Annotated in this window: 56 protein-coding genes, 1 tRNA gene and 1 pseudogene (2 of these 58 cut by a window edge); 27 read left to right on the top strand and 31 right to left on the bottom strand. The window is 71.1% G+C overall.

Annotated features, from left to right (window positions below):
- Positions 1 to 1,572, bottom strand: the 5' portion of a protein-coding gene (locus tag ACMATS_RS14655; protein WP_390776228.1) for an acyl-CoA carboxylase subunit beta. Its footprint begins 27 nt before the window's first position; 1,572 of the gene's 1,599 nt are visible here — the first part of the coding sequence; it begins with the start codon at positions 1,570 to 1,572; its stop codon lies off the left edge, out of view.
- A gap of 150 nt (positions 1,573 to 1,722) precedes the next feature.
- Here ACMATS_RS14655 and ACMATS_RS14650 point away from each other — a divergent pair, with 150 nt between their 5' ends.
- The 5 genes from ACMATS_RS14650 (at position 1,723) to hutH (ending at position 7,841) form a co-directional block, all read left to right on the top strand.
- Positions 1,723 to 2,637: a biotin--[acetyl-CoA-carboxylase] ligase gene (locus ACMATS_RS14650; RefSeq protein ID WP_414168131.1), complete on the top strand. Its 915-nt coding sequence runs from the start codon at positions 1,723 to 1,725 to the stop codon at positions 2,635 to 2,637.
- Between the two features lie 112 nt (positions 2,638 to 2,749).
- Positions 2,750 to 3,832 (top strand): adenylate/guanylate cyclase domain-containing protein, encoded by a 1,083-nt coding sequence (locus tag ACMATS_RS14645; RefSeq protein WP_336416207.1) that lies wholly within the window; start codon positions 2,750 to 2,752, stop codon positions 3,830 to 3,832.
- Positions 3,833 to 4,050: 218 nt separating this feature from the next.
- Positions 4,051 to 4,851 (top strand): enoyl-CoA hydratase/isomerase family protein, encoded by an 801-nt coding sequence (locus tag ACMATS_RS14640; protein WP_414168130.1) that lies wholly within the window; start codon positions 4,051 to 4,053, stop codon positions 4,849 to 4,851.
- 156 nt (positions 4,852 to 5,007) lie between these two features.
- The gene (locus ACMATS_RS14635; protein WP_414170724.1) at positions 5,008 to 6,096 is read left to right on the top strand and encodes a GGDEF domain-containing protein; all 1,089 of its coding nucleotides are present in this window, start codon (positions 5,008 to 5,010) and stop codon (positions 6,094 to 6,096) included.
- A 200-nt stretch (positions 6,097 to 6,296) separates the two neighbouring features.
- Positions 6,297 to 7,841, top strand: a complete 1,545-nt coding sequence (gene hutH, locus ACMATS_RS14630; protein ID WP_414168129.1) for a histidine ammonia-lyase — start codon at positions 6,297 to 6,299, stop codon at positions 7,839 to 7,841.
- Between the two features lie 222 nt (positions 7,842 to 8,063).
- Here the strand turns inward: hutH and ACMATS_RS14625 are convergent, their stop codons facing one another.
- Positions 8,064 to 8,357, bottom strand: coding sequence for a hypothetical protein (locus ACMATS_RS14625; RefSeq protein ID WP_414168128.1), 294 nt, complete (start codon positions 8,355 to 8,357; stop codon positions 8,064 to 8,066).
- A gap of 325 nt (positions 8,358 to 8,682) precedes the next feature.
- Between ACMATS_RS14625 and ACMATS_RS14620 the strand changes: the two genes are divergently transcribed.
- Positions 8,683 to 9,954 (top strand): L,D-transpeptidase, encoded by a 1,272-nt coding sequence (locus ACMATS_RS14620; RefSeq protein ID WP_390776232.1) that lies wholly within the window; start codon positions 8,683 to 8,685, stop codon positions 9,952 to 9,954.
- Between the two features lie 72 nt (positions 9,955 to 10,026).
- Here the strand turns inward: ACMATS_RS14620 and ACMATS_RS14615 are convergent, their stop codons facing one another.
- Positions 10,027 to 11,502, bottom strand: a complete 1,476-nt coding sequence (locus ACMATS_RS14615; RefSeq protein ID WP_414168127.1) for a cytochrome P450 — start codon at positions 11,500 to 11,502, stop codon at positions 10,027 to 10,029.
- A 316-nt stretch (positions 11,503 to 11,818) separates the two neighbouring features.
- Here ACMATS_RS14615 and ACMATS_RS14610 point away from each other — a divergent pair, with 316 nt between their 5' ends.
- Entirely contained in the window at positions 11,819 to 13,066 is a 1,248-nt protein-coding gene (locus tag ACMATS_RS14610; RefSeq protein ID WP_414168126.1) for a DUF2786 domain-containing protein, read from the top strand.
- 4 nt (positions 13,067 to 13,070) lie between these two features.
- On the opposite strand, the gene ACMATS_RS14605 is transcribed toward ACMATS_RS14610, so the two are convergent.
- Positions 13,071 to 13,862, bottom strand: coding sequence for a helix-turn-helix domain-containing protein (locus ACMATS_RS14605; protein WP_414168125.1), 792 nt, complete (start codon positions 13,860 to 13,862; stop codon positions 13,071 to 13,073).
- 55 nt (positions 13,863 to 13,917) lie between these two features.
- Here ACMATS_RS14605 and ACMATS_RS14600 point away from each other — a divergent pair, with 55 nt between their 5' ends.
- On the top strand, positions 13,918 to 14,478 hold the full coding sequence (locus ACMATS_RS14600) for a class I SAM-dependent methyltransferase (protein WP_391152380.1): 561 nt from the start codon (positions 13,918 to 13,920) through the stop codon (positions 14,476 to 14,478).
- A gap of 5 nt (positions 14,479 to 14,483) precedes the next feature.
- On the opposite strand, the gene ACMATS_RS14595 is transcribed toward ACMATS_RS14600, so the two are convergent.
- Both ACMATS_RS14595 and ACMATS_RS14590 read right to left on the bottom strand, forming a co-directional pair.
- Complete coding sequence (locus tag ACMATS_RS14595; RefSeq protein WP_414168124.1) at positions 14,484 to 14,915, bottom strand: acyl-CoA thioesterase; 432 nt, start codon at positions 14,913 to 14,915, stop codon at positions 14,484 to 14,486.
- A gap of 7 nt (positions 14,916 to 14,922) precedes the next feature.
- Positions 14,923 to 15,420, bottom strand: a complete 498-nt coding sequence (locus ACMATS_RS14590; protein WP_414168123.1) for a hypothetical protein — start codon at positions 15,418 to 15,420, stop codon at positions 14,923 to 14,925.
- A gap of 91 nt (positions 15,421 to 15,511) precedes the next feature.
- Between ACMATS_RS14590 and ACMATS_RS14585 the strand changes: the two genes are divergently transcribed.
- Both ACMATS_RS14585 and ACMATS_RS14580 read left to right on the top strand, forming a co-directional pair.
- The gene (locus tag ACMATS_RS14585) at positions 15,512 to 15,733 is read left to right on the top strand and encodes a hypothetical protein (protein ID WP_414168122.1); all 222 of its coding nucleotides are present in this window, start codon (positions 15,512 to 15,514) and stop codon (positions 15,731 to 15,733) included.
- Positions 15,734 to 15,775: 42 nt separating this feature from the next.
- Positions 15,776 to 15,849 (top strand) — tRNA-Lys (locus tag ACMATS_RS14580).
- 198 nt (positions 15,850 to 16,047) lie between these two features.
- Here ACMATS_RS14580 and ACMATS_RS14575 read toward each other — a convergent pair.
- The 8 genes from ACMATS_RS14575 to ACMATS_RS14540 form a co-directional block, all read right to left on the bottom strand.
- Positions 16,048 to 16,320, bottom strand: coding sequence for a hypothetical protein (locus tag ACMATS_RS14575; RefSeq protein WP_414168121.1), 273 nt, complete (start codon positions 16,318 to 16,320; stop codon positions 16,048 to 16,050).
- Positions 16,317 to 16,670: a DUF6247 family protein gene (locus tag ACMATS_RS14570; RefSeq protein ID WP_414168120.1), complete on the bottom strand. Its 354-nt coding sequence runs from the start codon at positions 16,668 to 16,670 to the stop codon at positions 16,317 to 16,319. The genes ACMATS_RS14575 and ACMATS_RS14570 overlap by 4 nt, the downstream gene beginning before the upstream one ends.
- A gap of 231 nt (positions 16,671 to 16,901) precedes the next feature.
- Positions 16,902 to 17,126, bottom strand: a complete 225-nt coding sequence (locus tag ACMATS_RS14565; RefSeq protein WP_414168119.1) for a hypothetical protein — start codon at positions 17,124 to 17,126, stop codon at positions 16,902 to 16,904.
- Positions 17,127 to 17,429: 303 nt separating this feature from the next.
- Positions 17,430 to 18,263, bottom strand: coding sequence for a helix-turn-helix domain-containing protein (locus tag ACMATS_RS14560; RefSeq protein WP_414168118.1), 834 nt, complete (start codon positions 18,261 to 18,263; stop codon positions 17,430 to 17,432).
- Positions 18,253 to 18,774, bottom strand: coding sequence for a DUF6879 family protein (locus ACMATS_RS14555; RefSeq protein ID WP_391152387.1), 522 nt, complete (start codon positions 18,772 to 18,774; stop codon positions 18,253 to 18,255). The genes ACMATS_RS14560 and ACMATS_RS14555 overlap by 11 nt, the downstream gene beginning before the upstream one ends.
- On the bottom strand, positions 18,758 to 18,967 hold the full coding sequence (locus ACMATS_RS14550) for a hypothetical protein (RefSeq protein WP_414168117.1): 210 nt from the start codon (positions 18,965 to 18,967) through the stop codon (positions 18,758 to 18,760). Before ACMATS_RS14550 ends, ACMATS_RS14555 begins: the two co-directional genes overlap by 17 nt.
- 155 nt (positions 18,968 to 19,122) lie before the next feature.
- Positions 19,123 to 19,782, bottom strand: coding sequence for a peptide-methionine (S)-S-oxide reductase MsrA (msrA, locus tag ACMATS_RS14545; RefSeq protein ID WP_414168116.1), 660 nt, complete (start codon positions 19,780 to 19,782; stop codon positions 19,123 to 19,125).
- A gap of 53 nt (positions 19,783 to 19,835) precedes the next feature.
- On the bottom strand, positions 19,836 to 20,924 hold the full coding sequence (locus tag ACMATS_RS14540; protein WP_414168115.1) for a hypothetical protein: 1,089 nt from the start codon (positions 20,922 to 20,924) through the stop codon (positions 19,836 to 19,838).
- A gap of 129 nt (positions 20,925 to 21,053) precedes the next feature.
- On the opposite strand from ACMATS_RS14540, the gene ACMATS_RS14535 reads away from it, so the two are divergent.
- A complete protein-coding gene (locus tag ACMATS_RS14535) occupies positions 21,054 to 22,199 on the top strand; it encodes a cystathionine gamma-synthase (RefSeq protein WP_390776246.1) in 1,146 nt (381 codons plus the stop codon).
- A 32-nt stretch (positions 22,200 to 22,231) separates the two neighbouring features.
- On the opposite strand, the gene ACMATS_RS14530 is transcribed toward ACMATS_RS14535, so the two are convergent.
- The 3 genes from ACMATS_RS14530 to ACMATS_RS14520 all read right to left on the bottom strand — a co-directional run bounded on the left by ACMATS_RS14530 (position 22,232) and on the right by ACMATS_RS14520 (position 23,548).
- Positions 22,232 to 22,492, bottom strand: a complete 261-nt coding sequence (locus ACMATS_RS14530; RefSeq protein WP_390776247.1) for a hypothetical protein — start codon at positions 22,490 to 22,492, stop codon at positions 22,232 to 22,234.
- Complete coding sequence (locus ACMATS_RS14525; RefSeq protein WP_414168114.1) at positions 22,489 to 22,947, bottom strand: sigma factor-like helix-turn-helix DNA-binding protein; 459 nt, start codon at positions 22,945 to 22,947, stop codon at positions 22,489 to 22,491. The genes ACMATS_RS14530 and ACMATS_RS14525 overlap by 4 nt, the downstream gene beginning before the upstream one ends.
- Positions 22,948 to 23,047: 100 nt before the next feature.
- Positions 23,048 to 23,548 carry a MarR family winged helix-turn-helix transcriptional regulator gene (locus ACMATS_RS14520; protein ID WP_390776249.1) on the bottom strand — a complete coding sequence of 167 codons (501 nt, stop codon included), beginning with the start codon at positions 23,546 to 23,548 and terminating at the stop codon, positions 23,048 to 23,050.
- A 215-nt stretch (positions 23,549 to 23,763) separates the two neighbouring features.
- On the opposite strand from ACMATS_RS14520, the gene ilvA reads away from it, so the two are divergent.
- From ilvA to ACMATS_RS14505, 3 genes are all read left to right on the top strand, one after another.
- Positions 23,764 to 25,014, top strand: coding sequence for a threonine ammonia-lyase (gene ilvA, locus ACMATS_RS14515; protein WP_414168113.1), 1,251 nt, complete (start codon positions 23,764 to 23,766; stop codon positions 25,012 to 25,014).
- A gap of 137 nt (positions 25,015 to 25,151) precedes the next feature.
- Complete coding sequence (locus tag ACMATS_RS14510; protein ID WP_390776251.1) at positions 25,152 to 26,138, top strand: ATP-binding cassette domain-containing protein; 987 nt, start codon at positions 25,152 to 25,154, stop codon at positions 26,136 to 26,138.
- The gene (locus tag ACMATS_RS14505; protein WP_391152396.1) at positions 26,135 to 26,995 is read left to right on the top strand and encodes an ABC transporter permease; all 861 of its coding nucleotides are present in this window, start codon (positions 26,135 to 26,137) and stop codon (positions 26,993 to 26,995) included. The genes ACMATS_RS14510 and ACMATS_RS14505 overlap by 4 nt, the downstream gene beginning before the upstream one ends.
- A 75-nt stretch (positions 26,996 to 27,070) precedes the next feature.
- On the opposite strand, the gene greA is transcribed toward ACMATS_RS14505, so the two are convergent.
- Both greA and ACMATS_RS14495 read right to left on the bottom strand, forming a co-directional pair.
- Positions 27,071 to 27,568 (bottom strand): transcription elongation factor GreA, encoded by a 498-nt coding sequence (gene greA, locus ACMATS_RS14500; RefSeq protein WP_390776253.1) that lies wholly within the window; start codon positions 27,566 to 27,568, stop codon positions 27,071 to 27,073.
- 172 nt (positions 27,569 to 27,740) lie between these two features.
- On the bottom strand, positions 27,741 to 28,151 hold the full coding sequence (locus ACMATS_RS14495) for a DUF4307 domain-containing protein (protein ID WP_390776254.1): 411 nt from the start codon (positions 28,149 to 28,151) through the stop codon (positions 27,741 to 27,743).
- 137 nt (positions 28,152 to 28,288) lie between these two features.
- Here ACMATS_RS14495 and mca point away from each other — a divergent pair, with 137 nt between their 5' ends.
- From mca to ACMATS_RS14480, 3 genes are all read left to right on the top strand, one after another.
- A complete protein-coding gene (gene mca, locus ACMATS_RS14490) occupies positions 28,289 to 29,158 on the top strand; it encodes a mycothiol conjugate amidase Mca (protein WP_390776255.1) in 870 nt (289 codons plus the stop codon).
- A 7-nt stretch (positions 29,159 to 29,165) separates the two neighbouring features.
- Positions 29,166 to 29,366: a hypothetical protein gene (locus tag ACMATS_RS14485; RefSeq protein ID WP_390776782.1), complete on the top strand. Its 201-nt coding sequence runs from the start codon at positions 29,166 to 29,168 to the stop codon at positions 29,364 to 29,366.
- Positions 29,367 to 29,481: 115 nt separating this feature from the next.
- On the top strand, positions 29,482 to 31,518 hold the full coding sequence (locus ACMATS_RS14480) for a thioredoxin domain-containing protein (protein ID WP_414168112.1): 2,037 nt from the start codon (positions 29,482 to 29,484) through the stop codon (positions 31,516 to 31,518).
- A gap of 127 nt (positions 31,519 to 31,645) precedes the next feature.
- Here ACMATS_RS14480 and ACMATS_RS14475 read toward each other — a convergent pair whose 3' ends face one another.
- The 3 genes from ACMATS_RS14475 to trhA form a co-directional block, all read right to left on the bottom strand.
- Positions 31,646 to 32,269 carry a TetR/AcrR family transcriptional regulator gene (locus ACMATS_RS14475; protein WP_390776257.1) on the bottom strand — a complete coding sequence of 208 codons (624 nt, stop codon included), beginning with the start codon at positions 32,267 to 32,269 and terminating at the stop codon, positions 31,646 to 31,648.
- A 10-nt stretch (positions 32,270 to 32,279) separates the two neighbouring features.
- Positions 32,280 to 33,821, bottom strand: a complete 1,542-nt coding sequence (locus ACMATS_RS14470) for an MFS transporter (protein ID WP_414168111.1) — start codon at positions 33,819 to 33,821, stop codon at positions 32,280 to 32,282.
- A 370-nt stretch (positions 33,822 to 34,191) separates the two neighbouring features.
- Positions 34,192 to 34,947 carry a PAQR family membrane homeostasis protein TrhA gene (trhA, locus tag ACMATS_RS14465; RefSeq protein ID WP_390776259.1) on the bottom strand — a complete coding sequence of 252 codons (756 nt, stop codon included), beginning with the start codon at positions 34,945 to 34,947 and terminating at the stop codon, positions 34,192 to 34,194.
- A gap of 266 nt (positions 34,948 to 35,213) precedes the next feature.
- Here trhA and ACMATS_RS14460 point away from each other — a divergent pair, with 266 nt between their 5' ends.
- Positions 35,214 to 37,034, top strand: a complete 1,821-nt coding sequence (locus ACMATS_RS14460) for a phosphoenolpyruvate carboxykinase (GTP) (RefSeq protein WP_414168110.1) — start codon at positions 35,214 to 35,216, stop codon at positions 37,032 to 37,034.
- A gap of 97 nt (positions 37,035 to 37,131) precedes the next feature.
- On the opposite strand, the gene ACMATS_RS14455 is transcribed toward ACMATS_RS14460, so the two are convergent.
- From ACMATS_RS14455 to ACMATS_RS14440, 4 genes are all read right to left on the bottom strand, one after another.
- A complete protein-coding gene (locus ACMATS_RS14455; RefSeq protein ID WP_390776261.1) occupies positions 37,132 to 37,527 on the bottom strand; it encodes a hypothetical protein in 396 nt (131 codons plus the stop codon).
- A gap of 84 nt (positions 37,528 to 37,611) precedes the next feature.
- Positions 37,612 to 38,823, bottom strand: coding sequence for a pyridoxal phosphate-dependent aminotransferase (locus ACMATS_RS14450; RefSeq protein ID WP_390776262.1), 1,212 nt, complete (start codon positions 38,821 to 38,823; stop codon positions 37,612 to 37,614).
- An 87-nt stretch (positions 38,824 to 38,910) separates the two neighbouring features.
- Positions 38,911 to 40,512, bottom strand: a complete 1,602-nt coding sequence (locus tag ACMATS_RS14445; RefSeq protein ID WP_414168109.1) for an N-acyl-D-amino-acid deacylase family protein — start codon at positions 40,510 to 40,512, stop codon at positions 38,911 to 38,913.
- Positions 40,513 to 40,584: 72 nt separating this feature from the next.
- The gene (locus ACMATS_RS14440) at positions 40,585 to 41,856 is read right to left on the bottom strand and encodes an amino acid deaminase (RefSeq protein ID WP_414168108.1); all 1,272 of its coding nucleotides are present in this window, start codon (positions 41,854 to 41,856) and stop codon (positions 40,585 to 40,587) included.
- 184 nt (positions 41,857 to 42,040) lie between these two features.
- Here ACMATS_RS14440 and ACMATS_RS14435 point away from each other — a divergent pair, with 184 nt between their 5' ends.
- From ACMATS_RS14435 to ACMATS_RS14415, 5 genes are all read left to right on the top strand, one after another.
- Positions 42,041 to 43,117: a sugar kinase gene (locus tag ACMATS_RS14435; RefSeq protein WP_414168107.1), complete on the top strand. Its 1,077-nt coding sequence runs from the start codon at positions 42,041 to 42,043 to the stop codon at positions 43,115 to 43,117.
- Positions 43,114 to 43,893: an IclR family transcriptional regulator gene (locus ACMATS_RS14430; protein ID WP_391152407.1), complete on the top strand. Its 780-nt coding sequence runs from the start codon at positions 43,114 to 43,116 to the stop codon at positions 43,891 to 43,893. The genes ACMATS_RS14435 and ACMATS_RS14430 overlap by 4 nt, the downstream gene beginning before the upstream one ends.
- On the top strand, positions 43,890 to 44,294 hold the full coding sequence (locus ACMATS_RS14425; RefSeq protein ID WP_414168106.1) for a RidA family protein: 405 nt from the start codon (positions 43,890 to 43,892) through the stop codon (positions 44,292 to 44,294). Before ACMATS_RS14430 ends, ACMATS_RS14425 begins: the two co-directional genes overlap by 4 nt.
- Before the next feature lie 19 nt (positions 44,295 to 44,313).
- Complete coding sequence (locus ACMATS_RS14420) at positions 44,314 to 45,663, top strand: GntP family permease (protein ID WP_391152409.1); 1,350 nt, start codon at positions 44,314 to 44,316, stop codon at positions 45,661 to 45,663.
- A gap of 123 nt (positions 45,664 to 45,786) precedes the next feature.
- Entirely contained in the window at positions 45,787 to 46,698 is a 912-nt protein-coding gene (locus ACMATS_RS14415) for a hypothetical protein (RefSeq protein WP_390776269.1), read from the top strand.
- Here ACMATS_RS14415 and ACMATS_RS14410 read toward each other — a convergent pair.
- Positions 46,687 to 46,968, bottom strand: a complete 282-nt coding sequence (locus ACMATS_RS14410) for an acylphosphatase (protein WP_414168105.1) — start codon at positions 46,966 to 46,968, stop codon at positions 46,687 to 46,689. The genes ACMATS_RS14415 and ACMATS_RS14410 overlap by 12 nt on opposite strands.
- Before the next feature lie 107 nt (positions 46,969 to 47,075).
- Between ACMATS_RS14410 and ACMATS_RS14405 the strand changes: the two genes are divergently transcribed.
- Together ACMATS_RS14405 and ACMATS_RS14400 are read left to right on the top strand one after the other, a co-directional pair.
- Entirely contained in the window at positions 47,076 to 47,237 is a 162-nt protein-coding gene (locus ACMATS_RS14405; RefSeq protein ID WP_390776271.1) for a hypothetical protein, read from the top strand.
- 197 nt (positions 47,238 to 47,434) lie between these two features.
- Positions 47,435 to 47,677: pseudogene (locus ACMATS_RS14400) on the top strand (hypothetical protein); the annotation flags it as partial.
- Here ACMATS_RS14400 and ACMATS_RS14395 read toward each other — a convergent pair.
- From ACMATS_RS14395 to ACMATS_RS14385, 3 genes are all read right to left on the bottom strand, one after another.
- Positions 47,635 to 48,690 (bottom strand): alpha/beta hydrolase, encoded by a 1,056-nt coding sequence (locus tag ACMATS_RS14395; protein ID WP_414170723.1) that lies wholly within the window; start codon positions 48,688 to 48,690, stop codon positions 47,635 to 47,637. The pseudogene ACMATS_RS14400 and the gene ACMATS_RS14395 overlap by 43 nt on opposite strands.
- A gap of 93 nt (positions 48,691 to 48,783) precedes the next feature.
- A complete protein-coding gene (locus tag ACMATS_RS14390; protein ID WP_414168103.1) occupies positions 48,784 to 48,990 on the bottom strand; it encodes a DUF397 domain-containing protein in 207 nt (68 codons plus the stop codon).
- Positions 48,987 to 49,817 carry a helix-turn-helix domain-containing protein gene (locus ACMATS_RS14385; RefSeq protein ID WP_391152412.1) on the bottom strand — a complete coding sequence of 277 codons (831 nt, stop codon included), beginning with the start codon at positions 49,815 to 49,817 and terminating at the stop codon, positions 48,987 to 48,989. Before ACMATS_RS14385 ends, ACMATS_RS14390 begins: the two co-directional genes overlap by 4 nt.
- 425 nt (positions 49,818 to 50,242) lie before the next feature.
- On the opposite strand from ACMATS_RS14385, the gene ACMATS_RS14380 reads away from it, so the two are divergent.
- Positions 50,243 to 51,118, top strand: a complete 876-nt coding sequence (locus tag ACMATS_RS14380; RefSeq protein ID WP_414168102.1) for a trypsin-like peptidase domain-containing protein — start codon at positions 50,243 to 50,245, stop codon at positions 51,116 to 51,118.
- Positions 51,119 to 51,413: 295 nt separating this feature from the next.
- Here the strand turns inward: ACMATS_RS14380 and ACMATS_RS14375 are convergent, their stop codons facing one another.
- A complete protein-coding gene (locus ACMATS_RS14375) occupies positions 51,414 to 53,114 on the bottom strand; it encodes a chitinase (RefSeq protein ID WP_414168101.1) in 1,701 nt (566 codons plus the stop codon).
- 220 nt (positions 53,115 to 53,334) lie between these two features.
- Between ACMATS_RS14375 and ACMATS_RS14370 the strand changes: the two genes are divergently transcribed.
- Positions 53,335 to 53,737, top strand: the 5' portion of a protein-coding gene (locus ACMATS_RS14370; RefSeq protein ID WP_414168100.1) for a hypothetical protein. 548 nt of this gene lie beyond the right edge of the window; only the first 403 of its 951 coding nucleotides appear in the window; its start codon is at positions 53,335 to 53,337; its stop codon lies off the right edge, out of view.

Below are 53,737 nucleotides of genomic sequence, written 5' to 3'. Positions count from 1 at the left end.
GGGCGGCAGCGCCTCGCGCTTGTCGCGCAGCGTGCGCAGCCCGCGCACGACGTGCCGGCGGGTGTCCGACGGCATGACCACCGCGTCGACGTAGCCGCGCTCGGCCGCCGCGTACGGGCTCAGCAGCGCGTCCTCGTACTCCGTGACCAGCCGGGCCCGCAGCTCCTCCTGTTCCTCCGGCGTCGTGGCCGCCGCCAGCGAGCGGCGGTGCAGGATGTTGACCGCGCCCTGGGCGCCCATCACGGCGATCTGGGCGGTGGGCCAGGCGAAGTTGAGGTCCGCGCCCAGGTGCTTGGAGCCCATCACGTCGTACGCGCCGCCGAACGCCTTGCGGGTGATGACGGTGATCAGCGGGACCGTGGCCTCCGCGTAGGCGTAGATGAGCTTGGCGCCGCGGCGGATGATGCCGTTGTACTCCTGGTCGGTGCCGGGGAGGAAGCCCGGGACGTCCACGAACGTCAGCACCGGGACGTTGAAGGCGTCGCAGGTGCGCACGAAGCGCGCGGCCTTCTCGCTCGCGTTGATGTCCAGGCAGCCGGCGAACTGCAGCGGCTGGTTGGCGACCACGCCCACCGGATGGCCCTCCACGCGCCCGAACCCGGTGATGATGTTGGGCGCGAAGAGCGCCTGCGTCTCCAGGAACTCCCCGTCGTCCAGCACGTGTTCGATGACGGTGTGCATGTCGTAGGGCTGGTTCGCCGAGTCCGGGATGACCGTGTCCAGTTCCCGGTCGGCGTCCGAGACCTCCAGGTCCGCCTCCTCGGGGAAGGCGGGCGGCTCGGAGAGGTTGTTGGACGGCAGGTAGGACAGCAGCGCCTTGACGAATTCGATGGCGTCCTTCTCGTCGCCCGCCATGTGGTGCGCCACGCCGGACGTGGTGTTGTGCGTCCGGGCGCCGCCCAGCTCGTCGAAGCCGACGTCCTCGCCGGTGACGGTCTTGATGACGTCGGGGCCGGTGATGAACATGTGCGAGGTCTTGTCCACCATCACCGTGAAGTCGGTGATCGCGGGCGAGTAGACCGCGCCGCCCGCGCAGGGGCCGACGATCAGGGAGATCTGGGGGATGACTCCGGAGCCGTGCACGTTTCGCCGGAAGATCTCCGCAAACAGGCCGAGCGCCACGACGCCCTCCTGAATACGGGCGCCGCCGCCGTCGTTGATGCCGATGATGGGGCAGCCGGTCTTGAGGGCGAAGTCCATCACCTTGACGATCTTCTCGCCGTAGACCTCGCCCAGCGACCCGCCGAAGACGGTGAAGTCCTGCGAGTACACACAGACGGTGCGGCCGTCGACCGTGCCGTAACCGGTGACCACCCCGTCCCCGTACGGGCGGTTGGCGTCGATGCCGAAGTTGGTCGAGCGGTGCCGGGCGAGCTCGTCCAGCTCCACGAACGAACCCTCGTCCAGCAGCAGGGCGATCCGCTCCCGCGCCGTCAACTTGCCCTTGGCGTGCTGCTTTTCGACCGCCTGCGCGGAACCGGCATGTGTCGCCTCCTCGATCCGGCGCTGCAGGTCCGCGAGCTTCCCCGCGGTCGTGTGGATGTCGGTTCCCTGGGTGTCTGGCTCGGACATCGGGCTGCGGCTCCTGCTCGTCCAGAGGGGTCATGGCGGGTGCCAGGGGGTATCCACCCCCTGCGGTGCTACCGGTCCGTAGCGTATCCGCGCGGATGCACGCTGACAGTGCGGCGTTGGCCACACCGTTCTGCTCCTAAGGTGGCCTCCATGACGCCCCCCGACGCCCCTGACGCCTCCGGCAGCCGCTGGTCCGACCTGGACCGCCCCCCGCTGAACGCCGCCGCCCTGCGGCGCGCACTGGTACGTCCCGGCAGACTCTGGACCTCGCTCGACGTCGTCCAGCACACGGGCTCCACCAACACCGACCTCGTCGCCTCCGGCGGCACCGAGGGCGCCGTGCTCGTCGCCGAGGAGCAGTCGGCGGGCCGCGGCCGGCTCGACCGCACCTGGACCGCGCCCGCGCGCTCCGGACTGTTCTTCTCCGTCCTGCTCACCCCCGGCCCCGCCGTGCCGCCCTCCCGCTGGGGCTGGCTGCCGCTGCTCGCCGGCGTCGCCACCGCCACCGCGCTCTCCCGCGCGGCCGGCGTCGACACCGCCCTGAAGTGGCCCAACGACCTGCTCGTCACCGTCGACGGTGCCGAGCGCAAGACCGGCGGCATCCTCGCCGAGCGGACCGGCGGTGGGGGTCCCTCCCAGGCGTTCAGCTCTGGGGGAGTGGTCGTGGGCATCGGGCTCAACGTCTCGCTGCGCGCCGACGAGCTGCCCGTGCCCGGCGCCGGGTCGCTGGCGCTGGCCGGGGCGCAGGTCCTGGACCGGGACCCGCTGCTGCGCGCCGTGCTCCGCTCGTTCGAGGACTGGTACGAGCAGTGGCGCGCCGCGGACGGCGACCCCGCGGCCTGCCGGCTGCAGGACGCGTACGCGGCCGGCTGCGCCACCCTCGGCCGCACCGTGCGGGCCGAACTCCCGGGCGGGCGCGAGCTGGTCGGCGAGGCCGTGGCCGTCGACGGGGACGGGCGGCTGGTGCTGGCGACCGCCGACGGGGTGCAGGAGCCGGTCGGCGCGGGCGACATCGTGCACCTGCGCCCCGCGGGTCCGGCGGCGCCGGAGCGGTCGGAAGGGTGAGCTCCGGCGGTCCGGGAAGTGAGCTACGGCACACCTGCCGTATCGTTGTCCCCGGAAACTGGGCGAGCACGATCGGCAGGGCAGTGCGCACGGATCGGACAGGGGGCGGGCGGTGACCGCCGATGAGACGGGTGGCAGTGCTGCGCGCGGGGTCGCTCCTCGGGAGATCGAGGAGAACGGTGAGGAGAGCGGCGACCCCCTCGCCCTCCGGCTGGAGGCGCTGATCCTCGGCGCCGAGCGCCGCTACACGCCCTTCCAGGCGGCCCGCGCCGCCGGCGTCTCCATGGATCTGGCCTCCCGCTTCTGGCGCGCGATGGGCTTCGCGGACATCGGCCAGGCCAAGGCGCTGACCGAGGCGGACGTGCTGGCGCTGCGCCGGCTCGCCGGTCTCGTCGAGGCCGGGCTGCTGAGCGAGCCCATGGCCGTCCAGGTCGCCCGCTCCACCGGGCAGACCACGGCCCGGCTCGCCGACTGGCAGATCGACTCCTTCCTGGAGGGCCTGACCGAGCCTCAGGAGGGCATGACCCGCACGGAGATCACGTATCCGCTCGTCGAGCTGCTCCTCCCCGAGCTGGAGGAGTTCCTCGTCTACGTCTGGCGACGGCAGCTGGCCGCCGCCACCGGGCGCGTCGTCCAGGCGCAGGACGACGCGGAGATGGTCGACCGGCGGCTGGCCGTCGGCTTCGCCGACCTCGTCGGCTTCACGCGGCTGACCCGCCGGCTGGAGGAGGAGGAACTCGGCGAACTGGTCGAGGCCTTCGAGACCACCGCGGCCGACCTGGTGGCCGCGCACGGCGGCCGCCTCATCAAGACGCTGGGCGACGAGGTGCTGTACGCGGCCGACGACGCCGGAACGGCCGCGGAGATCGGCCTGCGGCTGATCGAGACGCTCACGAACGACGAGACGATGCCGGAGCTGCGCGTCGGCATGGCCTTCGGGACGGTCACGACGCGGATGGGCGACGTCTTCGGCACGACGGTGAACCTGGCGAGCCGGCTCACGTCGATAGCGCCGAAGGACGCCGTGCTCGTCGACGGGGCGTTCGCCGAGGAGCTCGCGCGGAGCGGCGACGCCGCGAAGCCGGGCGAGGACGGGGGCGGGGAGCACCGCTTCGCGCTGCAGCCGATGTGGCAGCGGCCGGTGCGGGGCCTGGGCGTGGTCGAACCGTGGCTCCTGAGCCGGAGGGGCGACTGAGGCGGTACGGCTCCGCCGGGGTGCCGGGTTCGTCGTCTGCGGGCAGGTGGGGGCTGACCGCGCAGTTCCCCGCGCCCCTGACGGGGCGCTACCGGTGGGCCGTGCCCCGTCAGGGGCGCGGGGAACTGCGCGAGCAACCACAACCTGCCCGCAGCTGAAGAACCCCGCACCCCCGGAGGGTATGGCCCCCCGCGCAGCGGCACGGCATGATCGCCCCCATGAGCGACAGCGAACACCGCTTCGGGGAGTGGGTGGCGGTCCGCCGCCACGGACACGTCGCCGAGCTGGTCCTGGACCGTCCGAAGGCCATGAACGCCGTCTCCACCGAGATGGCCCGCCGCATCGTCGAGGCGACCACCGCCCTGGCCGCCGACCGCGACGTCAGGACCGTGGTCCTGACGTCCACGCACCCGCGTGCGTTCTGCGTCGGCGCCGACCTCAAGGAGCGCAACTCCCTCACCGACGCCGAGCTCGTCCGTCAGCGCCCCCTCGCCCGCGCCGCCTACACCGGCGTGCTGGAGCTGCCCGTGCCGGTCGTCGCGGCCGTGCACGGGTTCGCGCTCGGCGGCGGGTTCGAGCTCGCGCTGTCCTGCGACGTGATCGTGGCGGACGGCACCGCCGTCGTCGGCCTCCCCGAGGTCTCCGTCGGCGTGATCCCCGGCGGCGGGGGCACCCAGCTGCTGCCGCGCCGGGTCGGGGCCGCCCGCGCGGCCGAGCTGGTCTTCAGCGCGCGGCGGGTGGAGGCCGCGGAGGCCCGGGAGTTGGGCCTGGTCGACGAGCTCGTCCCGGAGGGCGAGGACCGTACCGAGGCCCTGGCCCTGGCCGCGCGCATGGCGGCCAACTCGCCCGTGGGCCTGCGCGCCGCCAAGCGCGCCCTGCGGCTCGGGCACGGGCTGGACCTGAGGACCGGGCTGGAGGTGGAGGACGCCGCGTGGCGCAGCGTCGCCTTCTCCGGCGACCGGGCCGAGGGCGTGGCCGCGTTCAACGAGAAGCGGAAGCCGGACTGGCCCGGGGAGTAGCCAGGAGAGCCCGGCCGTGATTCCGTAAAGCGGAATGAGCCCGGCGTTCCTACGCTGGAGTACGGGGGCTGCGCGGTGGACGAATGCGAGGCTCGGGTGGCACACGACGGGGAGTGCGACGTCCGGCTGCGTGCCGTGGTGGAGCTGGCGCAGGCGATGGCCGCCGCACGCACCCCGCTGGAGACCGTCGCCGCCGCCGCGGAGGGTGCCCTGCGGGCGCTGGAGGGCGGCTTCGCGGCGATCTCGGTGTGGGAGCGCGAGGCCGGCCGGCTGCGGGTGCTGGTGAACGCGGGCGAGCTCGCGGCGGGGGAGGAGCGCTTCCCCGGTGACGAGTGGTACCCCGTGCACGACTTCCCGGAGATCGCCGAGTTCCTGCACGAGGAGTGGGTGGGCGGCCAGCCCCGCGCCTGGGTCGACACGGCGGCGGACACCGGGCCGACGGCCCACCGCCGCCGGGCGGCCGCGCTGCGCGAGCGCGGGCGCGGCTGCTGCGTCGTGGCCCCGCTCGTGCTGCACGGGCGGGCCTGGGGCGAGCTGTACGTGGCGCGGCCGGCCGGGGCGCCGGTCTTCGACGCGACGGACGTGGACTTCGCGACGGTCCTGGCGGCCGTGACGGCGGCGGGGGTCGCGCAGACCGAGCGGCTGGAGGAGGTGCGCCGGCTCGCCTTCACCGATCCGCTGACCGGCCTGGCCAACCGCCGCGCGGTGGACGTGCGGCTGGAGGAGGCGGTGGAGCGGCACCAGGCGGAGGGCGTGGTCGTCAGCCTGGTGGTGTGCGACCTCAACGGGCTGAAGCACGTCAACGACACGTTGGGGCACGCGGTCGGGGACCGGCTGCTGGAACGTTTCGGGTCGCTGCTGTCGCTGTGCGGGGCCCGGCTGCCGGGGGCGCTGGCGGCGCGGCTGGGCGGGGACGAGTTCTGTCTGCTGGCGGTCGGCCCGGCGGCCGACGAGGTGGTGCGGGTCGCGTCCGAACTGTGCCGCCGGGCCGGGGAGTTGGAGCTGGGCGAGGGCGTCGCCTGCGGGGTGGCGTCCACCGGGGACCCGATCGGCGCGGTGCGGTCCGCGCGGCGGCTGTTCCGGCTCGCGGACGCGGCACAGTACCGGGCCAAGGGGGCGCGGGCCGCCGAGCCGGTGGTCGCGGGGCGCGCGGGTGGGGTCGAGGACCCCGTGGTGCGGATGGCCGATCGGCCGCCGGTGCCGGTTGCCGTGGAGCGGCGGATTTTCCGGGGGCGGGAAGCATGAGCGGTCCGGTGCGGGCCGTCCTGGGCTGGTCGCGCCCACGCGGCGGAGCCGCTGGGGGCACCTCCCAGCGGTAGCTGGGGGAGTAACAGCCCCGCGCCCCTGGCAGGGCGCGATAGCGCGGCACCCCGGCATGAGAGCCCCTCCACCTGCGTTGTATCTACTAGTGACAGCTCGCGATTCAGTCTCTAGGGTGCCTGAATATGGATATGCACACTGTGGTGGTGGGTACGGCCGGGACGACCGCGGACGATGTGATCGCCGTGGCGCGTCATGGTGCGCGGGTCGTCGTGGCGGAGGAAGCGCTGGCCGCCGTGGCCGCCTCGCGGCAGGTCATCGACGATCTGGCCGCCAAGCCCGAACCCGTCTACGGCGTCTCCACGGGCTTCGGTGCCCTCGCCGTGCGCCACATCAGCCCCGACTTGCGCGCCCAGCTCCAGCGCAACATCGTGCGCTCGCACGCGGCGGGCATGGGGCCGCGGGTGGAGCGGGAGGTCGTCCGCGCGCTGATGTTCCTGCGCCTGAAGACCCTCGCCTCGGGCCGCACCGGTGTGCGTCCGCTGGTCGTCGAGACCATGGCGGCCATCCTCAACGCGGGCATCACGCCCGTGGTGCACGAGTACGGCTCGCTGGGCTGCTCCGGCGACCTGGCGCCGCTGTCGCACTGCGCGCTCACCCTGATGGGAGAGGGCGAGGCCGAGGGCCCCGACGGCGTCGTGGCACCGGCCGCGCAGCTGCTCGCCGCGCACCGGATCGAGCCCGTCGAGCTGCGCGAGAAGGAGGGCCTCGCCCTGCTCAACGGCACGGACGGGATGCTCGGCATGCTGGTGATGGCCTGCGCCGACCTGGCCCGGCTGATCACCTCCGCCGATGTCACGGCCGCGCTCTCGCTGGAGGCCCTGCTCGGCACGGAGAAGGTCCTCGCCCCCGAGCTGCACGCGATCCGCCCGCACCCGGGCCAGGCCGCCAGCGCCGCGAACATGCTGCAGGTGCTTGCCGGTTCGGGGCTGACCGGGCACCACCAGGACGATGCGCCGCGCGTGCAGGACGCGTACTCGATCCGCTGCGCGCCCCAGGTCGCCGGCGCGAGCCGGGACACCCTCGCGCACGCCCGGCTGGTCGCCGACCGCGAGCTCGCCGCCGCCGTCGACAACCCCGTCGTCCTGCCCGACGGGCGCGTGGAGTCCAACGGCAACTTCCACGGCGCCCCGGTCGCGTACGTCCTGGACTTCCTCGCCATCGCCGCGGCCGACCTCGCCTCCATCGCCGAGCGCCGCACCGACCGGCTGCTCGACAAGAACCGCTCGCACGGCCTGCCCCCCTTCCTCGCCGGGGACGCGGGCGTCGACTCGGGCCTGATGATCGCCCAGTACACGCAGGCCGCCCTGGTCAGCGAGATGAAGCGGCTGGCCGTGCCGGCCTCGGTGGACTCGATCCCGTCCTCCGCGATGCAGGAGGACCACGTCTCCATGGGCTGGTCGGCGGCGCGCAAGCTGCGCACGTCCGTGGCCGCCCTCGCCCGCGTCGTCGCCGTCGAACTCGTCGCCGCCACGCGGGCGATCGAGCTCCGCGACGGCCTGACGCCGGCCCCGGCGACCCAGGCGGTGCTCCGCGCCGTGCGCGCGGCCGGTGTCGAGGGTCCGGGGGAGGACCGCTTCCTCGCCCCCGACCTGGCGGCCGCCGAGGAGTTCGTGCGCACCGGGAAGCTGATCGAGGCCGTCGAGCCGGTGACGGGGGCGCTGGCGTAGCGCGCCCCCGTCGGGGCGACCCGTTGTCAGGGGGCGCCCCGACGGCCTCGCGCCCCGTTGGCCTGGCGCCCCGTAGGGGCGCGAGGAACTGCGCGACAGGCCCCCACCGGCCCGCAGCCGAGGCAGAACCCAGGAGGTCCGGGGCGCAGCCCGGGGACATCGACTGCGGTTGCGTCGTGGTTGCTCGCGCAGTTCCCCGCGCCCCCCGACGGGGCGCCCCCGCTACGGGGCGCTGCTCCCCCGGCGTACCGCGGCGGTGACCAACGCACCGCCGATGCCCACGAATGCGATGCCGCCCACCAGATACGGAGTCGTGTCCACGCTGCCGGTGTCCGCAAGGGCAACCGGCTCCGGCTCCGGCCCCGGTGCCGGCGCCTGGCCCTGGGGCGGGGCCCCGGTGGTGACGGCGGCGGCGCCGGGGCGCTCGGCCGTGGCGTGCGCGCTGGGCACGCACCACACCGCACACAACACTGCACCTGCGGCGACGGCGGTCAGCAGCGGACGGCGTGCGGTCACGGGATGAATCCCCCTCGGAGCGCAGGAGTTCGGGGGTCGTGGAGCGGCGGCGCGTCCCGACTGACACGATGTTAGTGACAGGGGCGGGTGCCGGGGAAGCCGAGTCCACCGCTCGATACGGGGCCGGGGGCCCGGAGGGGCCTCCCCTATCAGGACCCCGGTTGCGGTGTCCGCTCCCGGAAGGGCTTTACTGGCGTGGTCTTCCCCACACTTGGCCGACGAGTGGAACGGACGATTCGGTGCATGCGTTCCTAAGCAGTAGCCGGGAGACGTGTTGCACCACGAGCCCCACGCACGGCCCGGGGGACTTAGGGGTCCAGGAGCAATGGAGAAGCGTGTGATGACCTACGGCAAGCGTCGCAAGGCCCTGGCGGCCGCGGCAGCTGTGCTCGGCGGTGTACTGACCCTCGCCGCGTGCGGCGGCGACGGTGACGGCAAGAACGGCGGCTCCGGGGACGGGAAGTCGCAGAACCAGGTGGACGCGCAGGCCGCGAAGGACGCCTCCAAGGCCCAGATCAAGATCACGCCGAAGGGCGGCACCACCGACGCCGGCATCACCACCGACGCCGTTCAGGTCACCGTCACCGACGGCGAACTCACCAGCGTCAAGCTGACGGACGACAAGGGCACCGCGGTCGAGGGCACCCTGTCGTCGGACAAGAAGAGCTGGAAGCCGGCCAAGCAGCTCGAGCGGTCGACCAAGTACAAGATCGTCGCCGAGGCGAAGGACGACAAGGACCGCAAGGCCACGGAGAACTCGTCCTTCTCCACGGTCTCGCCCGCCAACAGCTTCATCGGCTCCTTCACCCCGGAGGACGGCTCGACCGTCGGCGTCGGCATGCCGGTGTCGATCGAGTTCGACAAGCCGATCAAGGACCGCAAGGCCGTCCAGTCGCACCTGCAGGTCAGCTCCAACAGCGGCCAGCAGGTCGTCGGCCACTGGTTCAGCGACCAGCGCCTGGACTTCCGCCCCCAGGAATACTGGAAGGCCGGCTCCGAGGTCACCATGAAGATGGAACTGGGCGGCGTCGAGGGCGCCCCCGGCATCAAGGGCGTCCAGAACAAGACGGTCAAGTTCACGATCGGCCGCTCCCAGGTCTCCACGGTCGACGCCAACACCCACCAGATGACGGTGGTGCGCGACGGCAAGACCCTCAAGACCATCCCGATCTCCGCGGGCAGCCCCTCGAACCCCACGTACAACGGCCAGATGGTGATCTCCGAGAAGTTCAAGGAGACCCGCATGGACGGCTCGACCGTCGGCTTCACCAAGGGCGACGGCAAGGGCGAGTACGACATCAAGGACGTCCCGCACGCCATGCGGCTGTCCACGTCGGGCACCTTCATCCACGGCAACTACTGGGGCAGCGGCGTCTTCGGCGTGGCCAACACCAGCCACGGCTGCGTCGGCCTGCAGGACGCCCAGGGCGCCAACGACCCGTCCACGTCGGGTGCGTGGTTCTACGACAACTCGATCATCGGCGACGTCGTCGTCATCAAGAACTCCGACGACAAGACGATCAAGCCGGACAACGGCCTCAACGGCTGGAACATGGACTGGAAGGAATGGGTCGCGGGCAGCGCGACCGGTTCCTGAACCTGGTCGGAACAGGGCCCTCCCGGCGGATGCCGCCGGGAGGGCCTTTGCGTTTCCCGGCGGATGCAGGGCTCACCGCCGCTCCGCCACCATCGGCAGTGCATCCGGATGGATCTCCGCCCGGGCCACCGCCCGCACCCGGACGCCCGGGGTCGGGCGGAGGCGCCAGTGGCGGCAGATCACGGCGGCGGCGACCGTCATCTCGGTGAGGGCGAATGCGTCGCCGATGCACTTGTGGGCGCCCGCCCCGAAGGGGAGGAAGGCGCCCCGGGGGAGGTCGCGGCAGCGGTCCGGGAGCCAGCGGTCGGGATCGAAGCGGTAGGGGTCGGGGTGCCAACGGGTGTCGTGGTGCAGGGCGTACGGGCTGTAGAGGATCTCCGCACCGGCCGGGACCGTCACCTCGCCCAGCCGGACAGGGGTCCTGGCGCGGCGGGTGATCAGCCAGGGAGCGTAGCGGCGCAGGGTCTCCAGGATGACGCGCGTGGTGAACTCCAGCCGCGGCAGGTCCTCGTGGTGCGGCGGGCGGCCTCCGAGCACCGTGTCGACCTCGGCATGGACCCGTTCCTCCAGCTCGGGATGGCGGCCGAGCTCATGGAAGAACCAGGCCAGGGAGGCCCCGGTGGTCTCCACTCCCGCCATGGCGATGCTCGTCACATGGTCCTGGAACTGGCGGGCGGTCAGACCGTGTTCGCCTCCGGTGGGCCCCTCCTGCGGCGCGAGGAGGGCGGACAGCATGCCCGCCCGGCCCGCGCGCTGCGCCGCCACCGCCTCCGCGACCAGCTCCGCCATCGTCCTGCGGGCCTGCTCGAAGCGGCGGTTGCCCGGGGTGGGCAGGTGCGTCCACCACTCGGGCAGGATCATGCGGACCATCATGCCGCGCGTGAGCACCGGCAGGGCCTGCTGGAACGCCTCGCCGGAGCGCGACTCCAGGCTGTCCGGGAGCAGGGTGCGGGTGACGACCGCGAGCGAGTAGTCGTTCATCGCGTGGTTCACCGCGACCGTCCGGCCCGGCACCCAGCCGGACGCGATGCTCTGCGCGACATGGCGCATGACCGGGACGCAGCCGGCGATGCGCTGCCGGCTGAACGCCGGCTGGATGACGCGCCGTTGGCTGCGGTGCAGCGCGCCCGACGTCGCCGCGAGCCCCTCCCCGAGGAAGGCGGACGCCTTGTCGAAGAGCCGCCCGCGCGAGAAGTCCCGCGCGCCGTCGACGAGGACGTGCCGCACGAGTGCCGGGTGCGTGACGGCGTACGCGGGCAGTCGGCCCAGACGGACCCGGACGACATCGCCGTGGGCCGTCAGCGACGTGACGAACTCCAGCGGATGCCGCATCAGGACGGGCGTGTGACCGAGGACCGGCCAGGCGCCGGGTGCCGCGGGCGCGGCGACAGGGTTCCCGGCCGGGCTGCCGGTCGGGCGTTCGGTTGGGCTCTCGGTCGCGATGTCGGTTGCGATGCCGGCCGAGTCGTCGATCGGGCAGCCCGTCGGGCTGTGGGCGGCCGGACTGTCGACCGGATTGCCGGCCGGGCGCTGCAGAGGTGTTGCCACCCGCTTCCCCCTCCCCCTCCGCCACGCAGTGAACGCGCAGCGTGTTTACGCGACTACTCAACGCTACCCAGACTCCTGGTCAATACACCGACGCGCTGAAAACGCGCTGAAATCGGTGCGCACGGTGCTGCTGAACCGGGCGTGCTCCGTGCCTGCGCAGACCGAACTCGGCCACACAGGCGGCGAGTTCGCGGCAGCACACGGTTCCGGCTGCGAACCGACCCCGGGAGCAGCGCGTACCGTCCGCGAGAATGGAGGCGTACGCACATGCGTATACGCCGGCAAACGCGGCGCACGCCCGTAGGAAAGAGAGACCGTGGCCCAGCGCAGGAGGCCCGAGCGGCCCGACGAGACCGAACCGACCGCGGCAGTCGAGACGGCCGTGCGCACCCTGCGCGCCTTCACCGGTTCCGCCGACGAGCTCGACGACGCCGTCTACGCCGCCGCCTCCGCCCTGACCGCCGCCCCGGCCGGCGGGGAGGCCCTCAGCCGCGCCGTCGTCCGCGTCGCCTCCGCGTCCGTGCGCGGCTGCTGGGAACGGGGCTGGCAGCCCGCCGACGTCGTCCGGCTCGTGCGCGGCCAACTCCCGCCCGTCGAGGCGCGGTTCGCCGTCGACGTCATCGCCGCCGAGGCGCGCCGCTACGCACCCGAGACGCTCGGCGCACGCTGGACGGCGCAGCTGCACGAGCTGGAGGCCCGCGTCTGGTGGGAGACCGACGACGGCTTCCTCACGGGCTTCGCCGCACGCGAGCGGCTGAGCCGCTTCGAGACCGTAGCCTGCGCGCTCGGCGCCCTGCGCGTGATCGCCTCCCTGCCGCGGATCGGCGCCGTCGGCCCCCTGCCCGGCACCGGGCACCTGCAGACCCGCACCGCCGTGGAGCCCCGCATGCTCGGCCGGATCCGCGCCCTGCTGGCGAAGGCGGAGTCGACGCAGTTCCCGGAGGAGGCCGAGGCGCTCTCCGCTAAGGCCCAGGAGCTCATGGCCCGGCACGCACTGGACGAGGCGGCCCTTGTCGCCGCCGGCTCCGCCGCCTCCCCCGGGTGGGGGGACGGCGACGGCCCCGAGGCCTGCCGGATCGGGGTGGAGGGCCCGTACGAGTCCGCCAAGGCCCTGCTCCTGGACGCCGTGGCCGCGGCCAACCACTGCCAGGCCGTGTGGTCCGGCGAGTACGGTTTCTCCACGGTCGTCGGCTTCGAGGCGGACCTGGAGCTGGTGGAGCTCATGTACACCTCGCTCCTCGTCCAGGCCACCGCCGCGATGCGGCGCGCCGCCGACGACCACCACGCGCGCGGCCGGTCCCGCCGCACGCGCGACTTCCGCGAGTCCTTCCTGATCTCCTACGCGGCCCGCATCGGCGAACGCCTCGCCGCCGCCGTGCGCGACGTGACCGCACAGGAGCCGCGGTCCGAGGTCCTGCCGGTGCTCGCCGCCCGCGACGTGGCGGTCGGCGAGACGGCGCAGCAGCTCTTCCCCGAGACCACCTCGCACCGGCTGCGCGGACGCGACGCGGACGGCTGGGCACAAGGGGCGGAGGCCGCGGACGCGGCGGTGCTGCGGGACTGACCCCTCACTGCCCCGGGCGCCCGAAGTATGTGCCCGGGGGCACCCCCACCCCCCTGCGGAACGCCGCCACGAAGGCGCTCGGCGAGCCGTAGCCCACCCGGCGGGCCACCGACGACACCGTGGCCCCCGCCGCCAGCAGCGGCATCGCCGCCTCCAGGCGCAGCTGGGTGCGCCACTGCCCGAACGGCATGCCCGTGTCCGCGGCGAAGGCACGGGCCAGCGTCCGGGCGCTCGCACCGACCACGGCGCCCCACTGTGCCAGCGACCGCCCGTCCGCCGGGTTCGCGCGCAGCGCGTCCGCCACCTCGCGGGCGCGGGGGTCCGTGGGCACCGGCGCGCGCACGGTCGTCACCGACACGGGATGCAGCTGGTCGAGGACGACGGCCTCCGCGCGGCGCCGCTCCTCCGGGGCGAGGGCGGCTGCGTCCTGCGCGAGGTGCCCGATGAGCTCGCGCAACAGCCCCGACACGGGCACCACTTGGGGCTCCCGCCAGGTGTTCCACACGGGCGGACAGCGGTCGGGCCACACGTACGGGCTCCGCACCAGGGCCGCGCTCGTCGCCCCCGTGGCATGCCGGACGCCCGCCGGGATCCACAGCGCCACGGACGGCGGCAGCACCCAGGTCCGGCCGTCCGTCCGCACGGCCAGCACTCCCTGCGCCGCCCACGCCAGCTGGTGCGCGGGGTGTTCGTGCGGCGTGAACCACTCGCCGTCGTCGAGGACGAAGCTGCCGACGGCGATGGCGGCACCGTGCGGATCCACCACGTGTCCCTTCCGGTGTCCGTTCCGCAACATGGCCTGTCCTCCTGCCCCGTAGGCGGCACCGCCGGTCGCTTCCTAGCCTCGCAGCATGCCGATGAACCTGATCCACCGCCGCCGCTGCAGTTCCGTGAAGTGGGCCCGCGCGGTCGAGGACATGCTGCTGCCGTGGGCCCTCGACGGGGTCGAACTCGGCCCGGACACCCTGGAGATCGGGCCCGGGTACGGTGCCACGACGCGCGTCCTGCTGCCGGAGGTGCAGCACCTGACCCTGCTGGAGGTCGACGAGGCCTCGGCGGCGCGCCTGCGGAGGGAGTTCGAGGGGAGGGCGGAGGTGAGGCAGGGCGACGGCGCGAGGATGCCTTTTGAGGGCCACCGGTTCGACTCGGTGGTCTGCTTCACGATGCTTCACCACGTCCCGACACCCGCCGCGCAGGACCGGCTCTTCGCGGAGGCGCACCGGGTACTGCGCCCCGGGGGCGTCTTCGCGGGCTGCGACGCGCTGACCAGCCTGCGCTTCCGCCTGATCCACATCGGCGACACGTGCGTGCCGGTGCCGCCCGCAACCCTGGGGGAGCGGTTGCGGGCGGCGGGGTTCGCGAAGGCGGAGGTGACGGTGGGGGAGGGCCGCTTCCGCTTCCGGGCGGAGTAGGGGTTCTACAGCCCGAGCACACCCGGATCCGAGGCCAACGCCCGGAAATACACCCGCGGATCGGGCACCAGATGCCGCTCCTTGAGATCCAGCAGCCCGCCGGCGCTGGACACCTCGGCGGCGAGTGTTCCGTCCGCCGCGATGATCTCCTGCTCGAACCGGAACGTCTTCGGCGTCCTCCCGCTGCCGAAGACGTACCGGCAGCTCACCGTGACTTCGTCGCCGGCCCGCAGCTCCTTGAGGTACTTGATGTTCGTCTCCAGGACGATCAGCCCCACCCCCTGCTCCAGCAGATCGCTCTGCCGGATCCCGGCGGCCTCCAGCCCGGACCAGCGGCCGTGCTCCGCGTACTGCATGTACACGGCGCTGTTGAGGTGCCCCTGGGAGTCCGTCTCATAGCCGCGGACGACGACGGATACGGTGAATGCATCGGTCATGCCGTGCTCAACGAGGCACGGGCGGCTCCGTGTTCCCGAGTGGCTCCGCGAGCGTGTGCTTGGCCACGGCGACGAACCCGTGTATGGCCTCCTTGGCGGCCGTCCGCTTGACGTCCCAGTCGGCGCGGTCGGTGGCCTTGAAGATCTCGCCCACACAGTCCAGCACCTCCTGCGAACGCCGCACCAGCTGCTCGTCGTCGGTGAGCATCTGCAGCCGGAACAGCGCCTCTTCGGCCGCGGTCCGCAGCTCGTACGAGTGTTTCCGCAGCGCGGGCTCGTCGTTCTCGAACACCATCTCGCCGTGCTGCTGCAGCCACCGCTCCATCAGACTCCGCCGGTAGTCGACGAGCTTGCCCGCGAACGACGAGTACGCGTCCAGTCGCTCCTGCCGCAACTTCTCGTCCCGGGTGAACCGCTCGTTGCGGCGTGCGGCGCGCTGCTGGAACGTATAGGTGACGCCGGAGCCGAGCAGCGTTCCGACGACGGCGATGATGCTTGCCCCCATTCCCTGCATGGGGGCAGTGGATCACGGCGGGGGGTGGGGGTGCCACCGAACGGTGGTTGGCTCGATTTCCCGGTGATCAGGCGGCCGGGCCATGGGACGATCTTCGCAGCACCGTCCCGGCATACCGACCCGAACGGACATCATGCGCGCCTTCATCACCGCCCTCGCCGTTCTCACGATCCTGCTGAGTGCGGTGGGTGTGGCGCGGAGCCGGAGGAGGCCGGAGGCGCCGCTTCCCAAGGGGTTCTTCTGGGCTCTGGCCGCGGTCAATCTGACCCTGGCCGCTTCGGTGAGCTGGGCGCAGCCGGGGTGAGGGGGCGGGAGCACCCGCACCTTCATGTAATATTTCTCCGACGCGCCGCTAGCTCAGTTGGTTAGAGCAGCTGACTCTTAATCAGCGGGTCCGGGGTTCGAGTCCCTGGCGGCGCACAGTGAAGGGGCCCTTTGCCGGTAGGCGAGGGGCCCCTTATGTATACGTGGTTGGGGACGAGCTGCCAACCGTGGAGTTCGGCCCGGTGGCAGCGCCCCGGCAAACTGCTGATCCCCAGGCTCGCCCGGCGCGCGAACCAGGCCATCGCGGTCCGGAAGCAGGACCGCATCGATGAGCGAACCGCAGCGTCGCGGTGATCACAGGTTTTGGGCCGGCGGAACGATCCGTACCACTACCATGATGCGATCTCTTGGCGAAGCCAGGTAATGGAACCAGCCCCCTGCTGCATCCATGTACCGGAGGCCGCCCGGGCGGGGTCCCATGCCCAACTCGCCGATGTCCACGCCCATGTCTGCCAGTTCTGTCAGCTGGTCGGCGAGGCGTTCCACCTCCGCAACAACGTCCACCGGAATGCCGTCCGTCACGTGCATTTCGTCCGGGTCGTATTCCCAGTGCCAGGCATCGCTCACCGCTGGAAGATCCCCAGCGCTGCGTGTGCCTCGTCGAGGATGCGCCCGATTCCTGAAGCGGCCTGGCGGGCCTGAGCGGCGTCGCCCGTGGTGGCAAGGTCCTCCAACTCCCTGAAGCGGGCAGCGATCTCGGGCTGGCGCTGGATGTGGACGTAGACCGACCACTGGGCGATGAAGCGCCGGAGAGGGGCGATGTCGGAGCCCTGCCGGGACTGGTCCGCGGCCTGGTCCAGTTCCCGGGTGAAAGCGGGCAGGGCGGCTGGAGCGATCTGCCCGACGGCCTGTCGGAGCGCTGTCACTGTGGCAGCCGGCTGCGGGATGAGGGGCTGCCCGGCAGCGGAGGTTGTCATCGCTTCTCCCATGGGCGAGATTCTGATCCCTGCGCCCAGCGTACCCAGCGTGAACCGCGTGCCGTCCGCCGAACGGGTGACGAGTGGGTTGCGGCTCGCTCTTCTGCCCGGTCTCCACTGGCCAGAAGACACATCGCCCCGATGCTGCAAGCTGCCGGGGTCCGGTCCGAGTTCCCGGCGGCGCACGGAAAAGGGGCCCTTTGCCGGTAGGCGAGGGGCCCCTTACGTGTATTACGACTGCCTGTGACAGTCGAGGGCTTCCGCTACGGTCGCCGCCGCGTCGGCTCGCAGCATCAGAGTCTCCACATACACCTTCCCGTCATGGGTGACCACTGGGCGGATGGAGCCATGCGCCGACTCCGGAATGCCTGCCGCGGCCAGGGCATTCTTGAACGCGGTCACGGTCCTGTCGGCGAGGCCCCAGCACTCGCGCCACTTGTCAGGGGAGATCACCACGGGTGCTCCTTGGAATGTGCCGCGATCTCCACACTCCTGTCGGTCTCGGCCGAGTAGTCGCCGCGGCTACGCGCTTCGGCTCGCTGTCGGGCCAGGGCCTTGCACACGTCACAGTCCGCGGCCGGTGGCGGGGGGCTGGGCGGGAACGTCAGGTGAACGGGGCGTGCCATGGTCGTCGGTTGGTTGCTCATGAGTGGACCTCCACAGTTCTGGTTACGGCGCGCCCCTCCCGGCGCCGACAAGATTGGATGATCCACCGGCACAACGACAGATGTCAGAAATATTGGCGTTGTCGGGTAAAGATCAGGAGCGGAATCGGCTTGCCCATGCCGTCAGCCACCCCCTGGCCTGCTCGCCGAACACGGCGTAATCCTCGTACGTCGAGAACTCGTTCAGGTGGGCCGACACATCCCGATGGTCCCGGAAAATCATTGCACCCGTGGATGTCTCCACGGTTGCAATCCGGCTGTCGTACACGGTGAAAGTGTTCAACGGGGCAGTCGGCATGTGGCCTTCCAGCGGGATGACGCCGAGTCGGACGTTCGGCAGGAGGCTGATCGAGACGAGCCGGTCGATCTGCACAGCCATGACCGGAGCGGCAAGGTACGGCCACCTGACGGCTTGCTCGGTCAGAATGAATGTGAAGCGTTTTGACATGTCGTAAAGAACTGCCTGCCGCTCCAGCTTCTTTGCGATGGCCTTGCTGTGGTCGCCGGGGATGGCTGCAAGGCTTGCCCTTACGTATTCGGGGGTTGCCAGCAAGCCGGTGACCATGGAGAGCAGGAAGTAGCGGAAGTCTGTGGAGGACTTCTCGAACCCTGCCAGTTCGTTCTGCTTCTTTTCGAGCCCCGTCCGGCGCTGTGACCACACATCCTGCCACTCGGTGTTGGCTGTTCGGGCAAGGGCCGCCACCTCCGACACCAGCTTGGGCGGAGCATCGAGTGCTCTCAGGATCAGCTCTACGTCAACGAGAGTGGGCGTGAGTTTTCCGCCCTCAATGTTGCTCACCTTCGTCTGAGACATATTGCAGCGCTGAGCGAGCCAGACCTGGGTGCGTCCGGCTCGCTTGCGAAGCGTCTTCAGCGTTTCCGCCAGGTCGGCCCTGGACTGACCCAGCTCCTCAGGTTCAAAGGTCAAGGCCCTTCACGTACTCCTCGAAGGACACTGACTCGGCGACGGCGATGCGCTGATACTCGACGTAGGGACCCACGTCTCCCACGTACACTTCCCGGTTCGTCTGTGTTCCGTCCGGCTCGTAGTTCATGAGGACGACTTCCTTCTTGTCGAACATCCAGAAGTCTTGGACGTCGGCCAGCGGGTTGGGCCGATCGGTCACGTCCATGATGCGGATGTCCTCGCCGGCCCACACATGAGGCCGGTAGTACATGAACTCGAAGCGGAGGTATTCCGAGAGCGGGCGCGTCACGATGTGCACGCGTCCCTTGCTCTTTCCCTCCCTACGTACCCGCTTGAGGTCCTCGGTGTAGTCGTTGGCGTACGAATGCGGGTCGATGCGCTCCCCAGCCAGGAACGCCCGGATCTGCTCGGCTTCCTGTGGGACGTTGTACGCGGGCAGGGTTTCGAGCCGCCATGCCTCGGCCTGAAAGTCCCGGAACTTGGCCTGCCACGCCTCACCATCCAAGAGCACGGGCAGCCTCCCTCAGTACGTGCTCGGGAATTTTTACCAGTGCCTCACCGACTGGAGGCCGGAATGCTTCGCACTGCTCGCCCTGGACGACGATCCGGCCGTCTGTCTCGTCCCGGTACACGTTGGGACAGTCGTTCTGATTGCACTCCCCGTTACCGCTGCCGGTGAGCCGGGTCAGTTCCTCCCGTGCCATGCCGAACCCCCTGGCCTGTGCCCCTGGTTGGGCCAACTGGGCATGACCGTACGAGGTCGACCGCCGGTCGTCCATGCGGCATCGTCAATATTCGCGTTGTCGGGTAGATGATCACGGGCTGCCCGGATGGATGTTCGTCAGCCGGTCGGCAGTGATCACCCCTCCGCCCCCGCCACCCCCACCGGACACGAAACCCCCGTCCCCCCGATCCCGCAGTACCCCGCCGGGTTCTTGGCCAAGTACTGCTGGTGATAAGCCTCCGCCGCGTAGAACGGCCCCGCCGCCCGGATCTCCGTCGTGATCGGGCCGAAGCCCGAGGCCGTCAGGACGGACTGGTACGCGTCCCGCGACGCCTCCGCCGCGGCCTGCTGCTCCTCGTTGTGCGTGTAGACCGCCGAACGGTACTGCGTGCCACGGTCGTTGCCCTGGCGGAAGCCCTGGGTCGGGTCGTGGGACTCCCAGAACAGCTTCAGCAGGGCCTCGTACGTCGTCACCGCCGGGTCGTACACGACGCGGACCGCCTCCGTGTGGCCCGTGCGGCCGCTGCAGACCTCCTCGTACGTCGGGTTCGGCGTGTGGCCGCCCTGGTAGCCGACCAGGGTCGTCCACACCCCGGGCGCCTGCCAGAAGCGGCGCTCCGCGCCCCAGAAGCAGCCCAGGCCGAAGTCGGCCACGGCCAGGCCCTCGGGGTAGGGGGTGGCCAGGCGGGTGCCCAGCACCGCGTGGTGCTCGGGGAGCGGGAAGCCGGGCGCCTCCCGGCCGGGGAGGGCCTGGGCGGGGGTGGGGAGGACGGGTTCGCGGTGTCCGAACAGCATCACGGCTCCAGGGGGGTGCGGGCGGGCGTCATCACGTCACAACGCGCGCGCGGTCACCCGGCATTCCGGCCCGCCTGCCAGCCGGCCACCGCCATCGCCCGGAACGCCGTGTACGCCGCCACCGGATCCTGCTCGTACGTCCACGGCACCGCCCCGATGTGCCCGTCCACCGCACGCAGCTGCTCCACGGCCTCGTCGTAGCGCTCGGCGCGCACCAGGAACCACACCAGCAGGTGGCGTACGTGCGGCAGCACCGGGTGGTCGGACGGCGCGTGGTTCACCGCGTACTGCGCACCCTCGATCGCCTCCCGGACCACCGCGCTCCGGAACAGGCTGCGCACCAGGCCCGTGTCCTCCAGGTGGTCGTGCAGCGCGAACAGCGGCAGCGCCGGCAGCAGGCTGCCCTCCGGTTCGCCCGCCGCCGCGCGCCGGGCGAACGCGTCGGCCTGGTCCTGCGAGCCGTGCCACTTCGCGCTCCAGTAGCGCAGGGCGGCCAGGTGGGCGCCCATGTGCTGCGGCGCCCGCGAGAGGACCGTCTCCCACACCGACTGGAACTCCGCCTCGCTCGCGCCCAGCCCGCGCGCGACGCCGAGCTCGACGATGTACGGGACCGGGTCGCCGGGGGCCAGCAGCGCGGCCTCCGCGCACACCGTGCGGGCCTCCTCCAGGATCATGCGGAAGTCCTGCGAGGACGGGTCGCGCAGCGCCTGCTGCACCAGGAACTCGGCCTGCACGGCCGCGCCGCCCGGGTCCTTGGGGGCCACCACCCGCCAGTGGCGCAGCCACATGCCGCCCGTGCCGGGGGCCTCCGCCAGCTCGCGCACGGCCGCGCCGGCCAGGGTCTGCACCCGCTGCCAGCGCAGCTCGGCGGACCCGTCCGCGGGCGTACGGGCCAGCAGCTCGGCGGCCGGCTTCCAGTCCTGGGTGCGCCGGGCCTCCTCGACGGCGGCCAGCAGCTCCGGGTCGGGGCCGGGCAGGCGCACGTCCAACTGCCCGGGCGGCAGGAAACCCTGCCCGCACACCGGGTCCGCCGCCGCCCCGGCGCCCTGCATCACCCCCTGCGCCAGGCGCCTGCGGCGCACCATGGGGACCACCACCCCGCACACGACGACGAGGGCGATCAGGAGGAACAGCAACTCCATGGTTCGGGCTTCCTGGGATGGGTTGGATACGGGCCTGCACACGGGCAACGTCTCAGCCCGGCGGATCGTTCATCCGCCGGTTACAAGTGAACAGGGTGTTTCCCCCAACGGGGTACTACCCTCGGCCCAATGAGCGACCAGCAAGCTTTCGAGACCCTGGCCATCCACGCCGGGCAGGAGCCCGACCCGCTGACCGGGGCAGTCGTACCGCCCATCTACCAAGTGTCCACCTACAAGCAGGACGGCGTCGGCGGCCTGCGCGGCGGCTACGAGTACAGCCGCAGCGCCAACCCCACCCGCACCGCCCTGGAGGAGAACCTGGCGGCGCTGGAGGGCGGCGCCCGCGGTCTCGCCTTCGCGTCCGGCCTGGCTGCCGAGGACTGCCTGCTGCGCACGCTCCTCGCCCCCGGCGACCACGTGGTGATCCCGAACGACGCCTACGGCGGCACCTTCCGGCTGTTCGCCAAGGTCGTCGGGCGCTGGGGCGTGGAGTGGTCGGTCGCCGACACCTCCGACCCGGCCTCGGTGAAGGCGGCGCTGCGGCCCACCACCAAGGTGGTCTGGGTGGAGACCCCCTCCAACCCGCTGCTCGGCATCACCGACATCGCCCTCGTCGCGGGCATCGCGCACGAGGCCGGCGCCAAGCTGGTGGTCGACAACACCTTCGCCAGCCCCTACCTGCAGCAGCCGCTGTCGCTGGGCGCGGACGTGGTGGTCCACTCGACGACCAAGTACATGGGCGGTCACTCGGACGTCGTCGGCGGCGCGCTCGTCACCGCCGACGCCGCCCTCGCCGAGGAGCTGGCCTACCACCAGAACGCGATGGGCGCCGTGGCCGGCCCGTTCGACTCCTGGCTGACGCTGCGCGGCATCAAGACGCTCGCGGTCCGCATGGACCGGCACAGCGCCAACGCCGAGCGCGTCGCGGAGGTGCTGGTGTCGCACCCCAAGGTCACGCAGGTCTACTTCCCGGGCCTGCCGGAGCACCCGCTGCACGAGGTCGCGGCCAAGCAGATGCGCGCCTTCGGCGGCATGGTGTCGTTCCGCGTCCAGGGCGGCGAGGAGGCGGCGGTCGAGGTCTGCAACCGCGCGCAGCTGTTCACCCTCGGTGAGTCCCTCGGCGGCGTGGAGTCGCTGATCGAGCACCCGGGCCGGATGACGCACGCCTCCGTCGCCGGTTCCGCGCTGGAGGTCCCGGCCGACCTGGTGCGCCTGTCGGTCGGCATCGAGTCGGCGGACGACCTGATCGCGGACATCACCCAGGCCCTGGGCTGAGCCGGCGATCGATCCTCCTGCGGGGCCGGAAATCACCGGTCCCGCAGCGAAGAAGGTGGCGGAACCGTGTCTTCCGGTCGTGCCGCCCACGGGTGCACGACCGCGGCCCAGACACAGAAGACCACGACGGCCGCCAGCAGCAGCGTCCACGCCACCGCCCGGACGGCCCGCCGCCTGCGCAGCAGCCGGCGGCCGCGCTCGGCGGCCAGCCCGGCCAGCTCGGCCGGGACGGGCGGGTGCGGGAGGTCCAGCATCCGCCGGACCTCGTCCTCCTTGCGGTCGTAGCCGCTCACGGCACGGGCCCCGCGGGCCTGCTGCGCAGGGCGGCCACCGCGCGCGTGCACAGCGCGCGCACCCGTTCCACGGGCAGTCCCAGGCCGGCCGCGGCCTGTTCCTCGGCCACGCCCTCGTAGAGCCGCAGGACCACCACCAGGCGTTCCCTCGGCGGGAGCCGTTCCAGCACGCCCCCGCGCGGGTGCCGGTAGCGCCGGGCGGAGTGCGCGAAGCGGGCGGTGAGCTCGCGGCGGGTGTGCTCGTACGGATCGTCGCCGCCGATCCGGTCCCAGTCGGCGTAGGTACGGGCCAGGGCGGCCGTCAGCAGGCGCTCGGCGGCGCCGTCCGAGCCGGTGCGCGGGTCCTCGGCGGTCAGCAGCCGGGCGGCGTGCAGGAGCCGGCCGCCCGCGCCCCCGACGAACACCTCGAACTCCCGGGCGCGGCGGCGCTCCCGGGCCGCCTGCCGCTCTCGCACGCCCCGCCTCCGTCACATCCGGCGGCACTCCCCGGTGGCTTCCGGGGGTTCCAGCAGACGGCAGCAGAGGCACCCGGTCAAGGGCCGGGACGCCGGGACGTCAGGACGCGGGCGCGCCCGGCGGCAGGGCGGTGTGGATCTCCGAGAGCGCGGAGTTGAAGCGGGTGAGCAGGGAGCAGAAGATGTCGCGCTCGTCCTCGGTCCAGCCCTCGGTGCACAGCGCCATCAGCTCGCGACGGGAGGTGCGCACCTCCTCCAGGCGGGCCTTGCCACGGGGCGAGAGCTGCAGGACGACGGCGCGGCCGTCCTCGGGGTGCGAGGTGCGCTTGACCAGTCCGGTGTCGACCAGCGGCGCCACCTGGCGGGTGACGGTCGAGGAGTCGATTCCCATGCCCGCGGCGAGCGCCTTGACGCCCATCGGGCCTTCCTGGTCGAGGCGGTTGAGCAGCAGATACGCGGCGCGGTCCATCGTGTTGTGGACCCGGCCGACGCCGCCGAGGCGGGTCTGCTCTGCGCGGCGTGCGAAGACGGCCACCTGGTGCTGGAGGGCATCGAGGACACCGGGGGCGAGTTGGGTCGTCACGTCCGGAGGGATGGGCATGGCCTGGGGCTCACTTCGTGCGGCGGGCGGAGGGGACGGCAGAGGCTCTGCAGGGCTGTGGGACAGATAGCGGGACCAGCTGGTTGCTCGCGAATGGGGGACAGAGTACGCGGCCTTTCGCGCGCTCGTACCAGTGCTGCACAAACCGGACGGTAGGCCCGGTTCCGGTCTGCCTCGGAAAGCCGTTGACGTGCGCGTACTGCGAGACTGGCGGTATGGCCCGACGAGTTGGCGGCGCGGGCGGAACGCCTGCCTCCGGCACGTTCCCGGTCACGCTCGGCGACGTGCGCGCCGCGCAGCGGATGCTGGCCGGGGTCTGCCGGACCACGGCCCTCGCGGCCGGCCGCCACCTCTCCGTGCTGGCCGGCACCCCGGTGCTGCTCAAGTGCGAGAACCTGCAGCACACCGGCTCGTTCAAGCTGCGCGGCGCCTACGTGCGCATCGCGCGCCTGGCACCGGAGGAGCGCGCGGCGGGGGTCGTCGCGGCCAGCGCCGGCAACCACGCCCAGGGCGTCGCCTTCGCCGCCTCGCTGCTGGGCGTGCGGTCCACGGTCTTCATGCCGGAGGACACTTCGCTGCCGAAGATCGCCGCAGCCCGCGGCTACGGGGCCGAAGTCCGGCTGCACGGGCAGGGGTTGGACGACGCGCTGCAGGCGGCCCGGGCGTATGCGGGGGAGGCGGGGGCGGCCTTCGTCCACCCCTTCGACCACCCGGACGTCATCGCCGGGCAGGGCACGGTGGGCCTGGAGATCCTGGAGCAGTGCCCCGAGGTGGGCACCGTCGTCGTGGGCATGGGCGGCGGCGGTCTGGCGGCCGGAATCGCCGTGGCGGTCAAGGCGTTGCGGCCGGACGTGCGGATCGTGGGCGTCCAGGCGGCGGGTGCGGCCGCCTACCCGCCGTCGCTGGCCGCGGGCCGCCCGGTGGCGGTGCGGACGCCGGTGACGATGGCGGACGGCATCAGGGTCGGGCGGCCCGGGGACGTGCCGTTCCGGATCGTCGCGCGGCTGGTGGACGAGGTGCGGACGGTCTCCGAGGACGAGCTGGCCGCGGCACTGCTGCTGTGCCTGGAGCGGTCGAAGATGGTGGTCGAGCCGGCCGGGGCGAGCCCGGTGGCGGCGCTGCTGTCGGCGCCCCGGTCGTTCGACGGGCCGGTGGTGGCGGTGCTTTCGGGTGGCAACGTGGACCCGCTGCTGCTGCAGGCCGTGCTGCGGCACGGCATGGCCGTCGCGGGCCGGTACCTGTCCCTGCGGGTGCGGCTGACGGACCGTCCGGGCGCGCTGGCGGCCCTGCTGGAGGTGCTGTCCGCGGCCGGCGCCAACGTCCTCGACATCGGCCACGTCCGCACCGATCCGCGGCTCCGGCTCGGCGAGGCGGAGGTGGAGCTGCACCTGGAGACGGAGGGGCGGGAGCACTGCGCCGGGGTGGAGACGGCCCTGCGCGACGCGGGGTATGCGGTGCTGCACTGAGCGTGCCGGTGGCCGTGTGCCCGGCGGTGTCCAGTGATGCCCGGATTCCGGGCAATGACCGGAGTGATGCCTTCATGGGGCGAAATGAGCTGAGTGAACGTAAAATCAACTACGTCACCTCAACGGGGAGAAGCTCCATGCAAGGTGCGATATACGCCGAAGGTCTGGTCAAGACCTTCGGCGACGTCAGGGCTCTGGACGGTGTCGACCTGGACGTACCGGAAGGGACCGTCCTCGGACTGCTCGGCCCCAACGGCGCCGGCAAGACCACCACGGTGCGCGTCCTCACCACCCTCGTCAAACCCGACAGCGGCTCGGCCGTCGTGGCCGGCATCGACGTCCTGAAGAAACCCAACGAAGTCCGCCACGCCATCGGCCTGTCCGGCCAATTCGCCGCCGTCGACGAATATCTGACGGGCCGTGAGAACCTCCGGATGGTCGGCAGGCTCTACCAGATGGGCGCGCGCGACGCCAAGTCGCGGGCGGCGGAGCTGCTCGAACGCTTCAACCTCGCCGACGCCGCCGACCGCCCCGCCAAGACCTACTCCGGCGGCATGCGCCGCCGCCTCGACCTCGCGGCCGCCCTGGTCGTCAGCCCGCCCGTGATGTTCATGGACGAGCCCACCACCGGACTCGACCCGCGCAACCGGCAGCAACTCTGGGAGGTCATCGAGGAGTTGGTGGCAGGCGGAACGACTCTGCTGCTCACCACCCAGTACCTGGAGGAGGCCGACCGCCTCGCCCACGACATCGCCGTCGTCGACCACGGGCGCGTCATCGCCCGCGGCACCTCCGACCAGCTCAAGGCGCGCACAGGAGGGGAGCGCGTCGAGGTCGTCGTGCACGAGCGCGACCACATCCCCGTCACCGAACAGGTGCTGCACGCCTTCGGCAAGGGCGCGACCGCCGTCGAGGAGCACACCCGCAAGGTCACCGTCCCCGTCTCCGGCGGCGCCAAGCTCCTCGCCGAGGTGATCCGCGAACTCGACGGCCGCGGCATCGAGATCGACGACATCGCCCTGCGCCGCCCCACCCTGGACGACGTCTTCATCTCCCTCACCGGGCACACGGCCGAGGCGGCGCAGGAAAGCGGGGACCGCGAGCAGGAAGGGGCCGCACCATGAGTGCCACCGGCGAGATCGTCTCCAGGAAGGCGGTGCCCAGGGCGCGCGGCGGCGTCACCCAGTCCGTGCACGACTCCCTGGTCGTCGCCCAGCGCAACCTGATCCGGATGGTGCGCATCCCCGAGGTCGTCGTCTTCGGACTCGTCCAACCGATCATGTTCGTCGTGCTGTTCAGCTATGTCTTCGGCGGCTCGATCGCCGTCGGCGGCAGCACCGACCCGGCCACCTACCGGCAGTTCCTGATGGCGGGCATCTTCGCCCAGACCGTCACCTTCGCCACGGCGGGCGCGGGCGCGGGGATCGCCGACGACATGCACAAGGGCCTCATCGACCGCTTCCGCTCACTGCCCATGGCCCGGGGCGCGGTGCTCACCGGCCGCACCCTCGCCGACCTGGTGCAGACCGCACTGACGCTGGTGGTGCTGGCGATCGTCGCCGTGATCGTCGGCTGGCGCATCCACCACGGCGTCCTGGAGGCGCTCGGCGGCTTCGCCCTGCTGCTCCTGCTCGGCTACGCCTTCTCCTGGATCGGCGCACTGATCGGACTGTCGGTGCGCACCCCGGAGGCGGCGACTTCGGGCGGGCTCATCTGGCTCTTCCCGCTCACCTTCATCTCCAACGCCTTCGTCCCCTCCGACAACATGCCGGTGGTGCTGCGCACCATCGCCGAGTGGAATCCCTTCAGCGCCACCGTGCAGGCGGCGCGGGAGCTCTTCGGCAACCTCCCGCACGGCTATCCGGTGCCCGCGGCCTGGCCGATGCAGCACCCGGCGGCGGCGTCGCTGCTCTGGTCCGTCCTGATCATCGCCGTCTTCCGCTCGCTGTCGGTGCGCAAGTACCGCTCGGCGACGGCCTAGGCGCCCCGTACGGGGCACGCAAGAGCCCCGGACCGGTTGCGACCGGTCCGGGGCTCCACAGGGGTAGGGGAGGGCTCAGCCCTGGTACGGCTTGGCGTCCAGGATGCGCACCATGGCCTTGCGGCCGTTCGGCAGCTCGTACTGGGCGTCCTCGCCGACCTTCTTGCCGTTCACGCCCGAGCCCAGCGGGGACTGCGGGGAGTACGTCTCGATGTCCGCGCTCGCGTATTCGCGGGAGGCCATCAGGAACGTCAGCGTGTCGTCCGGGTCGCCGTCGAAGGCGATGGTCACGACCATGCCGGGCGCCACGGCGCCGTCGGTGGCCGGGGCCTCGCCGACCTTCGCCGCCTCGAGCAGCTGGGTCAGCTGGCGCACGCGGAGCTCCTGCTTGCCCTGTTCCTCCTTGGCCGCGTGGTAACCGCCGTTCTCGCGCAGGTCACCCTCCTCGCGTGCCGCCGCGATCTTCATCGCGATCTCGGTGCGAGCGGGACCAGACAGGTACTCCAGCTCAGCCTTGAGCTGGTCGTACGCCTCCTGAGTCAGCCAGGTGACGTTGTCGCTGGTCTGGGTCACAGGTGCTCCTCGTCGGTACTGGGAATGCTGGGATACAGCCGGGATACAAATGAACGCCCTACTCAGAAGGGTGCACCTTCAAAGGCGGGCGAAACCACGAGCCTAACAACTCCGCCCGTCAAGGGGGAAGAAGTAACCGGGAGGAAACGCGCAAGAAGCGCGTCAGGGCAGGTCAGCGCCCGGTTACCTGGCGACACCCCTCAAGCTCCGTGGCGGAGGCCCGCCGCGTGGTGCGGAGCTCGACCGGCTGCGTGAAGTGGGCCTCGCGACGGTCGAGGGTGACGTCCTTGCGCGCCACCTCGGTGCCGTCCTCGCCCAGCGAGCGCAGCGTGCAGACGCCGGTGGCGTCCTTCTCCTTGCGGATCTCCAGTACCGCCTGCACGGACGAGTCGGAGATCGTCTTCGAACGGATCAGCTGACCGCTGACGTCCGTCTTGGTGATGTAGTGCACACCGGCCCAGCCGACGAAGCCCAGCAGCGCGGCACCCAGCACCGCGCCGGCGATCTTCAGCTTGCGGTCGGCACGCTCGTCCGCCGAGCGGCCGTAGCGGCCCTCGGGCAGCGCTGCACCGTCCGCAGCCATGATCGTTCCTCCTGACGGGGAGTGCGGGACCGGGGGCGACCCCCTCCGGATTCCGGTTGTGGAACACGGAATGAATCGCGCCTTCCTTCGGTCACTATAGGAGGCGTCTTAAGAGACCAGTGACTGAGGATCGAGCCTTGACCGAGCAGCTGCGAATGATGGCCGTTCACGCCCACCCCGACGACGAGTCGAGCAAGGGCGCGGCCACGATGGCCAAGTACGTGTCCGAGGGGGTGGACGTGCTGGTCGCCACCTGCACAGGTGGTGAGCGTGGCTCCATCCTCAACCCCAAGCTCCAGGGCGACCCCTACATCGAGGAGCACATCCACGAGGTCCGGGCCAGGGAGATGGCCGAGGCCCGCGACATCCTCGGCGTCAAGCAGGAGTGGCTCGGCTTCGTCGACTCCGGCCTGCCCGAGGGCGACCCGCTGCCGCCGCTTCCGGAGGGCTGCTTCGCCCTGCAGGACGTGGAGGAGGCGGCCGGCCGGCTGGTCGCACTGATCCGCGAGTTCCGTCCGCACGTGATCACCACGTACGACGAGAACGGCGGCTACCCGCACCCCGACCACATCATGACCCACAAGATCTCGATGGTGGCCTTCGAGGCCGCGGGCGACCCCGAGCGCTACCCCGAGGCCGGCGAGCCCTGGCAGCCGCAGAAGCTCTACTACAACCAGGGCTTCAACCGCCCCCGCACCCAGGCCCTGCACGACGCCCTGATCGAGCGCGGCATGGAGTCCCCCTACGCGGAGTGGCTGGAGCGCTGGGAGTCGATGGGCCGCGAGCGGACCCTGACCACCTACGTGCCCTGCGGCGACTTCTTCGAGATCCGTGACAAGGCGCTGATCGCGCACGCCACGCAGATCGACCCCGACGGCGGCTGGTTCCGCGTCCCGATGGACCTCCAGCGGGAGGTCTGGCCGACCGAGGAGTACGAGCTGGCGAAGTCGCTCGTCGACACGTCCCTCCCCGAGGACGACCTCTTCGCGGGCATCCGCAACAATTGAGCCCATGATGAGCAACCTGGTGCCGCTCGCCGCCGACCTCGACCAGAACAAGGTCACCCCCGGCGTGCTCGGCTTCATTGTCTTCGCCCTCATCGGCGGCGCCGTGTGGCTGCTGATGAAGTCCATGAACAAGCACATGAAGCGGGTCGACTTCGCCGAGGATGCGGAGGCCGGCGGTCAGACGGCCGCCGACAAGGGCGCGGCCTGAGCGGTCCGGCCGTTTGACGGCTGCGGGTCGTTCTCGGCTGGTCGCGCAGTTCCCCGCGCCCCTGCGGGGCGCGCGTACGGCGGCGCGGTGACGTCCCGTGCGCCAGGATGGACCCATGTCCAACCGCCTGGCGCACGAGACGTCCCCCTATCTTCTCCAGCACGCCGACAACCCGGTCGACTGGTGGCCCTGGTCCCCCGAGGCCTTCGCCGAGGCCCGGCGGCGGGACGTGCCCGTGCTGCTGAGCGTGGGGTACTCGAGCTGCCACTGGTGCCACGTCATGGCCCACGAGTCCTTCGAGGACCCCGCGATCGCCGCGCTGATCGACGAGCACTTCGTCGCGGTCAAGGTCGACCGCGAGGAGCGGCCCGACGTCGACGCCGTCTACATGGAGGCCGTCCAGGCCGCCACGGGACAGGGCGGCTGGCCGATGACCGTCTTCCTCACGCCCGACGCCGAGCCCTTCTACTTCGGCACCTACTTCCCGCCGGCCCCGCGCCACGGCATGCCCGGCTTCCCGCAGGTGCTGGAGGGCGTGCGGGCCGCGTGGAGCGACCGGCGCGACGAGGTGGGCGAGGTCGCACAGCGCATCGTGCGCGACCTGTCCGGGCGCACCCTCGCCGTCGACACCTCCCGTGCACCCGGCGAGGAGGAGACGCACGCCGCACTGATGGGCCTGACCCGCGACTTCGACGCGGTCAACGGCGGCTTCGGCGGGGCACCCAAGTTCCCGCCGTCCATGACGCTGGAGTTCCTGCTCCGCCACCACGCCCGCACCGGCTCGGCGGCCGCCCTGGAGATGGCGCAGGCCACCTGCGAGGCCATGGCACGCGGCGGGATCTACGACCAGCTCGGCGGCGGCTTCGCCCGCTACGCGGTGGACGCCACCTGGACGGTGCCGCACTTCGAGAAGATGCTCTACGACAACGCCCTGCTGTGCCGCGTCTATGCGCACCTGTGGCGCGCCACCGGATCCGGCCTGGCCCGGCGCATCGCCCTGGAGACCGCGGACTTCATGATCCGCGAACTGCGCACCGAACAGGGCGGGTTCGCCTCCGCACTCGACGCCGACAGCGACGACGGGTCGGGCCGGCACGTCGAGGGCGCGTACTACGTGTGGACGCCGGAGCAACTGCGCGCGGTGCTGGGCGAGCAGGACGCGGCCCTGGCCGCCGTCCACTTCGGGGTCTCGGAGGAGGGCACCTTCGAGGAGGGCGCCTCCGTGCTCCGACTCCCCGACACCGAGGAGCTCCTCGACGCCGCACGGCTCGCCTCCGTGCGCGAGCGGCTGCTGGCCGCGCGCGAGGCGCGGCCGCGCCCGGGCCGGGACGACAAGGTGGTGGCCGCCTGGAACGGCCTGGCCGTCGCGGCCCTCGCGGAGTGCGGCGCGTACTTCGACCGCCCCGACCTGGTCCAGGCCGCCACGGACGCCGCCGACCTGCTCGTCCGTACGCACATGGACTGGCAGGCCCGGCTCTTCCGCACCTCGCTGGACGGCGTCGCGGGCGGCCACGCGGGCGTCCTGGAGGACTACGCGGACGTCGCCGAGGGCTTCCTCGCCCTGTCCGCCGTGACCGGCGAGGGCGTCTGGGTCGACTTCGCGGGCCTGCTCCTGGACACCGTCCTGATCCGCTTCACCGCGGAGGACGGCACGCTCTACGACACCGCCGACGACGCCGAGGCACTGATCCGGCGCCCGCAGGACCCCACCGACAACGCGGTGCCGTCCGGCTGGACGGCCGCGGCCGGGGCGCTCCTGTCCTACGCCGCGTACACGGGCAGCGCACCGCACCGCGAGGCGGCCGAGAAGGCCCTGGGCGTCGTCCGGAGCCTCGCCCCGCGGGCGCCGCGGTTCATCGGCTGGGGCCTGACGGTGACGGAGGCCCTGCTGGACGGCCCCCGCGAGGTGGCGGTCGTGGGCCCCGGCGACCACCCCGGCACGCGCGAACTCCACCGCACGGCCCTGCTCTCCCCGGCCCCGGGCGCGGTGGTGGCCCTCGGCGAACCGGGCGCGGCACCGGTGGAGGTACCGCTCCTGGAGGGCCGGGACCTGCTGGACGGGCGGCCGGCCGCGTACGTGTGCCGCCACTTCACGTGCGACGCACCGACGGCGGACGCGAAGCTCCTTGCGGAGCAGCTGGGCGCCCCGTAGGGGCCCCGTCAGGGGCGCGGGGCTGTTCACATGTGCGGCTCCGCCGCGTGGGCGCGTCCCGGGGCGGTGCGTCGGCTGCAGGCCGTCGGTGGCCGATCACGCAGTTCCCCGCGCCCCTTCGGGGCGCTCACAGCGTCAGACCGCGCCCCAGCACGTCCAGCGTGCGGTCGATCAGCGCCCCCACATCCCCGGTCTGGCCCTGGTCCACCCAGTGCATCATCGCCTCCTGCATCGCCCCCAGCACCGCCGCAATCACGACCCGCACTTCGAGGTCGTCCTCGGACCGCCCCGTCCGCTCCGCAAGGACACGGCACAGCATGACCGCCGACTCCGCCTGCCCCTCCGCGGAGCGGCCCCGCAGGGCCGGGACCTCGCGGACCAGCTTGGTGCGCTGCCGCAGTTCGACGATGTCCGTGTCGACGATGTGCTGCAGCGCGTCCCGCACACCGTGCCGGATGGCCTCGACCGGGGTCTCCTCCGCCGGGCGTGCCCGGATCGCCGCCTCCATCACCGGGTCGTACTCGTCGGTGAGGACGATGTCCTCCTTGGTCGGGAAGTAACGGAAGACCGTGCTGGGGGACACGTCCGCGGCCTCGGCGATCTGGTCGACCGGCGTGGCGTCGTAGCCCTGCTTCTCGAACAGGCGGTAGGCGGCACGCCGGATCGCCTGCCGGGTCTGGATCTTCTTCCGCTCGCGGAGCCCGAGCCTGGGGCCGGGCTGTGCGGGGGAGGACGTCTGTGCTGAGGCCATGGGTGCATTCTCAGGCATCGGTCATTTCGCCAACCACTTCATGATCCGCGGCCGCCTCCGTGGGGCGGCCGTCCGGCAGGAAGACGGCGACGAGGAGGGCCGCGACGATCGCCCCGGCGCCGCACACCAGCAGGGCCAGGCTCATACCGTGCAGGTAGGCGGTGTCCGCCGAGCGCGCGAGCGCCGTGTCGCCGAGCCTGGCGGCGACCATCTGCGCCCCCTCGACGGAGTCGCGCGCCGCCCCCGCGGCGGCGGGCGGCAGCCCGTCCGTGCCGATCCGGCCGCGGTAGGCGCCGGCGATCAGGCTGCCCAGCACCGCCACTCCGACGGCGCCGGAGACCTGGCGCAGCGTCATCAGCAGCCCGGAGCCGCTGCCCGCGCGCTCGCGGGGGAGGGTGCCGAGGGCGCCGTCCATGGCGGGGATGATGCCGAACCCGAACCCGAAGCCGGTGACGGACAGCCACAGGGCCGTGAAGCCGTAGCCGTCGTGGATGTCCGTGCGGCTGCCGAGCAGGGCGGCGAAGGCCATGACGGTCAGGCCGCCGGCGATGACGGGCCGCGCCCCGAACCGGGTGACCAGCGGGCCCGCGGCGCGCGACGCGACGATCAGTCCGGCCATCATCGGCAGCATCCGCAGCCCGGTGCCGAAGGCGTCGTGGCCCAGGACGGCCTGGAGGTAGTGCGGGAGGACGAACAGCAGGCCCGTGAGCGTGAAGGTGATGAGCGCTGCGGCCGCAGTGTTCCAGCAGAAGCCGCGGTGGGCCAGCAGCGTGAGGTCCAGCATCGGCCGGGGCTGCCGGCGTTCGCGCAGGACGAGGGCGGTGAGCAGGACGGCCGCGGCGGCGAAGGCGCCGAGGACGGCCGGTGCGGACCAGCCGCGCGTGGGTCCCTCGACGACGCCGAAGACGAGGGCGCCGAGGCCGGTGACGGTGAGCGCGGTCGAGAGGGCGTCGACCTTGGGCGAGTTGGGGTCGTTCGTCTCGGGGAGCAGGAAGACGCAGGCCGCGATGCCGATGATCACGAGCGGGACGTTGACGAGGAAGGCCGAGCCCCACCAGAAGTGGTCGAGCAGCCAGCCGCCGATGATCGGGCCCAGCGGAAGGCCGAGGGCCGAGGCGGCGGAGACCGCGCCCACGGCCTTGGTGCGCTCCGGTCCCGGGAAGAGCGAGGGCAGCACGGACAGGGCGAGCGGCATGATCAGCGCCGCGCCGACGCCGAGGACGGTGCGGGCGGCGATGACCTCGCCGGTGCTCGTCGCGAACGTGCCGAGCAGGGATCCGACGAGGAAGATCCCCAGTCCGGTCAGCAGCATGCGGCGGCGGCCGAAGCGGTCGCCGAGGAGTCCGGCGGGGAGCATCAGGGCGGCGAGGACGACGAGGTAGGAGTCGGCTATCCACTCCTGTTCGCCGCTGGTGGCGCCGAGTTGGTCCGTCATGGTCGGCAGGGCGACGGTCAGGATCGTGGTGTCGAAGCCGAGGACGAGCATGCAGGCGACCAGGGCGCCCAGCGCCCACCAGCGCCGGGGGTCGGGTCGGGTGATCGGGGTGCTCATGGCACACCTCCGGGAGAGAGCTGGCGTCAAGTGACAGTAACTCTCAAAAGATGGAGGGTGTCAATATGGCCGGTGCCGGTCGGGCGATCTTGACGGCACCCTGATTGTCAGTGGGGTGTGTGACCCTGAGTGCAGGGCAGGGGAACGGTCGGTGAGACCGTAAAAGCCTGGGAAAAGGGGGTCGTTGATGAGTGGGGTCGTCTATGCGCTGCTCGCGATGCTGTGTGTCGCGGGGTATGTGATCGCCGGCGAGATCGCGGTGCTGGCCGTGGCCGCGGCCGGGATCGGGGGCCTGGCATGGCGAGTGGCCGCGGCTTCGAAGCCACGGCCACTGCGGAGGGTCCGTCGGGAGCGCGGTGCGCGCGGTGCGTCAGGCGTGCGAATAGGCGACGAGTGAAATGCCCACGTAGTGCGTGACGAAGGCGGCCAGCGTGAGTGAGTGGAAGACCTCGTGGAAGCCGAACCATCGCGGCGAGGGATTGGGGCGCTTGATCCCGTAGATCACTCCGCCCGCGCTGTAGAGCAGCCCGCCGATGATCACCAGGACGAGGACGGCGATGCCGCCCGTGCGCAGGAAGTCGGGGAGGAAGAAGACGGCGGCCCAGCCCATCGCGATGTAGCAGGGGGTGTAGAGCCAGCGGGGCGCGCCGACCCAGAAGACGCGGAAGGCTATGCCGGCGGCCGCCGCCGCCCAGACCGCCCACAGCAGGATCCGGCCCCTGCTGCCGGGCACCAGCAGCATGGTCAGCGGGGTGTAGGTGCCCGCGATGATCAGGAAGATGTTGGCGTGGTCGAGGCGGCGGAGCACGCCCTCGGTGCGCGGACTCCAGTTGCCGCGGTGGTAGAGCGCGCTGATGCCGAACAGCAGACAGGCGCTCAACACGTAGACGGCACAGGCGATCCGGCCGCGGGGGCTGTCGGCCAGGGCGGTCAGGAGGATGCCGGACACCAGTACGGCGGGGAACATTCCGGCGTGCAGCCAGCCGCGCAGCCGCGGCTTGGCCTGGGCGGGGACGGAAGCGGAATCCTGCGGGGCGCCGGGGGCCGGGGCGTCGGTGGAGGCGGCGTTCGCGACACCGGCGGAAGCGGAGGACGCGGTGGGCGCTGCGTCGGGCGCGGGAGTCATGGGCGCCATGCTACCTACGCGACCGTAGGTTACGGATCAGTATCACGTGGCGATGGTCACGGGGGTGCCCCCTGGACAGAAGCTGGGCGGAGTCGGATGATCAAATGAGTGCGGGCGGCACCGGATGAGCGGTCACGAAGCGTCTGGGTCGCAGCCCCCAAGGGGCGACAGTGTGCAAAGGCGGACTTTCCGGCGATCCGGCCCGAGTCCGTTCCACCCTCAACATCTGACGCCGGGCAGTGTGGACCCGGCGGGACGGAGCGATCGTGGCGCGCATCAGTGCGGCTCCCACCACCCTCACCCACCACCAGGAGCTGCTCTCCTGGGTCGATGAGATCGCCGCCCTCACCCAGCCGGACCGCGTGGTCTGGTGCGACGGCTCGGAAGCGGAATACGAGCGCCTGTGCGGGGAGCTCGTCGCCAAGGGCACCTTCCGGAAGCTCGACCCGGTCAAGCGCCCCAACTCCTACTACGCCGCCTCCGACCCGAGCGACGTGGCGCGCGTCGAGGACCGCACCTTCATCTGCTCCGCGAAGGAGGAGGACGCGGGCCCGACCAACCACTGGAAGGCGCCCGCCGAGATGCGGGAGATCTTCGCCGGGGAGAAGGGCCTGTTCCGCGGCTCCATGCGCGGACGCACCATGTACGTCGTGCCCTTCTGCATGGGCCCGCTCGGCTCGCCGCTGTCCGCGATCGGCGTCGAGATCACCGACTCCGCCTACGTCGCCGTCTCCATGCGCACCATGACCCGCATGGGCCAGGCCGTGCTCGACGAGCTCGGCACCGACGGCTTCTTCGTCAAGGCCGTCCACACCCTCGGTGCCCCGCTCGCCGAGGGCGAGCAGGACGTGCCGTGGCCGTGCAACACCACCAAGTACATCTCGCACTTCCCCGAGGACCGCGAGATCTGGTCCTTCGGCTCCGGCTACGGCGGCAACGCCCTGCTGGGCAAGAAGTGTTACGCCCTGCGCATCGCCTCCGTCATGGCGCGCGACGAGGGCTGGCTGGCCGAGCACATGCTCATCCTCAAGCTCACCCCGCCCCAGGGCGAGTCCAAGTACGTGGCCGCCGCCTTCCCCTCCGCCTGCGGCAAGACCAACCTCGCCATGCTCGAACCCACCGTCTCCGGCTGGACGGTGGAGACCATCGGCGACGACATCGCCTGGATGCGCTTCGGCGAGGACGGCCGCCTCTACGCCATCAACCCCGAGGCCGGCTTCTTCGGCGTCGCCCCCGGCACCGGCGAGCACACCAACGCCAACGCCATGAAGACCATGTGGGGCAACTCGGTCTTCACCAACGTCGCCCTCACCGACGACGGCGACGTGTGGTGGGAGGGCATGACCGAGGAGCAGCCCGCCCACCTCACCGACTGGCGGGGCAACGACTGGACGCCGGAGAGCGGCACCCCCGCCGCCCACCCCAACGCCCGCTTCACCGTGCCGGCTTCGCAGTGCCCGATCATCGCGCCCGAGTGGGAGGACCCCAAGGGCGTGCCGATCTCCGCCATCCTCTTCGGCGGCCGCCGCGCCACCGCCGTCCCGCTGGTGACCGAGTCCCTCAGCTGGCAGCACGGTGTCTTCCTCGGCGCCAACGTCGCCTCCGAGAAGACCGCCGCCGCCGAGGGCAAGGTCGGCGAGCTCCGCCGCGACCCGTTCGCCATGCTGCCGTTCTGCGGCTACAACATGGGCGACTACATGGGCCATTGGATCAAGGTGGGCGAGGGCAAGGACCAGTCCAAGCTCCCGAAGATCTACTACGTCAACTGGTTCCGCAAGGACGCGGACGGCCGCTTCGTGTGGCCGGGCTTCGGCGAGAACAGCCGCGTGCTGAAGTGGATCGTCGACCGCATCGACGGCCGCGCGGAGGGCGTCGAGACGCCGATCGGCATCCTGCCGACGAAGGCCGCCCTCGACACGGCGGGCCTCGACATCTCCGAGGCGGACCTGGACCTGCTCCTCACCGTCGACGAGAAGGTCTGGCGCGAGGAAGCGGCACTGGTGCCGGAGCACCTGAACACCTTCGGCGACCACGCGCCGAAGGAACTGTGGGACGAATACCGGGCGCTGGTACAGCGCTTGGGCTGATGGGGAGGGGGTTGGGGGCAAGCCCCCAGCCCCCTGGGTGTCGACCGCGGGCCCGCTGTGGTTGCTCGCGCAGTTCCCCGCGCCCCTCACGGGGCGCTCACGCGGTGATGCCCAGCGCCTCCGCGTGCGCCCGCATCCGTTCCGCGGCCAGAGCTGCACCGGCCTCGTCGCCCCGCCCCGTGGCGACCACCAGTGCCTGCCCCGCCAGCATATGTGCGCGCTGATGCAGCGCAGCCACGGGCGTACCGCCCGCAATCGTCGGCACCGCCCGCAACGGCGCGCTCCCGCGCAGCCGTTCCACCTGCAGCGCCAGCCGGCACCCGGCCTCGTCGAGCCCGGCCGCAGGCGCCACGGCACGCAGTTCGTCCGTCACCGTGAGCAGTGCGGTCAGGTGCCAGGCCAGCCGCGCGTCCAGTTCCTCCTGGCGGGAGCGGTGCGGGCCGCGGCGTGGGCCGTGCGTATGGACCGACTTCGTGCGGATCGGCTCGTACATGGATGGCCTCCTGAGTTACCTCTGAAGACCATCCTAACTTAGACGGCGTCTAAAGTTGTCTCGAGATCAGGCTGTAAGAACCGATCACACCTGGGCGTAGCCGTCCAGGAAGTTCCCGATCCGCGTCACCGCGTCCGCCAGATCCTTCGCGCTGGGCAGCGTGACCAGGCGGAAGTGGTCCGGCTCCGGCCAGTTGAAGCCCGTGCCGTGGACGACCATGATCTTCTCGGCGCGGAGCAGGTCCAGCACCATCTGCCGGTCGTCCTTGATCTTGTAGACCTTGGGGTCCAGCCGCGGGAACGCGTACAGCGCGCCCCTGGGCTTGACGCAGCTGACGCCCGGGATCTGCGTCAGCAGCTCGTACGCCACGTCGCGCTGCTCCAGCAGCCGCCCGCCCGGCAGCACCAGGTCGTTGATCGACTGCCGGCCGCCGAGGGCCGTGGCCACCGCGTGCTGGGCCGGCATGTTGGCGCACAGCCGCATGTTGGCGAGGATCGTCAGGCCCTCGATGTAGCTCTCGGCGTGCGCCTTCGGGCCGCAGACCGCCATCCAGCCGCTGCGGTAGCCGGCCACCCGGTAGGCCTTGGACAGGCCGTTGAAGGTGAGGGTCAGCAGATCGGGGGCGAGGGCGGCGGTCGGGGTGTGGGTGGCGCCGTCGTAGAGGATCTTGTCGTAGATCTCGTCGGAGCAGACGATCAGGTTGTGGCGGCGGGCGATCTCCGTCAGGCCGCGCAGCATCTCGTCGTCGTAGACCGCACCCGTGGGGTTGTTGGGGTTGATGATGACGAGCGCCTTGGTGCGGTCGGTGACCTTGCGCTCGATGTCCGCCAGGTCCGGCATCCAGTCCGACTGCTCGTCGCAGCGGTAGTGCACGGCCGTGCCGCCCGCGAGGGAGACCGAGGCCGTCCACAGCGGGTAGTCCGGGGCCGGCACGAGGACCTCGTCGCCGTCGTCGAGCAGCGCCTGCATCGACATCTGGATCAGCTCGGAGACGCCGTTGCCGAGGTAGACGTCCTCGACGGAGAGCTCGATGCCCTTGGTCTCGTAGTGCTGGACGACCGCGCGCCGGGCGGACAACAGCCCCTTGGCGTCGCCGTAGCCGTGCGCGTCGCCGACGTTGCGCAGCATGTCCTCGAGGATCTCCGGCGGGCACTCGAACCCGAAGATCGCCGGGTTGCCGGTGTTCAGCTTGAGGATGCGCTCTCCTGCCGCCTCCAGCCGCATGGCCTCCTCGAGCACCGGGCCACGGATTTCGTAGCAGACATTGGCGAGCTTCGTTGACTGGATCACCTGCATGACGGCCACCTTAAGGGCGCCGCCCGCCCGGCGCTCGGGCATTACGACCCCACTTCCGGCCCCCACCGGGCGCACTCCGGGCGCGGATCAGCCCGCCGGGGTGCGCCGCACCGAGCGCCCCGCGAGGACGTCCGTCCGGCGCCCGTCTTTCATCACAAAGCGACCGTCGACGAGGACAAAAGGAATGCCGGTCGGAAGTACCCTCGGGGCTTCGAAAGTGGAGCCGGCGGCTACGGTTTCCGGATCGAAGAGCACGAGGTCGGCGCGGTAGCCCTCCCGCACGAGACCCCGGTCGGGCAGCCTCAGACGGGCCGCAGGACGGGACGTGAGATGCGCCACGCTCTCCTCCAGAGAGAGCACACCCAGCTCGCGCGCATACCGGCCGAGGTAGTGCGGGAACGTTCCGTAGGCGCGCGGATGCGGCTTGGCGCCGTGCAGGATGCCGTCGCTCCCGCCCGTGTGGACCCGGTGCCGCATGATCGCCCGGACGTTCTCCTCGTGACCGACGTGCTGCAGGACCGCCGTCCCCAGCCGGTCCTCGCGAAGCAGCCGGCGGGCCGTCGTCCACGGCTCCTCACCGCGCTCGCGCGCGGACGCGGCGACGCTCTTCCCGACATGACCGGCGAGGTGCGGGCGGGCCACGCCGGAGATCTCGATCGTCCCCCAGTCGATCGGCACACCGTGACAGCCGTCCGCGCCCTCCACCTCCATCGCGTGCCGGATCCGCGCCGCGGTCCCGTCGTCCGCCAGCCGCGCCAGCACGGCCTCCGGCCCGCCCTCGCCCGCCCAGCTCGGCAGCATGGCGGCGAGCGTCGTGCAGCCCGGGGTGTACGGGTACGTGTCCAGCGAAAGGTCCGCGCCCTCGGCGAGGGCCGAGTCGAGCAGCGCCAGCAGCTCCCCGGCACGCCCCTTGTTCACCTCGAAGTTGAGCGTGGCATGCGCCAGATGCAGGGCGCACCCGGCGGTGCGGGTGACGTCGATCATCTCGGCGTACGCGGCGAGGGCGCCCGCGCCGTACGAACGGTGATGGGGGCAGTAGTAGCCGCCGTACCGGGCCACCACCCGGCACAGCGCGGTCAGTTCGGCATCGGTGGCGTACATGCCCGGGGTGTACGTGAGCCCGGACGACAGGCCCACGGCGCCCTGTTCGAGGCCCTCGGCGACGAGCGCCTGCATGCGCACGGTCTCGTCCGCGGTGGCCGGCCGGTCCTCCCAGCCGACGACCAGCATCCGGACGGTGCCCTGCGGGACGAGGTATGCCGCGTTGACCGCGATACCGGCGTCCAGGCGGTCGAGGTACTCGCCGACCGTGCGCCAGGTGAAGTCGGCGTCCTCGCCCGCGCCGTTCCAGCCGGCGATCTGGGCGCGGACCTGAGGGAGGGTGCGGTCGTCCACGGGGGCGTACGACAGGCCGTCCTGGCCGACGACTTCGAGGGTGACGCCTTGTGCGGCCTTCGCCTCGTGGGAGGGGTCGGTGAGGAGGGCCAGGTCGCTGTGGGCGTGCATGTCGATGAAGCCTGGCGCTAGCGCCAGGCCTTCGGCGTCGAGGGTGCGGGGTGCTGAGGGGCGGGGGTCCTTGCCCTCGCGGGCGATTGCCGCGATGTGGCCATCGCGGATGGCCACATCGGCCCGGTACGACGGGCCGCCCGTGCCGTCGATGACGCGGGCGCTGCGGAGGACGGTGTCCATGCGGTTGCCTCTCGGGTGCGGGCCGGTTGTGGTTGCTCGCGCAGTTCCCCGCGCCCCTTCGGGGCGCGGATCTCAGAAGAACGTCCGCACGAACTCCGTCACCGTCCCGTCCCCCTCCACCACCGGAATCAACTGCCACTTGTCGAACGTCGTGCACGGGTGCGACAGCCCGAGTCCCACCCAGTCACCGACCTCCAGCTCCGCGCCCTGCTCCAGGGCCACGAACGCGTGCTGGTCCGCCAGAGCAGTGATCGTCATCCCTTCAGCGGGCCGCACCGCCCCGCTCCGCGCCGAGCGGACGAGCTGGACCTCCGGCAGGCCGAGGTCGTACGGCGCATCCCGCTTGCCGGCGTTGAGGAACGCCTTGCCCGGCTCCGGGCGGGAGACGACCTGCGCCCACAGCCGGAACGCCGGCAGCAACTCGCCCTCTCCCGCAAGCCGGTTGAACGGCGTCTTCTTGCGGTACTGCCCGTCGTCATGGGTGATGTACGCCCCCGACCGCAACAGCTTCAGCACCGGCGCCGACAGGGCCGGCAGCTCCGCGAAGGCCTCGCCCACCGCGTCGAACCACGCGCTGCCGCCCGCGCTGACGACGATCTCCTCGACGCCCGCGAAGCGGCCCGCCTTGTCGAAGGCGGCCGCCAGGGCGACGAGCCGGCGCAGCCAGGCGCCGACGCGCTCGGCGTTCGCATCCGGGACCTCGGCCTCGTAACAGGCGACACCCACCAGCCGCAGGGTGTCCGTGGCCGCGACCGCGTCCGCGACGACCTTGCACTCCACCTCAGTACGGGCACCCGTACGGCCGCCCTGCACACCGAGCTCGACGACGACGTCGAGCGGGCGGGCGAACCCGCCGGTGCGCAGTGCCGCGTCCATCAGCTCGACGCCGCGCAGCGAGTCGACGTACAGGACCAGCCGGAAGTCCGGGTCGGCGGCCAGCTCGCCCGCGAGCCAGCGCAGCGCCGCCGCATCCACGACCTCATTGGCGAGGAAGATCCGCCGGATCCCGAAGGCCCGGTAGACGCGCACCTGGGAGACCGTGGCGGCCGTGATGCCCCACGCGCCGTGCGCGATCTGGCGCTCGAAGAGCTGCGGCGCCATCGACGTCTTGCCGTGCGGGGCGAAGGCCAGGCCGTGCTCGGCGGACCAGCGTTCCATGACGCGCAGGTTGTGGTCGAGCGCCTCGGCGGAGAGGGCGAGTACGGGCGTGGTGAACCCGCCGGTGAACAGCGAGCGCCGTTCCGCCGCCAGGTCGCCCACCGTGCGGCCCTCCGCATCCGGCGGAAGTCCCTTGAAGCGGTGGTCGACGCGTTCCAGAGCCAGCCGGTTGACGGCGTCGGACATGAGGCCTCCTGTGCAGCGTGCAGTGCAGTGCAATGCAGTGATGCAGTGCAGTGCAGTACGAGTCGCGTTGTGCGTTGCAACATGTGCAACATCCGTTGCGTGTAGCGCTCGCCGCTGTCTAACATCCCCGCGAGCGCCCGGTCAACGGTGCTCGCGGAAACGTGACGGACCGGTGGGAGGGGCCATGAGCGCAGCCACAACCGACGACACATGTGACGTCGTCTGCCTCGGTGAATCCCTCGTCGCCTTCCGCCCCGTACGCCCCGGCCCCCTCGCGGACGTCCCCGCCTTCGAACGCGGCATCGGCGGCGCCGAGTCCAACGTGGCCTGCGCACTCGCCCGTTGCGGGCACCGCACCCGCTGGATCGGCCGGGTCGGCACGGACGGCTTCGGTACGCACCTGGTGGACGCCATCGCCGCCCACGGGGTCGACGTCTCCGCCGTCCAGCGCGACCCGGACCGACCCACCGGCATCTACTTCCGCACGGCGGGGGAGCGGGCCACCACCCCAGCCGTCGACCGCTCCCCCTCCGCACCCCCCTCCGCACCCCTCTCCGAACCCCTCTCCGAAGTCGCCTACTACCGCGCCGGATCCGCCGCCTCCGCGATGTCCCCCGCGCTCGTACCGCGCGAAGCCGCCTGGTCCGGCCGCATCCTGCACCTCACCGGCATCACCGCGGCCCTCTCCGCCGAGTGCCGCGACCTGCTCCGCCACCTGACGGCCCCCGTCCCCGGCCGCCCCCTGCTCTCCTTCGACGTCAACTACCGCGCCGCCCTGTGGCGCAACAGCCCCGACGGCCCCTCTGCCCTCAAGGACCTCGCCCGCCGCTGCGACCTCGTCTTCGTCGGCGAGGACGAGGCCGAAGCGGCGTGGGGCCTGCGCGGCGCCGCCGCCGTCCGGGCCGCCCTCCCGGAACCCGGCCTCCTGGTCGTCAAACACGGCGCACAAGGCGCGACGGCCATCGCGCGGGACGGCGAAGCCCTCACCATCCCCGCCCCCGCCGTCGACGTCGTCGCCCCCGTGGGCGCCGGCGACGCCTTCGCCGCCGGGTTCCTCTCCGCCACCCTGCGCGGACTCCCGCTCCCCGCACGCCTGCGCCACGGCCACCTCACGGCCGCCGCCGCCCTCACCGTCCCCGGCGACCTCGGCGAACCCCCGGCCCGCGAACGAGCCGACCGGCTGGCGGCGTTGGACGACACCGCCTGGAACGCCCTCCGCATAGACCGCGAAACCAACCGCGACACGGAAAGCACCGCATGAGCCAGACCGTCGACCGCGCCCTCACCATCCTGCCCCTGCTCGCCGAGGGCCCCGCCAACCTGGAGCAGGTCGCGCAGCGGCTCGGCGTCCACAAGTCGACCGCACTGCGCCTGCTGCGCACCCTGCACGCCCACGGCATGGTCCACCGGCAGCAGGACCAGCGCTACCGCCTCGGCGCCCGCCTCTTCGCCCTCGCCCAGCAGGCCGCCGAGGGCCTGGACATCCGCGAGACCGCCCACCCGCACCTCGCCGCACTCAACGAACTGTGCGGCCACACCGTCCACCTGGCGGTCCACGAGGAAGGCGAGGTCGTCTACATCGACAAGATCGAGAGCCGCTACCCGGTACGGATGTACTCCCGCATCGGCAAGCCCGTCGCCATCACCGTCGCCGCCGTCGCCAAACTGCTGCTGGCCGGCCTGCCCGAACCCGAGCGACGGGCCGTCGCCGAACGCCTCGACTACCCCGCCTACACGCCCCGTTCGACCCCGAACGCCGCCGCCTTCCTCAAGGAACTGGCGATCGTCCGCGAACAGGGCTGGGCCACCGACTTCGGCGGCCACGAGGAGTCCATCAACTGCATCGGCGCCCCCGTCCACGGCGTGGACGGGCGCGTCGTCGCGGCCTGTTCGATCTCCGCACCCAATGTCGTCGTCACCGCCGACGAACTCCTCGCCCTGCTCCCGCTGGTGCGCCGCACCGCGGAGGCAATCAGCGCGGACCACGCGGGACGCACCCCACCCCGACCCACCCATGAACACGAAGGTGACCGATGACCGCCAAGACCGCCGTGACCCCGACCGGCCACGCCACCCCGCCCGCCAAGTTCTCGCACGGCGTGCGCAAGGGCAACATCCTCCAGGTGGCCGGCCAGGTCGGCTTCCTGCCCACCAAGGACGGTCAGCCGCCCGCCGTAGCCGGCCCGACCCTCCGCGAACAGACCGTCCAAACCCTCGCCAACGTCCAGGCCGTCCTGGAGGCGGGCGGCGCGAGCTGGGAGGACGTGGTGATGCTGCGCGTCTACCTCACCGACACCGAGCACTTCGCCGAGATGAACGCCCTCTACGACGCCCACTTCGCCTCCCTCCAGGGCTCGCCCCCCGCGCGCACCACCGTCTACGTCGGCCTGCCCAAGGGCCTGCTCATCGAGATCGACGCCCTAGCGGTCCTCGACTGAGAAGCCGGGGCAGTCCGGGATGCTCCTGACGACAGCCGCACTGGGGGTGGGCCTCCTCCTCTTCCTGATCATCAAGATCAGACTCCAGCCGTTCGTGGCCCTGCTTGTCGTCTCGATCGCAGTCGGCCTCGCATCGGGCCTCTCCGTCACCCAACTCTTCGGCACCGTCCAGAAGTCGGACGTCGTCCCGCTGCTCGAAGCGGGCATGGGCGGCACGCTCGGCCACGTTGCCGTCATCATCGGACTCGGCACCATGCTGGGCTCGGTCCTGGAGGCCTCGGGCGGCGCCCAGGCACTGGCCGGACGCCTGCTGACCCTCTTCGGCGAGCGACGCGCACCGCTCGCCATGGGCCTGACCGGGGTGCTGTTCGGCATCCCGGTCTTCTTCGACGTGGGCATCTTCGTCCTGGCCCCGGTGGTGTACGCAACGGCCCGCCGCGGAGGCGGATCGATCCTGCGGTACGCGCTGCCCATGCTGGCCGGCCTCTCCATGACCCACGCCTTCCTCCCACCCCACCCCGGCCCGGTCGCAGCGGCCGGCCTGCTGCACGTGGACCTGGGCTGGGTGATCCTGATGGGCGCACTGACCGGCATACCGGCGGTGCTGGCGGCATGGGCGTACGCGGCATGGATAGCGCGGCGCGTGCACGTCCCGATACCGGAAGGGGTGCCGGAGGCACCGGAGAAGCCGTCGGAGCAACCAGTCCCGCTGGCAGTGCTGTTGACGGTGATAGGCACCCCGCTGCTCCTCATCCTCCTGGCGACGTTCTCCTCGGTGACACTGCCCCCGGGCACGGCGCGCTCGGTACTGGAATTCTTCGGCCACCCCTTCGTGGCGCTGACGATCGCGCTGCTCCTCGCCTACTGGCTGCTGGGCATCCGGCGCGGCTGGTCGCGCGCGTCGCTGGAGGCCCTGTCGACGGCCTCGCTCAAGCCCGTCGGCAACATCCTGCTGGTCGTGGGTGCGGGCGGGATCTTCGGCGCGGTGCTCAAGGCCGGCGGCGTGGCCCAGGCGGTGGCGGATCTGTGCGATACGGCGGGCCTGCCGGTGCTGGTGCTGGCGTGGCTGCTGTCGGCCGCGCTGCGGGTGGCGCAGGGTTCGGCGACGGTGGCCATCGTGACGACGGCGGGCATCGTCTCCCCGGTCCTGGCGGCGGGGCACCCCTCGCAGGCCCACGCCGCCCTGGTGATCGTGGCGATCTCGGCGGGCTCGGTCTTCGCCTCGCACGTGAACGACGGGGGCTTCTGGATGGTGGCGAAGTACTTCGGCATCCCGGAGCGGGACACGCTGGTGTCGTGGACGGTGCTGGAGTCGGTGCTGTCGGTCGCGGGGTTCGGGGCGGCGGGGGTGGTGAGTTTGGTGGTGTAGCAGTGACGTTTCTGTGCCCTCCACCATCACAACACGCCGTCCCCCAAGAGGATTTGCGTCCTCCCAAGGCGGGGTTATCCACAGCCCCTCGCGGGGTCACGCGGGATGCGCTGTGCTGGGGGCATGAACGAACAGCTCCGGCAGGCCTATCGCCTCGCCGCTTCCCAGGATGGCGTCCTGCTCACGTCGCAGGCCTACGGCTGCGGCCTGTCCGTGCCGAACGTCGCACGTGCGCTGCGCTATGAGGGGTGGACCCAACTGTACTTAGGCGTATGGGTGGAGCCGGGACGGCCCGTGGATCTGCGGCTGCGGTTGCTGGCGATGCAGCTGAAGTTCCCTCGCCTGGTCGCCAGCCACAGTGCGGCTGCGGAACTCCTGAACATCTGGACGGTGGGGCCGAGCGCCGTCGAGCTCACGAATCCGGGGCGCAGATACCGCACGCGTACGCCGGGGGTCCGTGTGCACAAGGCGGAAGTCGGCGAGCACGAGGTCACTGTCGCTTCGGGGATCCGTGTCACCACGGTTCTGCGGACGGTGTGCGACATGTTGCTCACGCTGCCGCTCCACCCGGCCGTCATTGCTGCGGATTCGGTGCTTGCCCGGAGGCGCGCGAGCAGGCAGTCCATTGCTGATGCGTTGAGTGCTCCGTATGCCCGGCGGATGGATGTGGGCGCTGCTCGCCGGGCGTTGGCGCTCACCGATCCGGAGTCGGGGTCGCCTGCGGAGACGAAGGCGCGGCTGGAGATACGGGAGGCGGGGCTGTTCCCCGAGTCGCAGGCCGAAGTGCACACGCAGAACGGGCGGGTGCGGCGGTTGGACTTCCTGTTCAGGGCGGAAGGACTGGGGGTGGAGATCGAGGGGTACGCCTGGCACGGGAGCCGGGGTGCGCACCAGAACGATGCCGTGAGGTTCAACGAGCTTGCCCGGTGCCCCGGGATCCGGCAGATATTGCGGTTCACCTATGACGACGTCTTCCGGCGGCCGCAACGGTTCGTCCGCACCGTTCAGGAGGCGCTGCGCAGGCTACGGGGCTGAGGTGGGGCGGATGTCGAAGCCGGTGAGGCCCTGTGGGGGCTCCTGCCTCGCCTCGACCGAGCGGACTTCGGCGCGGGCGGGGCCGCGGTGGGCCCACTGGACCATGTGGTCCACGGCGTCGGCGGGGCCTTCGAAGACGGCTTCGACGGTGCCGTCGGGCCGGTTGCGTACCCAGCCGGACACGCCGTGTGCCTGGGCCTCGCTGCGGCAGGTGTCGCGGTAGAAGACGCCCTGGACCAGGCCGGATACGGTGACGTGTGTGCGGATCATGTACACAACTCTGCCTTCGTTTGCGCCCTCGGGCGACCTGCGTAGCGTGGAAGGGGTACGCGCACAACCGTGTCAACCGTGCCAACCGTGCAGGGAGCGTGAAACACATGACTGCATTCGCCAGACTTCTCGGCGCGGCCGCTTTGGCTGCTGTGCTCTCCGTCGCCCTGGGTGGTGTCGCCTCGGCGTCCTCGGCCGACCCGGTCCCGAATCCGCCGTCGGTGCCGCCGCTGCCGGTGACTCTGCCTGTGCAACTGCCGTCGCTCTGACCGTCACCTCCCCTCCGTGTCCTGCCTCTCCGGTCACAGCCGGAGGGGCATCAACGTCCCGGGCACGAAGTCTGGTTGACAACCCTTAACGCATCGCATCACCATCGGGGCCGTGACGCGTGGGTGGTCTTCGGACTCGTCCGCGGAATCGTGCCGTTGTTCGCCGCCAGGTTCAGACTCGGTGGCGCAGTGCTTATGCGATCGCCTACGGCCTGAGCCTGACCGCCTGGGGTCGCTGGGTGGTCCTGGCCCGGATCGCCCTGCCGTTGGCGGGGCGGTTGCCGTGGTCGGTGGGCGCCTTTCTTGACGACGCCCACCGACGAGGTGTGCTGCGCCAGGCCGGTGCCGTCTATCAGTTCCGGCACGCCCGGCTGCAGGACCACTTGAGCGGGCGCGCTCAGGAGGCGGAGGCGAAGGCCTTTTCCAGGCGGGGGACGTAGTCCTCCAGCGACCGTGCCCAGCAATAGCCGTTGTGGCCGCCGTTGCAGTTGGGTGCCCAGGTGGAGCCGTTGCCGTAGTCCACGTAGTAGTAGGGCATGCCGAGGGCGTCCATGTTGTCCTTCACGTGCTTGGACGCACCTTCGAGCCAGAATTCCAGTTCGAGGGGATTGCCATTGCCGTTGCCCACGTAGATCGAGATGCCGACGTCCTTGTCCTTCAGCCTGTCCATGTGGCGGGAGGGGTCGACCTCGTTCCACTTCCAGTCGGCGTTGAACACGGGGTAGGGCGAGCCGAAGAGGGCGTCGCTCGACACGGTGGGGCCGAACGGCCCGTTGCAGTTGCCCATGATGTTGCCGCAGAGTGCGCCGGCGGCGTTGGTGAGGGAGTAGACGACGGCCAGGCGCAGGTCCATGGAGTCCACGGACATGTCGATGTCACCGGAGAACGAGGCGACCTGGCTGAACAGTTCGGGGTGGTCCTGGGCGTAGTGGAAAGCGCCGAAGCCGCCCATCGACACCCCGGCGACGGCCCGCGCCTTCTTGGTCGCGATGGTGCGGAGGTTGGCGTCGATGAAGGGGATGACCTGGTTGATGTGGAAGGTCTCCCAGTTCTGCGCACCGGCGGCGGTGTCCTGGTCGCGCCAGTTGGCGTACCAGCCCCGCTTGCCGCCGTCCGGGACGACCGTGATCATCGACTTGGCGTTGATCAGTGCCGGGTAGTTCTGGTTGACCGGGTCGTCCGGCGAGCCGTGGAAGAAGTACAGGACCGGGTAGCGCTTGGCCGGATTGGCGTTGTAGTCGCTCGGCAGGATGATTTTGATGTGGTGCTCGCCGGCCACCTGGGGCGTGGTCACGGTGATGTTGAAGTTGTTTGCGGTGCCGGTCGGTTGGCCGACCTGCGTGAGGCCGTAGCCGTCGGCGAGGACCGGTGGAGTCGGGTCGGCCTCGGCTGCCTGGGCCGGGGCCGTTCCGAGTAACGGTACGAGGGACAGCCCGAGGGCTGTGACGAGCATGGCGAGTCTTCTGATCACGCTGCGCCTCCTGAATGTCTTTGTGGACGTTGAGGAGGAGTGTCGCGCATCGGTGCCGGGTTGCGTCAGTTCCGGTCAGTCGGCCAGGGCGTCCGTGCGGATGGCGGCGACGAATGCCGCCCAGGCGCCGGCCGGTACGAGGACGGTCGCCCCGTGCGGGGCGGTCTTGCTGTCCCTTATGGGGACGGGGGCGGTGGGTATTCGGGACGGGGCCCATTCGAGGCAGGAGTTGGGGTCTGCGCCGCTGCCGCTGTAACTGGATTTGATCCATGTGGTGCTCATGAGGGAAGTTCCTTCAGAACGGATTCGATGAATGTTGCTGTGTCGCCCGGCGACAAGGCGTAGGACCTGAGGTGGTCGTAGGCCCTGTGGTACCGGTCCACGCTCTCCGGGTCTTCGAGCAACTCGATTGCATTGATGCTCTCTTCGCAGGCAACCACAGTGCCGTCGCCCAACGTGAAGAGCGACAGGTGGCCACCGATGAGGCCGTGTCCGCCGTGGGCGAAGGGGATGACCTGGAGCATGCAGGTCGGGGTGTCCACGTTCGAGATCAGAGCACAAAGTTGCGCCCTCCAGATCTCAGGTCCACCGATCGCTCGTCGCAGGACAGCTTCGTCCACAATATAGGAGACGTCCGGGGGCGGGTCGGCCTGCAGAAGGGCTTTACGGGCCATGCGTGATGCGACCCATTCCTCGATCTTTTCCTCTGTCCTCCTGGGGTCGTTGAGACGGAAGACGGTGCGGGCGTAGCCCTGTGTCTGGAGGAAGCTCGGCACGAAGCACCCGGCGTAATGCCGAATCACCCGGGCCTTCTCCTCCATCTCGCGCCGCCGCTCGTACTTGTCCGGATGCGAAGACCGCAACGCCAGCGCATACAGCAGCTTGAACACCCCGTCCGTCCCGAACAACGCATCCAGCTTCTCCGCCAGCCCCGGCGGCGGCATGTGCTCCGCGATCTCGATCCGTGCCAAGTGGCTGCGGCTGTAGCGGACGACCTCTGCCAGTTTCTCCAGGCTCATGCGTGCCCGTTCGCGGTGGCGCCGCAGTTCCGCCCCGAAGGCATGCCGGGGTGACCGGTCCGGCTTCAGTTCACGTCCTGGTCGCCCCATGTGCGGCGCCCCCTCGTTTTCTCTCAAGGTCCCGGTCGGGACACGTACCCCCTTCCGGAGCGTAGGGACCGGCCGCAACCCTGGGGGCACACCCATCAGTTGAACCCACGTACGAGGTACCCCCATGCCGTCGCCCGACGCCCCCGTACCACCGAAGCCTTCGCTCCGGCGCCGTCCCGTGCCCTGTGCGGAGTGCCGCCGTATCCGCGCCGCGTACCACGAGGCATCGCGCGACGGGAACCATGCCGCCGTCCAGTGGTGCATCGAGGAGATGGGGAGGCATCACCGTGCCGTCCACTGATGGCGGTGAATCCGGCCAAGTTCACTGACACTTGTGACCGGTTCATTGCCCCTCGGCCCCATCGGCCCCAACAATGCACACGTCAAAACGTGCTGCAGTTCGGACCGGAGAGGAACCACCCCCCATGAGAAGACCTCTCGTTGGTGCACTGGCCACCGTGCTCGTCGCCGGGTCGACCGTCGTCGGCCTCGGTGCCGGCACCGCCTCGGCCCAGGCGAATGCCGTCGACTTCGCCGGTACCGTCGCGCTGAGCAACTGTTCCGGATCGGTGGTCCGGATGCCGAGTTCGGCGGACAACGACCCCGCCCTCGTGATGACCAACGGCCACTGCCTGGAGACGGGCATGCCGGACCCCGGCACCGTCATCACCGATCAGCCGTCGTCCCGGACGTTCGGCCTGCTGAACTCGTCCGCGGGCAAGGTCGCCACGCTGCACGCGACGAAGGTCGCGTACTCGACGATGACCGATACCGACGTGACGCTCTACGAGCTGAACACGACCTACGCGCAGATCAAGCAGCAGTACGGGATCGACGCGCTGAGCCTGTCGCCCGACCATCCCGTCGCCGGCACCGCCATCAAGGTCGTCTCCGGGTACTGGAAGAAGATCTACTCCTGCAGCGTGGACGGGTTCGTGAACGAGCTGCACGAGGCCGGCTACGTGTGGAAGGACTCAGTGCGCTACACGTCCACCTGCGACGTCATAGGGGGGACCTCCGGCTCCCCGGTGATCGACGCGTCGACCGGCAAGGTGGTCGCGATCAACAACACCGGGAACGAGAACGGTGAGCAGTGCACGATGAACAACCCGTGCGAGGTCGACGCGAACGGCAACGTCACCGTTCACCAGGGCACGAACTACGCCGAGGAGACCTACGGGATCACCAAGTGCTTCGGCACCGGCAACAAGCTGGACCTGAGCCTTCCGGGCTGCACGCTGCCGCAGCCGGGCACCGAGGAGGGTGACAACGCGGTGCGTTCCGCCGTGCACCACGCGTAGCGTCCGGTCGCCGACAGTCCGCCCTGCTCACCCCCGGTGAGCAGGGCGGACGTTTTTCCTTCCGCGTCTCTTCCGCCCCTTGACTCCGGACAAATAAGGAGGAAACTGGCACTTACACCAGACAACCGGTGAGAGCCGCACCAATCGGTGGAGACGTCCATCGGTCCGCGTGACCCCCATCTCGGCACACTGGCTAGGCCCCCGGAAGGGCACGCATCGAGGACTGGGCAGTCGGCGACGACCGAAGCTCAAGAAGCGGTGTGGAGCGCCGGGGGCCGAGCATGTCAGGGGCTGATCAGGACAGGCCGTGGACGTGCGGTCCGACCCCGTTGGACCAGGTGTTGCCCGCCGTGGCGTCCCAGTTGGTGGACCAGGTCATGGCCCCGCGCAGGTCGGGGTAGGTGTGCGGGGGCTTGAACGTGCCGCAGCCCGTTCCCTTCGTCAGGCAGTCCAGTGCCGCGTTGATCACCGACGGGTCCACGTAGCCGCTGCCCGCGCCGCGTGGCGAGGCGGGGAGGCCGAGGCCCACCTGGGACGGGGCGAGGCCGCCTTCCAGCTGGGTGCAGGCCAGGGCGGTGAGGAAGTCGACCGAGCCCTGTGCGTAGACCTGGCCGTCGCAGCCGTTCATGGAACCGCTGTTGTAGAACTGGGTGTTGACGACGGTCAGGATGTCCTTGATGTTGAGCGCGGTCCGGAAGTAGGCGGAGGACGTCGACTGCATGTCGATCGTCTGCGGCGCCATGGTGATGACCGGCTTGCCGCCCGCCTTCGCCGACAGGGAGCGCAGGGCCTGGCTCATGTAGGTGGGGTTGAGGCCGTTCTCCAGGTCGATGTCCACGCCGTTGAAGCCGTACTTCTGCATCAGGGTGTAGGCGCTGGCGGCGAAGTTCTCCGCGGAGGCCGAGTCGTTGACCGACACCGAGCCCTTCTCCCCGCCGACGGAGAGGATCACGGACTTGCCCGCTGCCTGCTTGGCGGCGATGTCCGCCTTGAACTGTGCGTCGCTGTACTTCAGGGCGGGGTCGAGGGTGAAGTCGACGGCGCCGGGCGTGGTGGTGGCGTCGGCGAAGGCGACGGCGATGATGTCGTACTGGTCCTGCACGTCGCTGATCTTCTGGACGGTGGCGCCGTTGTCGAAGTTCTGCCAGTAGCCGGTGACCGCGTGCTTCGGGACGTTGCCCGGGTTGCCGCCGCTGCTCGCGGAGGTCGTGGCCGTGACCTGGGCGGACTTCGCTGATTCCCCTGCGGCGTTGGTGGCGCTGACCTGGAAGGTGTAGGCGGTGGAGGGGGTCAGGCCGGTCACCACGGTCGACGTGCCGGTCGCGGACTGGATCCTGGTGCCGCCCTGGTAGACGTTGTAGCCGGTGGCGTGGGCCGCCGGGTTCCAGGACAGGGCCACGGACGACGAGGTCACCGTCCCGGCCGTCAGCCCGCCGGGGGCGTCCGGCACCGGGTCGCCGGGGTCGCCGCCGGGGCCGGTGAGGGTGATGTCGTCGGCGAAGTAGGGCGGTTGGCCGTACCAGCCGTGGGTGTAGACGGTGACGGTCGTCGTGTTCGGGCCCGTGGTGAAGCTCGTGGTCAGCTGCTGCCAGCTGCTCGCGCTCGGGGTCCAGGTCGAGACGTCCGTGGTGCCGGTGCCGCTCGCGCCGAGGTAGACGTACGAGCCCTGGACCCAGGCACCCAGCGTGTACGAGGAGTTGGGCCGGACGCTCACGGTCTGCGAGCACTGGGCGTCGTCGGAGCCGGCGGGCGTGGCCTTGAGGGCGGCCGAGCCGCTGTGCACGGGGGCGGAGGTGGTGGTTCCGCTGCCGCCGGTACAGGACCAGCCGTCCAGCCCGGACTCGAAGCCGGGGTTCCTGACGAGGTTGGCGCCGTCCGCGTGGGCCGCCGGACCGGCGGCGGTCAGGCCTGCGGTGGCCAGGGCCAGGGCGGCGAGGAGGCCCGCGGAACGACGACCTCTCGTTCCACTTCTTCCGTGTCTGGATATTGCGCGCACTACTGCCTCCGGTGGGAAGGGAGTTGGAGCGGTTATGGGGGGTATCGGGGGGTAGGGATGTGCAGGAACGGTGGCCACCGTTAGCGCGTGAGGATGGTCTAGTCCAATCCGTTCGTCAAGGGTTTCGGGGAACGGTTCTCAGCCGCTCCCAACACGGATAAAGTGCGGAGGCACCACAGCACCACAAGCCCCCGCGGCCGGAGTGAACGGGGAAGCAGACGTGCCGATTGCGATAGCGGTCACCAGTTCCGACCTGGTGCTGCCCGCGCCGGACGGCCCTGCTCCCACCGCTGCCGTCCTCCAGCCGCCGCAGGCACAGCCGTTGGAGGCGGCGGTTGCCGAGGCGGGTGCGCTGCTGGAGCAGTGCGGCCATCTCGTCGTGCCCTATCCGGACTCGCTGGACCCCGCCCACGTGCGGCGGCTGCACGCCGTGCGCGCGCTGCTGGAGAGCGACCGCGTCGCCCTTCTGCCCGTCGCGCTGCCGCCGCTCGCCGTCGCCGTACTGGCGCGGCAGTTACGGCAGTTGTCGGCCTCCGACCTGAGCCCCGGAGTGCTCGCCTCCGCGGTCCGGCTGCTCGCCCACTACATCCACACGGGCGCCGAGCTCGCGGGCACCGGCGGCA

It is taken from the genome of Streptoverticillium reticulum, assembly GCF_047456005.1.
Classification (GTDB): Bacteria; Actinomycetota; Actinomycetes; order Streptomycetales; family Streptomycetaceae; genus Streptomyces; species Streptomyces reticulum.
This window is presented reverse-complemented; position numbering and strand designations above follow the sequence as displayed.

What these genes read in the sequence shown, in the direction of transcription:
- ACMATS_RS14435 (WP_414168107.1), top strand. Translation starts at nt 42,041, where the DNA reads ATGAGCGCAGCCACAACCGACGACACATGTGACGTCGTCTGCCTCGGT.
- ACMATS_RS14385 (WP_391152412.1), bottom strand. Translation starts at nt 49,817, where the DNA reads ATGGGGCGACCAGGACGTGAACTGAAGCCGGACCGGTCACCCCGGCAT.
- ACMATS_RS14505 (WP_391152396.1), top strand. Translation starts at nt 26,135, where the DNA reads ATGAGTGCCACCGGCGAGATCGTCTCCAGGAAGGCGGTGCCCAGGGCG.
- ACMATS_RS14595 (WP_414168124.1), bottom strand. Translation starts at nt 14,915, where the DNA reads ATGACCGATGCATTCACCGTATCCGTCGTCGTCCGCGGCTATGAGACG.
- ACMATS_RS14415 (WP_390776269.1), top strand. Translation starts at nt 45,787, where the DNA reads ATGAACGAACAGCTCCGGCAGGCCTATCGCCTCGCCGCTTCCCAGGAT.
- hutH (WP_414168129.1), top strand. Translation starts at nt 6,297, where the DNA reads ATGGATATGCACACTGTGGTGGTGGGTACGGCCGGGACGACCGCGGAC.
- ACMATS_RS14540 (WP_414168115.1), bottom strand. Translation starts at nt 20,924, where the DNA reads ATGGAGTTGCTGTTCCTCCTGATCGCCCTCGTCGTCGTGTGCGGGGTG.
- ACMATS_RS14475 (WP_390776257.1), bottom strand. Translation starts at nt 32,269, where the DNA reads ATGGCCTCAGCACAGACGTCCTCCCCCGCACAGCCCGGCCCCAGGCTC.
- ACMATS_RS14445 (WP_414168109.1), bottom strand. Translation starts at nt 40,512, where the DNA reads ATGGACACCGTCCTCCGCAGCGCCCGCGTCATCGACGGCACGGGCGGC.
- ACMATS_RS14605 (WP_414168125.1), bottom strand. Translation starts at nt 13,862, where the DNA reads ATGTTGCGGAACGGACACCGGAAGGGACACGTGGTGGATCCGCACGGT.
- ACMATS_RS14650 (WP_414168131.1), top strand. Translation starts at nt 1,723, where the DNA reads ATGACGCCCCCCGACGCCCCTGACGCCTCCGGCAGCCGCTGGTCCGAC.
- ACMATS_RS14410 (WP_414168105.1), bottom strand. Translation starts at nt 46,968, where the DNA reads ATGATCCGCACACACGTCACCGTATCCGGCCTGGTCCAGGGCGTCTTC.
- ilvA (WP_414168113.1), top strand. Translation starts at nt 23,764, where the DNA reads ATGGCCCGACGAGTTGGCGGCGCGGGCGGAACGCCTGCCTCCGGCACG.
- ACMATS_RS14390 (WP_414168103.1), bottom strand. Translation starts at nt 48,990, where the DNA reads ATGAGCACCACATGGATCAAATCCAGTTACAGCGGCAGCGGCGCAGAC.
- ACMATS_RS14510 (WP_390776251.1), top strand. Translation starts at nt 25,152, where the DNA reads ATGCAAGGTGCGATATACGCCGAAGGTCTGGTCAAGACCTTCGGCGAC.
- ACMATS_RS14455 (WP_390776261.1), bottom strand. Translation starts at nt 37,527, where the DNA reads ATGTACGAGCCGATCCGCACGAAGTCGGTCCATACGCACGGCCCACGC.
- ACMATS_RS14380 (WP_414168102.1), top strand. Translation starts at nt 50,243, where the DNA reads ATGAGAAGACCTCTCGTTGGTGCACTGGCCACCGTGCTCGTCGCCGGG.
- ACMATS_RS14635 (WP_414170724.1), top strand. Translation starts at nt 5,008, where the DNA reads ATGGCCGCCGCACGCACCCCGCTGGAGACCGTCGCCGCCGCCGCGGAG.
- ACMATS_RS14430 (WP_391152407.1), top strand. Translation starts at nt 43,114, where the DNA reads ATGAGCCAGACCGTCGACCGCGCCCTCACCATCCTGCCCCTGCTCGCC.
- ACMATS_RS14550 (WP_414168117.1), bottom strand. Translation starts at nt 18,967, where the DNA reads ATGGCACGGGAGGAACTGACCCGGCTCACCGGCAGCGGTAACGGGGAG.
- ACMATS_RS14395 (WP_414170723.1), bottom strand. Translation starts at nt 48,690, where the DNA reads ATGCTCGTCACAGCCCTCGGGCTGTCCCTCGTACCGTTACTCGGAACG.
- ACMATS_RS14405 (WP_390776271.1), top strand. Translation starts at nt 47,076, where the DNA reads ATGACTGCATTCGCCAGACTTCTCGGCGCGGCCGCTTTGGCTGCTGTG.
- ACMATS_RS14640 (WP_414168130.1), top strand. Translation starts at nt 4,051, where the DNA reads ATGAGCGACAGCGAACACCGCTTCGGGGAGTGGGTGGCGGTCCGCCGC.
- ACMATS_RS14570 (WP_414168120.1), bottom strand. Translation starts at nt 16,670, where the DNA reads ATGACAACCTCCGCTGCCGGGCAGCCCCTCATCCCGCAGCCGGCTGCC.
- ACMATS_RS14470 (WP_414168111.1), bottom strand. Translation starts at nt 33,821, where the DNA reads ATGAGCACCCCGATCACCCGACCCGACCCCCGGCGCTGGTGGGCGCTG.
- ACMATS_RS14425 (WP_414168106.1), top strand. Translation starts at nt 43,890, where the DNA reads ATGACCGCCAAGACCGCCGTGACCCCGACCGGCCACGCCACCCCGCCC.
- ACMATS_RS14495 (WP_390776254.1), bottom strand. Translation starts at nt 28,151, where the DNA reads ATGGCTGCGGACGGTGCAGCGCTGCCCGAGGGCCGCTACGGCCGCTCG.
- ACMATS_RS14600 (WP_391152380.1), top strand. Translation starts at nt 13,918, where the DNA reads ATGCCGATGAACCTGATCCACCGCCGCCGCTGCAGTTCCGTGAAGTGG.
- ACMATS_RS14485 (WP_390776782.1), top strand. Translation starts at nt 29,166, where the DNA reads ATGAGCAACCTGGTGCCGCTCGCCGCCGACCTCGACCAGAACAAGGTC.
- ACMATS_RS14440 (WP_414168108.1), bottom strand. Translation starts at nt 41,856, where the DNA reads ATGTCCGACGCCGTCAACCGGCTGGCTCTGGAACGCGTCGACCACCGC.
- ACMATS_RS14585 (WP_414168122.1), top strand. Translation starts at nt 15,512, where the DNA reads ATGGGACGATCTTCGCAGCACCGTCCCGGCATACCGACCCGAACGGAC.
- ACMATS_RS14535 (WP_390776246.1), top strand. Translation starts at nt 21,054, where the DNA reads ATGAGCGACCAGCAAGCTTTCGAGACCCTGGCCATCCACGCCGGGCAG.
- ACMATS_RS14590 (WP_414168123.1), bottom strand. Translation starts at nt 15,420, where the DNA reads ATGGGGGCAAGCATCATCGCCGTCGTCGGAACGCTGCTCGGCTCCGGC.
- ACMATS_RS14520 (WP_390776249.1), bottom strand. Translation starts at nt 23,548, where the DNA reads ATGCCCATCCCTCCGGACGTGACGACCCAACTCGCCCCCGGTGTCCTC.
- ACMATS_RS14420 (WP_391152409.1), top strand. Translation starts at nt 44,314, where the DNA reads ATGCTCCTGACGACAGCCGCACTGGGGGTGGGCCTCCTCCTCTTCCTG.
- trhA (WP_390776259.1), bottom strand. Translation starts at nt 34,947, where the DNA reads ATGACTCCCGCGCCCGACGCAGCGCCCACCGCGTCCTCCGCTTCCGCC.
- ACMATS_RS14480 (WP_414168112.1), top strand. Translation starts at nt 29,482, where the DNA reads ATGTCCAACCGCCTGGCGCACGAGACGTCCCCCTATCTTCTCCAGCAC.
- msrA (WP_414168116.1), bottom strand. Translation starts at nt 19,782, where the DNA reads ATGCTGTTCGGACACCGCGAACCCGTCCTCCCCACCCCCGCCCAGGCC.
- ACMATS_RS14450 (WP_390776262.1), bottom strand. Translation starts at nt 38,823, where the DNA reads ATGCAGGTGATCCAGTCAACGAAGCTCGCCAATGTCTGCTACGAAATC.
- ACMATS_RS14620 (WP_390776232.1), top strand. Translation starts at nt 8,683, where the DNA reads ATGGAGAAGCGTGTGATGACCTACGGCAAGCGTCGCAAGGCCCTGGCG.